The 57,671-nt window shown below is 37.6% G+C and carries 30 protein-coding genes and 1 tRNA gene (1 of these 31 only partly in view); 10 read left to right on the forward strand and 21 right to left on the reverse strand.

The window, feature by feature from the left end; all coding sequences use genetic code 11:
* Both bioA and ABEG11_RS08150 read left to right on the forward strand, forming a co-directional pair.
* On the forward strand, positions 1-993 hold the 3' portion of the coding sequence (bioA, locus tag ABEG11_RS08145; RefSeq protein ID WP_348823674.1) for an adenosylmethionine--8-amino-7-oxononanoate transaminase. 279 nt of this gene lie to the left of the window's left edge; the window shows 993 of its 1,272 coding nt (coding positions 280-1,272); its start codon lies off the left edge, out of view; it ends in the stop codon at positions 991-993.
* 114 nt (positions 994-1,107) lie between these two features.
* A complete protein-coding gene (locus ABEG11_RS08150) occupies positions 1,108-2,262 on the forward strand; it encodes a beta-ketoacyl synthase N-terminal-like domain-containing protein (protein ID WP_348823675.1) in 1,155 nt (384 codons plus the stop codon).
* A 52-nt stretch (positions 2,263-2,314) separates the two neighbouring features.
* Here ABEG11_RS08150 and ABEG11_RS08155 read toward each other — a convergent pair whose 3' ends face one another.
* A complete protein-coding gene (locus ABEG11_RS08155; RefSeq protein ID WP_348823676.1) occupies positions 2,315-2,791 on the reverse strand; it encodes a regulatory protein RecX in 477 nt (158 codons plus the stop codon).
* Positions 2,792-3,137: 346 nt separating this feature from the next.
* Between ABEG11_RS08155 and ABEG11_RS08160 the strand changes: the two genes are divergently transcribed.
* The 5 genes from ABEG11_RS08160 to ABEG11_RS08180 all read left to right on the forward strand — a co-directional run bounded on the left by ABEG11_RS08160 (position 3,138) and on the right by ABEG11_RS08180 (position 22,802).
* Entirely contained in the window at positions 3,138-4,475 is a 1,338-nt protein-coding gene (locus ABEG11_RS08160; protein ID WP_348823677.1) for a DUF8693 domain-containing protein, read from the forward strand.
* 560 nt (positions 4,476-5,035) lie between these two features.
* A complete protein-coding gene (locus ABEG11_RS08165) occupies positions 5,036-10,582 on the forward strand; it encodes a beta strand repeat-containing protein (RefSeq protein WP_348823678.1) in 5,547 nt (1,848 codons plus the stop codon).
* Positions 10,583-10,990: 408 nt separating this feature from the next.
* Complete coding sequence (locus tag ABEG11_RS08170) at positions 10,991-17,227, forward strand: beta strand repeat-containing protein (protein WP_348823679.1); 6,237 nt, start codon at positions 10,991-10,993, stop codon at positions 17,225-17,227.
* Positions 17,228-17,262: 35 nt separating this feature from the next.
* Positions 17,263-17,523: a DUF8694 domain-containing protein gene (locus tag ABEG11_RS08175; RefSeq protein ID WP_492764712.1), complete on the forward strand. Its 261-nt coding sequence runs from the start codon at positions 17,263-17,265 to the stop codon at positions 17,521-17,523.
* A 401-nt stretch (positions 17,524-17,924) separates the two neighbouring features.
* Positions 17,925-22,802, forward strand: coding sequence for a DUF8693 domain-containing protein (locus ABEG11_RS08180; protein WP_348823681.1), 4,878 nt, complete (start codon positions 17,925-17,927; stop codon positions 22,800-22,802).
* A 75-nt stretch (positions 22,803-22,877) separates the two neighbouring features.
* Here the strand turns inward: ABEG11_RS08180 and bioB are convergent, their stop codons facing one another.
* The 3 genes from bioB to ABEG11_RS08195 all read right to left on the reverse strand — a co-directional run bounded on the left by bioB (position 22,878) and on the right by ABEG11_RS08195 (position 25,722).
* Positions 22,878-23,963 carry a biotin synthase BioB gene (bioB, locus tag ABEG11_RS08185; RefSeq protein WP_348823682.1) on the reverse strand — a complete coding sequence of 362 codons (1,086 nt, stop codon included), beginning with the start codon at positions 23,961-23,963 and terminating at the stop codon, positions 22,878-22,880.
* 97 nt (positions 23,964-24,060) lie between these two features.
* Positions 24,061-24,498 (reverse strand): hypothetical protein, encoded by a 438-nt coding sequence (locus ABEG11_RS08190; protein ID WP_348823683.1) that lies wholly within the window; start codon positions 24,496-24,498, stop codon positions 24,061-24,063.
* A 279-nt stretch (positions 24,499-24,777) separates the two neighbouring features.
* Positions 24,778-25,722, reverse strand: coding sequence for a bifunctional riboflavin kinase/FAD synthetase (locus ABEG11_RS08195; protein ID WP_348823684.1), 945 nt, complete (start codon positions 25,720-25,722; stop codon positions 24,778-24,780).
* A gap of 253 nt (positions 25,723-25,975) precedes the next feature.
* Between ABEG11_RS08195 and ABEG11_RS08200 the strand changes: the two genes are divergently transcribed.
* The gene (locus ABEG11_RS08200; RefSeq protein WP_348823685.1) at positions 25,976-28,669 is read left to right on the forward strand and encodes a zinc-dependent metalloprotease; all 2,694 of its coding nucleotides are present in this window, start codon (positions 25,976-25,978) and stop codon (positions 28,667-28,669) included.
* Positions 28,670-28,715: 46 nt separating this feature from the next.
* Here the strand turns inward: ABEG11_RS08200 and pth are convergent, their stop codons facing one another.
* The 3 genes from pth to ABEG11_RS08215 all read right to left on the reverse strand — a co-directional run bounded on the left by pth (position 28,716) and on the right by ABEG11_RS08215 (position 31,165).
* Positions 28,716-29,342, reverse strand: coding sequence for an aminoacyl-tRNA hydrolase (gene pth / locus ABEG11_RS08205; protein ID WP_348823686.1), 627 nt, complete (start codon positions 29,340-29,342; stop codon positions 28,716-28,718).
* Between the two features lie 157 nt (positions 29,343-29,499).
* Positions 29,500-30,108, reverse strand: coding sequence for a 50S ribosomal protein L25/general stress protein Ctc (locus tag ABEG11_RS08210; protein WP_348823687.1), 609 nt, complete (start codon positions 30,106-30,108; stop codon positions 29,500-29,502).
* Between the two features lie 115 nt (positions 30,109-30,223).
* Entirely contained in the window at positions 30,224-31,165 is a 942-nt protein-coding gene (locus tag ABEG11_RS08215) for a ribose-phosphate pyrophosphokinase (protein ID WP_348823688.1), read from the reverse strand.
* A gap of 289 nt (positions 31,166-31,454) precedes the next feature.
* Here ABEG11_RS08215 and ABEG11_RS08220 point away from each other — a divergent pair.
* Positions 31,455-31,534: transfer RNA gene (locus ABEG11_RS08220), tRNA-Leu, on the forward strand.
* Positions 31,535-31,693: 159 nt separating this feature from the next.
* Here the strand turns inward: ABEG11_RS08220 and ABEG11_RS08225 are convergent.
* The 14 genes from ABEG11_RS08225 to ABEG11_RS08290 form a co-directional block, all read right to left on the reverse strand.
* Positions 31,694-32,881, reverse strand: coding sequence for an aldose epimerase family protein (locus ABEG11_RS08225; RefSeq protein ID WP_348823689.1), 1,188 nt, complete (start codon positions 32,879-32,881; stop codon positions 31,694-31,696).
* 409 nt (positions 32,882-33,290) lie between these two features.
* Positions 33,291-34,799 carry an L-arabinose isomerase gene (gene araA, locus ABEG11_RS08230; protein WP_348823690.1) on the reverse strand — a complete coding sequence of 503 codons (1,509 nt, stop codon included), beginning with the start codon at positions 34,797-34,799 and terminating at the stop codon, positions 33,291-33,293.
* A gap of 120 nt (positions 34,800-34,919) precedes the next feature.
* The gene (locus ABEG11_RS08235; protein WP_348823691.1) at positions 34,920-35,621 is read right to left on the reverse strand and encodes an L-ribulose-5-phosphate 4-epimerase; all 702 of its coding nucleotides are present in this window, start codon (positions 35,619-35,621) and stop codon (positions 34,920-34,922) included.
* Positions 35,605-37,296 carry a ribulokinase gene (locus tag ABEG11_RS08240; protein WP_348823692.1) on the reverse strand — a complete coding sequence of 564 codons (1,692 nt, stop codon included), beginning with the start codon at positions 37,294-37,296 and terminating at the stop codon, positions 35,605-35,607. The genes ABEG11_RS08235 and ABEG11_RS08240 overlap by 17 nt, the downstream gene beginning before the upstream one ends.
* 80 nt (positions 37,297-37,376) lie before the next feature.
* Positions 37,377-39,359 (reverse strand): alpha-L-arabinofuranosidase family protein, encoded by a 1,983-nt coding sequence (locus ABEG11_RS08245; RefSeq protein WP_348823693.1) that lies wholly within the window; start codon positions 39,357-39,359, stop codon positions 37,377-37,379.
* A gap of 99 nt (positions 39,360-39,458) precedes the next feature.
* Complete coding sequence (locus ABEG11_RS08250; RefSeq protein ID WP_348823694.1) at positions 39,459-41,402, reverse strand: glycoside hydrolase family 97 protein; 1,944 nt, start codon at positions 41,400-41,402, stop codon at positions 39,459-39,461.
* A gap of 94 nt (positions 41,403-41,496) precedes the next feature.
* The gene (locus ABEG11_RS08255) at positions 41,497-43,857 is read right to left on the reverse strand and encodes a glycoside hydrolase family 2 TIM barrel-domain containing protein (RefSeq protein WP_348823695.1); all 2,361 of its coding nucleotides are present in this window, start codon (positions 43,855-43,857) and stop codon (positions 41,497-41,499) included.
* Positions 43,858-43,966: 109 nt separating this feature from the next.
* Complete coding sequence (locus tag ABEG11_RS08260; protein ID WP_348823696.1) at positions 43,967-45,811, reverse strand: glycoside hydrolase family 127 protein; 1,845 nt, start codon at positions 45,809-45,811, stop codon at positions 43,967-43,969.
* Between the two features lie 226 nt (positions 45,812-46,037).
* Positions 46,038-47,015: an arabinan endo-1,5-alpha-L-arabinosidase gene (locus ABEG11_RS08265; RefSeq protein ID WP_348823697.1), complete on the reverse strand. Its 978-nt coding sequence runs from the start codon at positions 47,013-47,015 to the stop codon at positions 46,038-46,040.
* A gap of 190 nt (positions 47,016-47,205) precedes the next feature.
* On the reverse strand, positions 47,206-48,195 hold the full coding sequence (locus ABEG11_RS08270) for a glycoside hydrolase family 43 protein (protein WP_348823698.1): 990 nt from the start codon (positions 48,193-48,195) through the stop codon (positions 47,206-47,208).
* An 84-nt stretch (positions 48,196-48,279) separates the two neighbouring features.
* Positions 48,280-49,896, reverse strand: a complete 1,617-nt coding sequence (locus ABEG11_RS08275; protein ID WP_348823699.1) for an arabinan endo-1,5-alpha-L-arabinosidase — start codon at positions 49,894-49,896, stop codon at positions 48,280-48,282.
* A gap of 11 nt (positions 49,897-49,907) precedes the next feature.
* On the reverse strand, positions 49,908-51,455 hold the full coding sequence (locus ABEG11_RS08280) for an alpha-N-arabinofuranosidase (RefSeq protein WP_348823700.1): 1,548 nt from the start codon (positions 51,453-51,455) through the stop codon (positions 49,908-49,910).
* A 241-nt stretch (positions 51,456-51,696) separates the two neighbouring features.
* A complete protein-coding gene (locus ABEG11_RS08285; protein WP_348823701.1) occupies positions 51,697-53,277 on the reverse strand; it encodes a RagB/SusD family nutrient uptake outer membrane protein in 1,581 nt (526 codons plus the stop codon).
* Positions 53,278-53,306: 29 nt separating this feature from the next.
* Positions 53,307-56,354 carry a SusC/RagA family TonB-linked outer membrane protein gene (locus ABEG11_RS08290; RefSeq protein WP_348823702.1) on the reverse strand — a complete coding sequence of 1,016 codons (3,048 nt, stop codon included), beginning with the start codon at positions 56,352-56,354 and terminating at the stop codon, positions 53,307-53,309.
* Between the two features lie 607 nt (positions 56,355-56,961).
* Here ABEG11_RS08290 and ABEG11_RS08295 point away from each other — a divergent pair.
* Positions 56,962-57,651 (forward strand): NUDIX hydrolase, encoded by a 690-nt coding sequence (locus tag ABEG11_RS08295; RefSeq protein ID WP_348823703.1) that lies wholly within the window; start codon positions 56,962-56,964, stop codon positions 57,649-57,651.
* Positions 57,652-57,671 lie beyond the last annotated feature (20 nt).

Consider the following 57,671-nt stretch of genomic DNA (forward strand, 5'->3'; position numbering starts at 1 on the left):
TTGGCTATTTTGCCAGATAATCAAAAGAAAGTGTTTTTTTCGGATAATGGTTCGACATCGGTTGAAGTGGCTATCAAAGTTGCTTTGCAGAATTTTTATAATAAAGGCCAAAAGAGGACAACAATTATTGCTTTTGAAAATGCCTTTCATGGTGACACTTTTGCAGCGATGGCGGCCAGCGGGATTTCATTTTATACTCAGGCATTTCAAGGGATGTTTATTGACGTGGTTCGGATTCCGGTTCCGGTGAAAGGCCGGGAGCAGGAAAGTTTTGATGCTTTAAGAGAAGCCATAAAAAATAATAATTGCGCTGGATTCATATTTGAGCCTTTGGTGCAGGGAGCGGCTGGAATGGTGATGTATGAATCTGAAGCATTGGACGAATTAATCAAAATCTGCAAGATAAATAATATTCTCACTATTGCCGATGAAGTAATGACAGGTTTCGGAAAGACTGGAAAACGATTTGCTTGCGATTACCTAAGTGAAAAACCTGATATGATGTGTCTATCCAAAGCATTGACTGGAGGGACAATCCCGATGGCAATTACGACTTTTACTCAAGATCTTTTTGATGCTTTTTATGATGAAGATATCAATAAAGCGTTATTTCACGGACATACTTTTACTGCGAATCCTACAGGCTGCGCTGCTGCTCTGGCGAGTTTGGATTTATTGGAAAAGGAGGAAATGCAGCAGAATTTAATCCGAATCAACAATAGTCATTTGGTTTTTCAAAAAAGAATTGAAAATCACCCGATGGTTACAACGACAAGAGTGCTGGGTGTTATTTTTGCATTGGAAATAAAAACAGAAACCTCGGCGAGTTATTATGGAACATTACGCAATAGACTTTATGATTTTTTTATTGCAAATGGTATAATCCTTCGTCCTGTTGGGAATATTGTTTACATTTTGCCTCCTTATGTAATTACCGATGCGCAATTGCAAAAAGTGTATGATGTGGTTGAAAAGGCATTGGAAATAGTTTAAATTTGCATCGAAATAAAATCAACACGAATTAACACGAATTATTTTTTGATTCATGGAGTTTAAGAAATCTGAATTTGTGTTAATTTGTAAAATTCGTACTCAAAAAAAATAGTCTTGTCACAAACAATCTCCATAACCGCTATAGCATCTATTTCTCCACTAGGCAATGACCCGAAGACAATTTGGGAAAATTACCAAAATACCAAACACTGCTTTACGAGTCATTTTTTAGATCATAAACAAACCCTGGCTGCTCGATTGGATGAAGATTCAAAAGCTATCATTGAAAGCTTAAAACAATCGGATATTAAATACAGATCGCTGGATAAATCGGTTTTGTATGCGATGGCAGCTTCTAGGAAAGCTATAGAAAATGCTGGCTGGATTTCGGGAGATGATTTTGGTATTAATATTGGTTCTTCTCGAGGTGCAACAGATTTGTTCGAGAAACATTATCGGGAGTATTTAGAAACTGGCAAAGCACAGACTTTGGCTTCGCCAACAACAACGTTAGGGAATATTTCTTCTTGGATTGCACATGATTTACAGAGTTCAGGACCCGAAATTTCACATTCGATTACCTGTTCTACCGCTTTGCATGCAATGCTTAATGGTGTGGCTTGGCTGCGTTCAGGAATGGCCCATAAATTTTTGGTGGGTGGCAGTGAAGCGCCTTTAACCGATTTCACCATTGGCCAGATGAGGGCTTTGAAAATTTACTCAAACAGTGAAGAAGAGTTCCCCAATAGAGCGTTTGATTTAGGAAAAACTCAGAACGGAATGATTTTGGGCGAAGGTGCAGGAGTCTGCTGCCTGGAAATAGGTAAACGTGAAAATGCTTTAGCTTTTATCGAAGGAATTGGTTATGCTACCGAAATTTTGGAACATAATATTTCGATTTCTGCCGAAGCGGTTTGTTTTCAGAAGTCAATGAAAATGGCTTTGTTAGATATTGATTTGTCCGAAGTGGATGCTATCGTGATGCACGCTCCAGGAACAAAAGCTGGTGATTTGACTGAATATAAAGCTATTCAGAAAGTTTTTGGATCACATTTGCCAATGCTTACCACTAATAAGTGGAAAATTGGACACACTTTTGGGGCATCAGGGATTTTGAGTGTTGAAATGGCAATTTTGATGATGCAGCACAATCAATTCGTCGGAGTTCCTTTTGCGGAAGCGCAAAAACCAAGAAAACAAATTCGCAAGGTTTTGGTTAATGCTGTAGGTTTTGGAGGGAATGCGGTAAGTGTACTGTTATCTATTTAGTTATGGATAAAACATGTCTAACATATTTATTTGCCTGAAAACTTATAACTGTTTACAGATCACTCCCTTCTAGTTCCTTCACCTTATCGTAAATCAAATTGCTTTCGAAACCTCGGCGGAGCATATAATCACAAAATTTTTTCCGCTTTTTAAGTATATTTTTTTCCGTGATGGAATTCCATTGTCTTTCGGCCAGATTTTCAAATGTGGCAAAGTATTCTTCTGGTGAAATTTCTTTTAACGCAATGTTAATCAGGGTCTGATTGATATGGCGCATTTTCAGTTCATTGGTAATCCTGATTTTTCCCCAATGTTTGATGCGGTGCTTTCCTCGGGCAAAACTGCAGGCAAACCGTGACTCATTAAGGAAATTTTCCTGGATAAGATGAACAATGACTTCGTCTATTTCTGCCGAATTCAGTTTCATGCTCCATAATTTAGAAACCACTTCTTCATGACAGCGCTCCTGATAGGCACAATAATGTTCTATTTTTTGAATGGCTTCTTTGAGGGAATAGACTTCTTTCATTATGAGTAAATTTCGATTAAGGCAAAAATACTTTTTTCAAAATAAGTAATCTTTCAAACAGCTGATTTTTTAATATTTTAAAAACATTTTCCAAAGGTTCATTTTGTAGGTAGATAATAGATCAATGAACACCTTTTGGGCTGGTTTGTAATTATATTATTGTAGTCTAAATATTATAATAATAAAATAGAAGTGTATTTCATCGATTAAATATGCTTTTCTTCTATTTTTTTTAAATTTATTTATTAGATTTGATATAGTTAAAAAATGTAAGTTTTTAATAAAACAGCGAATTCATTTATTTTACTCAATCAGACACTGAAAATAAACTTAATACCTATCCCCTATGAAAACAATTTTACTTTTAATTAGTGGTTTTTTGATTTCACAAACTACATTGGGAAAAGAGATAAAAGGCAATGCTCTAGCTGATGATTTAAAGGCTAGGGGCATAGAATCTGCTTATACTGCATTTAGAAATCCAGCACACTCAGACAAGGCTTTTGCAACAGAGAAAAATAGAATATGGTTGAATCTGACAAATGCTGGCGGTGCATTTAAGCAGATATTGGTTGGTTATGTTTATGGTGCAACAAATGGTTTGGATAAACTATTTGATGGTGTCAGTATTGACTCAAATCCATATGTGGATTTCTACAGTATTAATCTTGGCAAAAATCTCACTATCCAAGGCAGAGGGCTGCCCTTTGTAACTACAGACGAAGTTCCATTAGGTTATAGAACATCTGTGGCAGGAGAATTTCAAATTAGCATAGACCATGTGGATGGCCTTTTTCTGTCTACACCACAGGATATTTTTCTGAAAGACCTGACTACTGGTGCTATTCATAATCTGAAAAATGGGGCTTATAGTTTTACAACAGCAGAAGGCAGATTTAATGACCGCTTTGTATTACTATATATAGACAATACTCCAGTAACACCTAGTGTTCCTGATGAACTTGTGACCGAGGTGACCGATCAAGAAATTTTATTGCCAGAGTCCCCAGCCCCAGATGCAATAGAACCAGTAAATACCGATCCAGTCGTTTCAGTTCCTGAAGCACCAGTGACAGTGGTTACTGATCCTGTGATTACTGATCCAATAGTTGCAGTTCCTGAGACACCTGAGCCAGCGGTAACTGAACCAATGACAAAAGATCCAATAGTTTCAGTTCCTGAAATCCCCGCGCCAGTTGTAACTGAACCTGTGGTAGATACTCCAGTGGTAATAATTCCAGAAATTCCAGATTCAGTAGTAACTGCTCCCGAAGTAACCGATGTTCCGGAAATTCCAGTGCCAGTTGTAAAAGAACCTGAAGTAATCGAGCCAGTTGTGACTGTTCCCGAAATTCCAGCCCCAATCAGTACTGAACCAGAAGTAACCGTGCCAGTGACATCTGAACCAATTCCAGCCTTAGTTATAACAGATGAAAAAATGTATGGCGGAAAAGGAAATACGGTATATGTTGCTGTAAACAACAGTGAAGTAACGGTTTACTCCAAAGAAGATTCTATTTTGGGGGTATATATTTATAGTACGGGGCACAAACAATTGTTTGAAAAAAACAATATCAATACCAATGAGTTTGTGATTTCGGGCTTAAATGCAGCAACGCAGATATTAATTATCAAGACACAGCTTAAAAACGGAAAATGGTCAACCAATAAAGTTGTTTTGTAGCCAATAACAAGAAAAATTTTCTATTAGCCTCATTTTGTGTATGCAAGATGAGGCTTTTTTATGCTTTTAATTTGGCATAACAATTCTTATGTAATTTTTTAGAAAATAGTATTGCTGGTATTTTTTTAATGTTTAGTTTTGTATCCTATTAAGAATGATTTGTTTAGAATAGATAAAAGATAATACAAATGAGAACTGTTCAATCTGTAAAATATAGGTAGACAGTCTTTTGAATTTTAAAATAAATAACCTTTCACCCCCTCAATACCTAAAAAAGTGTATGAATAAAACTTTACCTGCTATTGCTTTTTTTTCCCCCCAGAAGAATAAGCCAAAAAAATATCATTGTATTTTCTCAGAAACAATGTTTGTGTTTGATCACTCAATCAAACAGAAGAGCACAGAAAAAGAGTCAGTAAATCTTTTGTATTTGTGCTAGCTTCATTATTTTCCTAAATCATAGCTAGAATTCGTAGCTGAAATCTGTATGGAGTTTCAGTTATGAATTATTTTGCTTAAGAAATTAGGCTTCTATTGTATTAAATAATTCCCCCAATTATATGAGATTAAAATTACTATTTACGTTTTTGTTATTGATATTGTTGCAAGCCATTAGTTTTGGGCAAACTACACAGACATTTAATTACACTGGAGCGACACAAAATTTTACCGTTCCTGCTGGAGTAACAACTCTGACAGTTGAATGTTGGGGTGGTGGTGGAGCTGGTGGGGGAACTAATGGAACTAATTCGGAAAATAGAACAGGCGGCGGTGGTGGCGGCGGCGGTTATACTAAGAATACCGCTGTAAGTGTTACTCCTGGTCAGATTGTTGCTATTACTGTAGGAGCGGGAGGTACTGGAGTGACTTCTAATGATTCAAGTTTAGGACTTGGTAATGGTAATCCGGGGACTGCATCCACTTTTTTAACCGTTACTGCTGCTGGTGGAAATGGTGGTAGGGAAGGAAATTCAGGAGACGATACTGGTAATGGTGGTAATGGAGGTGTAGGGGGTTCATATACAGGGGGGACAGGACAAAGTGGTAATGGAGGCAATGGCGGTGGCGGTGGCGGGAGTGCTGGTACAGCTTCGAACGGATCGAATGGTACTTTGGCTGGAGTAGCCGCTGTAACTGGAGGGGGAAAGGGAGCTCCAGGGAGAAGTGCTGGCAGTGGCGATGGTACAAGTGCAACAGAATTGGGTGGTGGTGGCGGTGGCGCTCGTATGAATTCTAACAATAATAACTATAAAGGCGGTGATGGTTTCAGTGGTAAAGTAGTAGTTAGTTGGGCATGTCCAACATATAGTCTTTCTAGCACTGCGGTTACAACTCCAATTTGTACTGGTTCTACTGCATCAGTAACGTTGACTAATACAACAGTTGCCAATCTTCCTGTAGGAACTTATACGGTAACATATAATCTTAGTGCACCTAATGCTGTTACCGGCAATACAGCTACTATGACTGTAACAACAGCAGGAACAGGTACATTTACCACAACTGCGTTGGCTAATAGTGGTAGTACTACTATTACGATAACTCAATTGCAATCTAGTGGGTGTACAAGTGCAATTTCTACGAATAGAACGGCGACAATAGTAACTAATTCAACTATTATACCAACAACACAAGCTGGTGGTACTCAAACTTTTTGTATCGATAATGGAGTGACATATACAACTCCAAATGCGAATGCAGGTCAGTACGCTTTAATAAATGTGATTAAAGGATTTAAATATACGTTCTCAGTTAATAATGCATTTGCTGGGTTCAATGAGAATTTAACCATTTTGGATGCATCAAATGATGCTAGTGTGACACCTGCTACTTCCGCAACGGGCGCAAGTGGTACTACAATAACTGATTGGCCATGTACACTTTCAGGTCAGATAAAAGTTGTTTTGTCAGCAGTAGGTTGTGCTAACAACGGTGCAGTTGGAAGTTCAGGAATAACAGTTACTCAAACCGCAATAGGAAATACGGAAGATAATCAAACAACTGCAGGAACTAATACGTGGAGAGGTCATATTTATAATTGGACAGGTACCGCACCACCGGGAGGAGCATCTCCATCTTCTCCATCGGCAACAAATCCTTTTTCTAGTTCTCAGTATGCAGGGTATTATGATGTCGGCACTGAAACTATTAATGAAGGTTTTGGAGGTGATACTGCTTGTTTTAAAGTTTTTTCAGATGGTACGCAGCGTGCAAATATTTATACTCAACAATATGCGGTAAGGTATCGCATGAATACTACAAAAAACGGCTGTTATTTAGTGAATATTACTGGGGACGATGGGGTAAGATTATATTTGAATGGATCATTGATTTTGGATAAATGGGTTGAACAGTCTTCTACAACATATAATAATGTTTTGGTTAATTTAGATGGAAATGATGATTTTGTTTTTGATTATTATGAAAATGGGGGGCAAAATGTTGTTGCTTTAACAATTGTTCCATTTGATCTTTCAACAAATATTATTACTCCTTCAACCTCGGCAGTTTGCAGTGGTACGGCAGTTACATTAAATGGATCTTCTTATCTCGTTAATGGAGCTGCAAATCCATCTTTAACTTTTCAATGGGAGTCCTCACCAACTAGTACCGGTCCATGGACGAATACAGGTGTCACTACGGAAGATTATAGTGTATCTCCAACCATAACTACTTATTATAGAAGAATAGTTAAAGGTACAACTGCGAATAACTCTGGTTGTTCTGTAACTAGTGATCCGGTAGTTATAAATGTGAATACTCCAGCAGTTACTAATATGACAGTAGCTTCCTGCAGTGGAAGTGCTTTTACTGTATTACCAGTAAATGGGACTAATGGAGCAGTTCCCTCTGGAACAACTTATACTTGGTCAGCACCTTCTGTTACGGGTATTACTGGGACTGCATCGGGAACGAATCAGGCAAATATTAGCGGTACTTTGACTAATACTACTAATGCTCCCATTAATATAGTTTATACGGTAACGCCAACTGCTGCAGCTTGTACTGGTACAGCATTTACGGTAACGGTGACAGTAAACCCTTTACCCAATAACATAACCAATGGTTTCTCTGCAACAACTATTTGTGCAGGAGGGAGTCCAGAATTAACTTTTGATGCAGATAATTCGACTTTTTCTGGAACTTATAATATAGTTTACCAAAATGATGATACTTTAATACAATATCCGATGACAATCTCGTCGTCTTCACCACAGACTTTTCCTGCTGGGGGCAGTCCAACGGCAAATACAAGCTACAAATTGATTTCAATTACGAATGCAACTTGTACCAGAACAGCATCTTTCATGGATCCGAGTGCTGATCTGTATGTTCGTCCTACGGCAACAGCTACTATAACTGGTACAACAACTGTATGTGCTGGGGCTTCATCTCCTATTATTGTTTTTACAAATCCTCAAACAGTTACTATAAAAGTTGCTTATACCATTAATAGTGGTTCAGATCAAACGATAGTAATTCCGCCAAAAAGTGGTACTGTAAACGGGACAAATAGTGTAACGGTTTCAACAGCAACTGGTGGCAGTTTTGTGTATAGTTTGAAAAGCGTAGTTTATAATGATACCCCAGATTGTCCTAATACTGCTATTACAGGAACCGCTACAGTAACAGTCAATGCTCTGCCATCAATTACAGCACAGCCTTCTGACAGTAATGTATGTGAAGCGGACAATGCTTCATTTGCCGTTGCAGCTTCTGGAGCAGGATTGACGTATCAGTGGCAGTTAAGTACCAATGGCGGAGGGATTTTTAATAATCTTTCTAATAGCGGTGTATATTCTAATGTAACAGCAGCTACGATGAATATCACTACAGCAGCTATAACGATGAATAACTATCAGTACCGCTGTGTTGTAAGCGGAACCTGTACGCCATCGGTTACTTCGAATTCAGTTACGCTGCATGTTAATTCCGATTCTGGAGGGATTTCATTAAATGGAGGCACACCTACATCAACCAATGGCACTGTTTATTATTGCCCATCCAATCTGGCATCTTTTAGCATAGCACCAGTTTCTGGAGCTTCCGGTTATACTTGGGTTGTTCCAGCGGGATGGAAAACAGAAAACGGTATTGTAATTACTGGGCCTATTAGTACTGCTGTTCCAGAATTAAAAGTAATAACAGGAACCAATACAGAAAGCGGTGATGTTTTTGTAACGGCTGGTATATTTTGCCCAAGCCATATATGGGTTGCTTTGAGCAATACAGCACCACCTGCAATATCAATTTCAAAAACAGACCCAACTTGTGCAACTCCAACAGGGACTGTAAAAGCAGTTCCGCCTTCTCCGGTAATTGGAACACTGTTGTATAGTCTTATTAAAACCAGTGTAAGTCCAGAGGTTACAGTAGCAAAAAATGCGACAGGGGAATTTACAGGCCTTGCAGCTGGAGATTACGTGGTTACATATCAAATAAATTCCGGATGTTATTCAGATAGAAGCAATTCTGTTGCAATAGTGCCTCAGGCGACAAATATCTGGAATGGTACAAGCTGGTCTGCGGGTACACCAGCATTAAACGATTTTGTTATTTTTGATGCAGATTATAATGAGCCTCTTTCGGTGAATTCCTGTTCTTGTACTATAAATTCTGGAGCAGATGTAATAATTCCTTCTGGAAAAGTTTTAACTGTTGTAAATGATCTGAAGGTCGATGGAACACTCACATTCAAAAACGGAGGAAGCCTCATTCAGAAAAATGAGAATCCGAATCCCAATACATTGAGTATTATTTACGAACGCACTGCAACTGGGATAAAAGACTTTGATTATGTTTACTGGAGTTCGCCTGTGGCGGGTCAGACGCTAGGTGATTTATCTCCACTGAGTGATAAATACTGGAGCTGGCTTGACGATTACTGGACTCCTGGCAGCAAAACAGAAACCATGATTGAAGGAAAAGGATATATCGCCCGTGTTCCCAGATACGTGACTTCTCAGACGGTTAAATTTATCGGAACGCCAACTAACGGAGATGTTACCATTGCCGTACAAGGCAATAATAAGAGTAATTTAATAGGGAATCCATATCCTTCAGCCATTGATGCAGAGCAATTCATGATTGATAATCAATCTGTAATTCCAGCTGGAGGAATGCTGGCTTTCTGGACGCATACCACAAAGAGAACACTCAATGGGTCGGGAACCCAGTATGAGTATGAGTCAGATGACTATGCTTTCTTTAATATAACAGGAGGTACTGCGACCTATACTGAATCGATCTCTGCCGGTCCTGGTTCTGCGCCTGATGGGACTATAGCTGCAGGACAGTCCTTTATGGTAGGCAGCGAGACAGCTGTCAAGAATGTTTTTAAGTTTACTAATTCAATGCGACTGGAAGAAGATAATAAAAACAGCCATTTTTTCAAGCAGGCAAATGCTAAGAAGGCTAACAAGATCGAGAAGAACAGGATATGGCTTAATTTATCCAATGCTGGTGGTGCGTTCAAGCAGTTACTGGTGGGCTATGTTACCGGAGCCACAAATGGGGCAGATAAATTATTTGACGGCACAAGCCGAAACAGTAATGCTTATGTAGATTTCTATAGTGTAATGGATTCTGAAAAATATACGATACAGGGACGCAGTCTTCCGTTTAATGAAGAAGATGAAGTGCCATTGGGCTACAAATCCACTATAGAAGGCACATTCCAGATCGGCATAGACAGGACAGATGGTTTTATGGCAAAGCAAGCCGTATATCTGGAAGATAAAACCGCTAATGTTATTCATGATTTAACCAAAGGCTCATATTCTTTTGTGACAGCAAAAGGAGAGTTTAAGGACCGTTTTGTACTGCGTTATAACAGCACGAAATTAGGAACAGGAGATTTTGATCCAAAAGGCAAGGGTGTTGTGGTATCAGTAAAAGACAGCCAGATAAAGATTAATTCATTCGATAAGGCAGTCTCTTCAGTAAAAGTCTACGACTTGAAAGGAAGCCTTTTATACGAAAAGAACAAGGTTAACAGGAATGAATTCCTAATTGACCATTTTGCATCCAGCAGCCAATTCATGATTGTGATGATACAATTGGAAGATGGAAAGTGGGTAAGTGAAGAAATTATTTTTCACGATTAGATCGAAGTCAATCTTTTAAAATTATAGAATCCCATTCTGCTTAATTCAGAATGGGATTTTTTATTTGAGCGTTTTTCTTTGAGCAAAATATACAGATATTTATCAGATAAGGGATTATCCGAAAATTCTGTTTGTAAATAGGGTGAGTTTGTATACTAATATAGCTGATAAAGCTTAGCAAAAAGGAATGAAATGTAAAATATATTTTGTAGATTTATATTTACAAAAGCACATGTATTTATGTTAGTTATCTGCTAATCAAGTAAATTGATTGAATAATTATGAAAGATAAATATTTATTTCTAATTTTGACACGTAAAAGTACGTGTTTTTGTTTTTGGAAATTAAATTTAACATAGACAGAGATTTTTCATATTTTCACAATAATACCACAAAACCCCCAGACATATGAAACTAATTTTACCTAAATCTAAGATTTTATTAGCCTTTTTGGTTTTTATATTCATTCAAGCTACTGGATTTGGAGCTGTTATAACTAGTACAGGTACTGGTGGAAATTGGGATTCAGGTAGTTCTTGGCAAGGTGGAATTGTTCCATCAGCTACTGATGATGTAGTAATTGCAGCTGGAAGCACAGTGACTGTTAATGTTAATGTTTCTGCTAAAAGTATAACCGTTTCGGGAACAATGAGTATTCCTTCTGATAGTAATATTAGCATAAATTCACTATTAGTTGTTATAACTTCACCTTCAGGCAATATTTATTTTAATAAAAAATCTATAATTACTTTTCCTGCAAATGTTTCTTTGTATCTTCAAAATGGTACAAACAGTTTAAATACAGGTGGTAGTGGAGTTTGCAGCAATAACACTGAAATACATGTAGGCACGACGAACTATGCAGTTTGTACAGGAGGCGGTGCTACATATACATTTGATCAAGTTGAAACTGCTGGTGGTATCAATACCGCAATTATATTATCAGGAAATCAGTATATTTGTACTAATGGCACTAATACGACAACATTTACTTCTACAGTATCTGGGGGTTCTTGGTCTAGTGGCAGTCCCTCAATTGCTACGGTTAATTCTTCGACAGGTGTAGTAACTGGGTTAGCAGCCGGAAATGCTACCATAACTTATACTGTAGCAGGTGTTGGAAGTGCAACGAGAGATGTTTATGTTGCTGGCGGGCCTGGGGGGGGTGTAAGTGCTATTAATGGTTCTAGTTCACAATGTGCAGGTTCTACAGCTAATTACACAATAACATCTAATAATGCCAATTATAATCATACATGGAGTTATGCTAGTGGCACAGGAGTTACTTTTGTTACAAGTGCTGATGGGCGCTCAGCTACTGCTACTTTTGCTTCAAATGCTACTTCGGGGCAAATAACAGTTAATTCAACTAATGCTTGTGGATCTGGTTATGGGAATAATTTTAATGTAACAGTTATTCCTGTGCCTTCTGCTCCTGGTACAGCAGCTCCAAATTCACCATCTTGTACACAATTTACTGCTCAATGGGCTTTTACCTCTTCTGCGACAAAATATTATATTGATGTTTCTACAAATAGCGGGTTTTCATCATTTGTTTCAGGATACAATAATTTAGATGTCGGGAATGTTACGAGTTATGTACTAACTGGGTTAAATCCTGGTACAACTTATTATTACAGAGTTCGAGCATATAATAATTGTGGAACGAGTCCTAGTTCTACTACTATGAATTATGCAACTACGGCTAGTCCAACTGTGGCACCAACAGTTACAGCAGCAACAAGCATAGATTGTAATCAGGCAGTATTAAATTGGAATTCCATAACTAATGCTACAGCTTATTATTTGGATATTGCCACAGACAGTGGATTTTTAACTTTTGTTTCTGGGTACAATAATCTCTATATAGGATATTATCCGTCATCTGGTTATTTTGCTGGAAGCTTGCCTGCCGGAGTTTTATATTACAGAGTAAGAGCAACAAACGTTTGTAATGTGACTACGGGTAATTCTAATACTGTATCTTTTCAAACAACTGCTCCTGTAGGAGGTACAGTTTCTCCGGCTCAAACTATTTGTGCAGGAGCCACTCCTACAAGCAGTTTGACGTTAAGCGGACATACAACTACTGCCGGCACTGTTATAACTAATTGGCAGAGTGCTACTGATGCTGCATTTACAACTAATGTAGGATATATTTCTGAAACAACAAATGTATTAACTAGTGCTAAGATTGGTGTTTTAAATGTTAGTACTTATTTTAGAGCAGTTGTTCAAAATCAATTTGGATCTTGGTGTAGTACTAATTCGACGCCAGTTTTAATAACGGTTAATAATTCGGTTTCGGCAGCTTCATCTAGTCCAACGCTTTGTGTCAATACATTAATGACAAATATTACTCATACAACGAGTGGTTTTATAGGAATATCTAACAGCGGAGTTTCTGGAGCAAATGGCTTACCAGCTGGTGTAAGTGCTTCTTTTACATCAAATGTTGTAACTATTAGTGGTACACCAACAGCATCAGGAACATTTAATTATAGTATTCCATTAACAGGCGGCAGTTGTGGTGCGGCTAATGCGACGGGAACGATTAAAGTAAATAATGTTCCAACAATAGCTTCGATAACAGCTCCTGCAGCATTTTGCGCGGGTGGCTCTTTGAATCCTACAGCACCTGCAGTTACAGCAAATGGTTCATCAGTTACTTCACAAGGCTGGCAGATATCTACTACATCAGGCGGAAGTACTTATGTAGCATTAACATTGCCTTACACGGTAGCTTTTGCCGATAATGGCAAGAACATCCGTTATTTTGCAACTAATAGCTGCGGAACGACAAACGGCACAGCGGTTGCAATAACAGTAAATGATAAGCCAACGATAGCATCAATAACATCACCATCAGCTTTATGCGCAGGAAGTTCTCTGAATCCTACAGCACCTGCAGTTACAGCAAATGGCTCATCAGTTACTTCACAAGGCTGGCAGATATCTACCACATCAGGCGGAAGTACTTATGTAACATTAGCATTGCCTTACACGGTAGCTTTTGCCGATAATGGCAAGAACATCCGCTATTTTGCAACTAATAGTTGCGGAACGACAAATGGTACAGCAGTTGCAATTACAGTAAATGATGTTCCAGCAATAGCTTCAATAACAGCGCCAGCAGCTTTATGCGTGGGAAGTTCTCTGAATCCTACAGCACCTGCAGTTACAGCAAATGGTTCATCAGTTACTTCACAAGGCTGGCAGATATCTACAACATCTGGCGGAAGTACTTATGTAGCATTAACATTGCCTTACACTGTAGCTTTTGCCGATAATGGGAAGAACATCCGTTATTTTGCAACTAATAGCTGCGGAACGACAAACGGTACAGCAGTTGCAATAACAGTAAATAATGTTCCAGCAATAGCTTCAATAACATCACCAGCAGCTTTATGCGCGGGAAGTTCTCTGAATCCTACAGCACCTGCAGTTACAGCAAATGGTTCATCAGTTACTTCACAAGGCTGGCAGATATCTACCACATCAGGCGGAAGTACTTATGTAGCGTTAACATTGCCTTACACGGTAGCTTTTGCCGATAATGGGAAGAACGTCCGTTATTTTGCAACTAATAGCTGCGGAACGACAAATGGTACAGCAGTTGCAATAACAGTAAATAATGTTCCAGCAGTAGCATCAATAACATCACCAGCAGCTTTATGCGCGGGAAGTTCTCTGAATCCTACAGCACCTGCAGTTACAGCAAATGGTTCATCAGTTACTTCACAAGGCTGGCAGATATCTACCACATCAGGCGGAAGTACTTATGTAACATTAACATTGCCTTATACGGTAGCTTTTGCCGATAATGGCAAGAACATTCGTTATTTTGCAACTAATAGCTGCGGAACGACAAACGGTACAGCGGTTGCAATAACAGTAAATGATAAGCCAACGATAGCATCAATAACATCACCAGCAGCTTTATGCGCAGGAAGTTCTTTGAATCCTACAGCACCTGCAGTTACAGCAAATGGCTCATCAGTTACTTCACAAGGCTGGCAGATATCTACCACATCAGGCGGAAGTACTTATGTAACATTAGTATTGCCTTACACGGTGGCTTTTGCCGATAATGGGAAGAACATCCGTTATTCTGCAACTAATAGCTGCGGAATGACTAATGGTACAGCAGTTGCAATAACAGTCAACCCAGCCCCAACATTAGGAACAGCAGCACAAACAATTTTTGCTTGTGATAATTCGCCAGCGACAATAAAATTAACAGGTCTACAAGCTGGAAGTACTTTTATAGTAGATTATACTATTGGCGGTAATCCACAAACGGCGATTACCGGTTTAACTGCTCCAGCAGGAGAAGCTAGTTTTACCACAAGAAATTTAACAGCTGCAGATGATGGTGCTCTATTGCAAATAACAGGAATAACCATTACAAGTGCTTCTCCAGGCTGTACTAAGAGTTTTGCAGGTATTGCTGGCATAGATTTAAACCTTAAAGTTAAATCTAATTCAGGAGATGTTATGTTAAATGGAACCTCTTTTCCTTCTGGTAGTACAACTTATTCTGAATTGACAAGTGCTGTTTTTAAAATTGATCCAATTGCTGGGGCTTCAGGTTATACTTGGGCTTTTCCTGATACGGATTGGATAGTTACTGCTGGTGCTGGAACTAACGAAATTACAGTGACGACAGGAACCTATCATCATGGGGGTAATGTCACCGTAACGGCAAATAATATGCTTTGTCCAAGTTCTTTGATGGTTGCTTTAACTTCAATTGCACCGCCAGCTCCGATACCCACTGCTCCTATCCAAATTAGATGCAGTACGTTAGGAAGCATCACATTAAATGGTCTGCCAGCTGGCAACTGGACACTTCATGTAATAAAAGATGGAGTAACTCCTGGCACTGATATTTTTGGAACAGGAACCACATATCCAGTTACAAATTTGACCAGTGGCGTTTATACTTTTACAGTTTCGAATAGCTTTGGAACTTCAGTGGTATCGGCAACAGTAAATATTAATGAAGTTACCAAGACTTGGGATGGTTCAAATTGGGTTACAGGTTCTCCTGCAGTTATAACTTCTGTTCCAACTTCAGACGATATTGTTGTATTTGCATCAGATTATATAATCACCACTCCATTAAATGCATGCTCTTGTACAATAAACCCTGGTGTAAAAGTCGTGGTAGGAGTTGCAGGGGCTACTAATGCAAATGCGGTTTTAATCATTCAAAACGGATTAAAGGTAGATGGTTCTCTAACGTTCGAAAATGGTGCAAGCCTGATTCAGAATAACGATGCAAAAAACATAAATACTGGCAATATTATCTATAAACGTACTGCAACATCGATCAAAGACTTTGATTATGTGTATTGGAGTTCACCTGTATCAGGCCAGACACTGGGAGCTTTATCACCAAGCAGTGATAAATACTGGAGCTGGCTTGGAGATTATTGGACCCCTGGCAGCAAAACAGAAACCATGATTGAAGGAAAAGGATATATCGCCCGTGTTCCTAGATATGTTACTTCTCAAACGGTAAATTTTATTGGAACACCAAATAATGGAGATGTTACAATTGCAGTGCAGGGAGATGATAAGAGTAATTTAATAGGGAATCCATATCCTTCAGCGATATCCGCTGATGACTTTATGATTGACAACATAGATGTGCTTCCGGATAATCCTTTACTGTCTTTTTGGGCTCACAATAGCGCGAGAAAGCTAAGTGATGATGGTACTCAATATGAGTATGTGTCTGAAGATTATGCATCCTATAATTTAAGCGGCGGAACGGCCGCAGAAACTGGCGGACTTGAACCAGACGGAACTATAGCTGCAGGGCAGTCTTTTATGGTTGGGAGCGTAACAGATTTTAGTAATGAATTTAAATTTACTAATTCAATGCGTATAGGAGATGTTGGCAAAAACAGTAATTTTTTCAAACAGGCAAATACTAAGAAAGCCGCTAAGTTAGAAAAGAACAGAGTGTGGCTGAATCTGTCAAATGCAGGCGGTGCTTTCAAGCAGTTGTTAGTAGGTTATATAACCGGAGCCACGAATGAAGCGGATAAACTATTTGATGGTACGAGCCTCAACAGCAATGCTTATGTTGATTTCTATAGTATAATGAATCAGAAGAATTATAGTATTCAAGGGCGTAGCCTGCCATTTAATGAAGAGGATGAAGTGCCTCTGGGCTACAAATCAACTATAGAAGGAACATTCGAGATCAGCATAGACAAGACAGATGGTTTTATGGCAAAACAAGCCATATATCTGGAAGATAAAACGGCTAATGTTATTCATGATTTAACCAAAGAAGCATATTCTTTTTCCACAGCCAAAGGGGAGTTTAAAGATCGTTTTGTATTGCGATATACCAATACCACAAAATTAGGAACAGGAGATTTTGATCCAAAAGGGAAAGGTGTTGTGGTGTCGGTAAAAGACAGCCAGATAAAAGTCAATTCATTCGATAAGGCTATCTCTTCAGTAAAAGTGTATGATTTGAAGGGAAGCATGCTTTTTGAAAAAGATAAGGTTGACAAGAATGAATTCCTTATTGATCGTCTTGCATCCAGCAGCCAATTCATGATTGTGATGATACAATTGGATGATGGCAAGTGGGTAAGTGAAGAGATTATTTTTCATGATTAGATTATAATCATTTTTAAAATTTTTTACATCCCGTTCTGTTTAATTCAGAATGGGATTTTTTTGGCAGAAATTGGAATGAAGTCAAGAATCGTCAGATAAAAATTAATTCGTTTCACGAAAAATTGTCTTCAGTAAAAGTATATGATTTGAAAGGAAGCTTGATTTACGAAAAAAATGAAATAGGGAAAAAGGAATTTATTATACCTCATTTGATCTCAAATGATCAAATTTTGATTATTATGAGTCAATTAAAAGATGGGAAAAGAGTAAGTGATAAGGTTATTTTACGAGAATAAAGTATATCGATTTTTAATTTTTTTTAGAAACCATTCTGTTTATTCAGGATGGTTTTTTTTGTGTAAAATTGTCATGCAGGTATTTCAATTGCGGGGATTTTATTTTGCAGTTTTCTAAAAATAGTCTTCTTTTTTTGTGAATCTGCTTTTTTTAAATACATCTTATTATTAAACTTAATTTGTAAGTAAATATTTTTGTTTAATATAAAAGTGTGTATTTCATCGATAAAAACAATCTTTTATTCGGTTTTTTGAATTTCATTTTTTAGCTTTATGTAACTGTTAGAACTGAGCTTAAAATTCTAAAGCAAACCTTTTTAATAGTTTTTTTGGAATGAAAGAGTTTACATATTTTGTTATTTCAAAAAGAGCCGCTGTATAACAACTCAAGTGTTTTATATATGAAAAGAAGTCTATTTTTAATTGTTAGTTTTTTTTGGTTTGCTCAAATGATTTTTGGACAAACAGCTGCAAGCAGTTATACATTTACTGCCGTACAGGGAGAGTACATTCCCCTTACAGGAGTGCCAGGGGTTGTTGATACTTCATTGCCAGCAACAGCAGATATTGGAGTTTCTTCAGATATTGCCTTGCCTTTTGCATTTACTTTTGCAGGAACAGCTTATTCATCAATAAAAGTTTCGCCAAATGGCTGGATAAGCTTTGGCACAGCTGCTGTTACAGATGCGCAGAATAATACCAACTCAGCTGTAAATGCAGCTGTTGCAAAACCCATGTTGTTTCCTTTATGGGATGACTTGATGTGTACTGTAACACCGCGATATGTTACAACAGGAATTTTTCCTCACAGAAGGTTTAAAGTGGAATGGATCCAGCAAAAATGGAATGCCCAATCCTCTGGCGATACGGTCTCATTTCAGGTTTGGTTTTTTGAAACTACCAATGTAATTGAATTTCTTTATAGTCAAGGAGCCACTGCGGTTGCAAACGGTACGGGAGGCGCTTCGATTGGAATTTATGATACAAATGGAAAATTTTTATCCCTTTCTAATTCAGGATCAAGCCCAACGGCTGATTCCAGCAATTTTACAACTAACATTGCCACGAAGCCTTCAACTGGGCAGATTTACAGATTTACCCCGCCGCCTGCAAGCGGTCTTGAAGCCAGCAAATATTGTTTTACCGCATCATCAGCTGCTTACAGTATTTTAACCGGAACTACAGATGTTGGCGGTATTAGTGCCGCGGCAGATGATGATGTTTCAGATCCGATAACGCTTCAATTTCCTTTTACTTTTGGAAATGGTGTGTATACAGATTTAAAAGTGTCAAGTAATGGCTGGCTCAGTTTTGGAACAGCCACAGCTACTGTTTCTCAGAATTATATAAACAGTGAAACCAATGCTGCAGTTTCAAAACCAATACTCATGCCTCTTTGGGACGATATGAAATGTACAGTAAAACCAAGATATATTACAACAGGTACTGCCCCGAATCGAATATTTAAAATGGAATGGTATAAGCAGCGATGGAATTATCAGGCAGGTGGTGAACAAATTTCTTTTCAGATATGGCTTTATGAAGGTTCCAATAGAATTGAATATTATTACAATCAGGGAGCTAATGCAATAAATGCAGCAACAGCAACTATTGGAATATATGATGCGGCTGGCAGTTATTTGACTTTAAATAATTCGGGATCTAGCCCAACAGCTCAATCTGCGGCTTTTACTGCCACAATTGCTGCTAAACCAGCTTCGGGCCAGATGTACAGATTTACACCACCGCCTATTATAACTTACCCAGGTAACGCTTTTATTGCTATCGGGAAGGTGGCTGTAACCCAATCTGGAGTTACAGGAGGGACATATTCCTCAACACCTGTGGGACTAAGTATTAATTCTTCGACTGGAGAAGTCAATCTGGCAGCAAGTGCTGGAGGAACTTATACTATAGTGTATGCAACACCCAATTGCGCAAATGCTTCTACAATAATGACAATCTTTCCGTTGTTGCCCACTCCAACAGCTACAGTAAATGAAGCTTCATGTGCATCAGGAACTGATGGAGCTATTACTATAACAAATATGAATAACGCAGTAAAATTTATTGCTGCCGACAATGATTATATTGATCTTGGAAGCCCTTTGCTTTCCAACAAAAGTGCCTTTACAATTGAAGGCTGGATAAAGTTCAACCTTGCAGATATTACGGGCAGAATGAGTTTATTTGGACAAAATGATGCTATCGAGTTTGGATTTGCAAATTCAACTACTCTTGAGTTGTGGACTTCAGCGACTGGTGTGGTAACAGCATCATTGCCTGCTTCTTTTGGAGATGGCACTTGGCGTCATATTGCTGTTGTTGGCAATGGTTCAAACATACGGATATATTTGAACGGTGTAAGTGTAACAGTAACGGGAGGAACAGTAAGTACAGCAAATTACGGATCTTCTGCTTTCAGCACAAAAATTGGTAGCGGTGTATACAATAATACTGGCAATTCATTCACTGGACAAGTGCTAAAACTTGGGCTGTATAATACAGCTCTTTCAGCTCAGGCGATATCATCTTTGGCTATTGGGCCAACCACATATTCAGGTTTTGAAGCGGGTATAATTGCAGGTTATAATTTTTTAGTTGGAACAGGAACTACATTATTTTCATATCCTTCTGGAAACAATGGAACTTTTCAGAATTCACCAGAATGGATTGATCCATATAATTATAACTGGCAGAAAAATGGAGGTTCCGTCTTTTCTACATCCAAAAATTTAACGGGATTGTCTCCGGGAAGTTATAAAGTTACGGTTTCGTTAATAGGCGTAAGCAGCCCAAATAGTACGACTTTTGTTGTGGGTTCTGAACCGGTTGTATCTGCAGTGGCAGGTACAAATGCCAACTGTACTGATACTTTTAATGCCAATTGGACAGCATCTTCTGGAGCAATAAATTATTTTCTTGACGTTGCTACAGATGCTGCATTTACAAATTTTGTTACTGGATTCAACAATCGAAACGTAGGAAATGTTACGACCTATGTGGTGACTGGAGTGCCTCCTGGAAATGTTTACTATAGAGTGAGCAAGCAGAGCAGTTGTGGCACAAGTGCTTATTCTAATACAGTTACATACGCTACTTTACAAATAAATTCGCCTACCGCTACTGCTGCAACCGCCGAATTGTGCAATGGATTCACTGCTAATTGGGATACAGTGTCTGGAGCGACAGCTTATTATCTGGACATATCTACTGATCCGTCTTTTAGTACCTATGTTACAGGATATAATAGCGTGAATGTAGGCAATGTAACTTCATTAATAATTACGCCGTTAGCTTCTGGATTTACGTATTATTACAGAGTAAAGTCATCCAATGCTGCTTGTGGTATAGTTGTGACACCTTCAAACGTAATTTCGGTAACAATCAGCAGCGGGCCTACTGCACCAGTGGTTGGGTCAATTCAGCAGATTACTTGTGCTTATCCATCTGCTAGTGTGGTTTTAAGCGGTCTTCCAGCTGGAGATTGGGTGTTAAAACTTAATTCAGGCGAACTATATTCGGGTACTGGCAATACCACTACAATCCCTAATTTGGCACCAGGTACTTATACGGCGTCAGTTTCGGCAGATGTATGTTTCTCTGCAAATTCAGGAAATATTATAATAAACCCCGATCCAATTTCTACTACATCATGGAATGGCACTAGCTGGTCTACGGGATCTCCTACAGTTTTAAAGAGAGTTATCTTTGATGGAGGATCAAGCAATACTTATACAGTTGCTTCTGATTTGAGCATGTGTTCATGCCAAATTAATTCAGGTACCGTTCTCGTTAAATCTGATACAGTATTGTTTGTTGATCAGGGGATTGATATTAACTCGTCTACAAATGTAATATTTGAGAACAGTTCGAGTCTGGTTCAAGGCAGCAGCAATGTAATCAATTCTGGAAATATTACTTATAAGCGCACTACATCACCAATAAAGGACTTTGATTATGTATATTGGAGTTCACCTGTTGCGGGTCAAACACTGGGGCTTTTATCACCTTCTAGCGATAAATATTGGAGTTTTGCCAATGATAACTGGGTGCCTGAAGGTTCAGCCAGCATAATGACAGCTGGGAAAGGTTACATTGCCAGAGTTCCAAGATATAGTACTTCTCAACAGGTAGATTTTATAGGCGTACCCAATAATGGCCCAGTCTCGATTGCAGCGCAAGGCAATTTGAAAGGCAATTTGATTGGAAACCCATATCCATCGGCAATAAATGCGGATTCATTTATAACAGATAATGCATCAGTAATTAATGGTGCCTTATATTTTTGGACACATAATACAGCTAGAGCATTAAATGCTTCGGGTACTGAGTTAGCTTATGATTCAGATGATTATGCATCTTATAATTTTACGGGAGGAACGGCTACAGCAGCAGCGGCTAAAAGTACTGATACTAATGGTGATGGAATTGGCGATGGAGTAGTTCCTACAGGCAGAATTGCTGCTGGACAGTCCTTTATGGTGGTTAGTAAAAATACGAACAATTTTGTATTTACGAATTTAATGAGAATTACAACGGCTGGCGATAATAGTCAGTTTTTTAAAGAAGCCAGTGGCAAAAAAACACAAGCGTTAGAAAAAAACAGAGTCTGGGTGAATTTAACAAACGACGGCGGAGCATTCAAACAATTATTAATCGGTTATATCACTGGTGCTACTAATGATTTTGATAACTTGTATGATGGAATAACGCTTAACGGAAATGCTTTTGTGGATTTTTATAGTATTAATAATTCCGAAAATTATACTATTCAAGGACGTGTATTGCCATTTGATCCAGCCGATATAGTGCCATTGGGTTACAAATCTACTATAGCTGGAGTATTCCAGATAAGTATAGAGAATGTTGATGGCAATCTAGCTAGCCAAGCAATATATCTCGAAGATAAAGTGAATAAGTCTATACATAATCTAAAGAGCGGAACATATTCTTTTACCACAGCAGCAGGAACCTTTAATGATCGTTTTGTACTGCGTTATACGGATACATCATTGGGGACAGATGATTTTAATGCGAGTGGAAAAGGAGTTATTGTATCTACAAAAGAACATCAAGTAAAAATTAACTCTTTTGAGCAGATCATATCTTCTGTTAAAGTGTATGACCTGAAAGGAAGCTTGATCTATGAAAAAAACAAAGTGGATAAAAAAGAATTCATTATCAGTAATCTGGCTTCCAATGATCAGGTACTGGTTGTTGTGACTCAATTGGAAGACGGAAAAAGGATTAGTGATAAAATCATCTTCCGTAATTGATTTTACTATAAATGATAAAAAACAAAGCCCCAGTTTCTTCATGAAATTGAGGCTTTATTTTTTATAATGCAAAATTTATTTTCCTTTTATGGAGACTTCTAAGTTTTTCTCAATTATATGATTCGGACGAGTCCATTTTGGTTTTTCACCCAGAGATTCAAATTTAGAATCTGCAGCTTCCACTGTTGGTCTTTGGGCCGCTTTTTTAAATGGCTTTTGCGGTTTTAATCCTAATAAGGCAAACATTTTCATGTCTTCATTTACATCTGGATTAGGAGTGGTAAGCAGTTTGTCGCCTGCAAAAATCGAATTGGCTCCAGCAAAGAAACACATAGCCTGACCTTCACGGCTCATATTTGTTCTTCCGGCCGATAAACGCACTTGAGTATGTGGCATTACAATTCGGGTAGTAGCAACCATTCGGATCATTTCCCAGATTTCTACAGGTTTTTCATCCTGCATTGGGGTACCTTCTACAGCAACCAAGGCGTTAATAGGCACTGATTCAGGCTGAGGATTCAAGGTAGAAAGAGCTACAAGCATTGCAGCTCTATCTTCAATACTTTCTCCCATTCCAATTATACCACCGCTGCATACCGTAACGCTTGTTTTGCGAACGTTTTCTATAGTTTGCAAGCGATCTTCAAATCCGCGGGTTGAAATCACTTCTTTATAATAATCTTCAGATGTATCTAAATTATGATTGTATGCATAAAGACCAGCTTCGGCTAATCGATGTGCCTGGTTTTCGGTAATCATACCCAAGGTACAGCATACTTCCATATCCATTTTGTTTATGGTGCGCACCATTTCAAGAACCTGGTCAAACTCAGGGCCGTCTTTTACGTTTCGCCAGGCAGCTCCCATACATACACGTGAGGAACCTCCAGATTTAGCTTGAACAGCCTGTTCAGTTACTTGCTCAACAGACATTAAATTGTTTCCTGCAACTCCCGTGTTGTACCTGGCCGCCTGCGGGCAATAGCCACAATCTTCAGAACAGCCACCCGTTTTAATTGAAACCAGCGTAGATACCTGAACTACATTTGGATCATGGTGTTCCCTATGAATAGTTGCTGCTTCAAAAAGCAGATCCATTAGAGGTTTATTATAAATAGCAATTATTTCTTCTTTCGTCCAGTTATGTTTTGTGATACTCATTGATCCTTTATTTTGATGCTTCAAAAGTAATCAAATTGTTATAAAGAACCAACGAACTAGCTTTAAAAAGACATGCCTCTGGTTGTTTAAAAATACATTAATCAGAGACAAATTTGTCGTTATAATACAGCATGAACAGCATGGTGACAATAACCGATGAAGCCATTCCCTCAAAAAACAAAGTCAGGCAATACATATTGATGGCGGGATGACCCCCGAAAAGGAAAGTCTCAGATAAGGTGTGGATATATTCATCACCTCCTCTCATGTAACTATAAATCAATAAACCCAAGATAGACAAAGTTACACCCACTAGCGAAGTTACCAGAGCGGCCAAAGCATTTGGAACAAATTTTTTCTTGCCGTGCGCAATCCTCGATTTTAAGGTATCATTTACGGCATAAATAATAAATGCGATGTTCAAAAGCCTTAAATAGAAAAGGTTGGATAAACCTAAGAATTCCATTAATAGAAAATAAGTTCCAATACATATAAAGATGAAGTACCCATTTTTAATTTCTTTTTTTACTTTCATGATAAACAGTTTTAAAAGTTAGAAATTCAGTATGTTTTTGGGAATCAAGCAGGTTGATATAAATTTACAAAAAAAAACAATGCAAATTTAAAACGATTTCGTTGCTGAAGCTGGTGTCATGAAAAAGTATTGTGCATACAAGTAAATGATGTTTTTATGCATCATGCAATCTATAAAAAGTCTTTCTTTTTGGAGGTTTTACAAGGCAGGATTTCTAAAATATGCCTATCACTATAAACTTAATTGGGATAATGACCGGCTAGAAAAATGGCGGCTTTTCTATAGATTGTCAAAATAAGCCAAAGCCCTATTTTTATCCTGTGCCAATTGCGCTTTTAAATGATCAATCGATTCAAATTTTTCTTCATCCCTGATTCTTTGCAATATAGAAACAGTAATTTTTTGATCGTACAGATCTTCATTAAAATCAAAATAATTAATCTCTATACTTTGACTTTTGCCTTCAACAGTGGGGTTAAAGCCAATATTCATCATTCCTGATACTGTTTTAGAGTCAATAATGCTTTTAATAATGTAAACGCCGTTTTTAGGAATCAGCTTAAAGTTTTCTTCCAATTTTAAATTAGCAGTTGGAAATCCAATAGTTCTGCCTAATTGCCTGCCTTTAACAACAAATCCAGTTAACGGGTAAGCATAGCCCAGATATTCATTGGCCAATGCCACATTGCCTTCATCGAGTGCGTGTCTTATTTTTGTAGAACTCACAGATACTTCTTTTATTTCCTGAGCCGAAATTTCTTCGACCTCAAAATCATATTGCTCACCGAATTTTTTCAGATCGTCAATATTGGCAGTACGGTTGCGTCCGAAACGATGGTCATGACCGATTATTATTTTATGGATATGAAATTTATCGACGAGTATATTTTTTACAAATTCCTCGGCAGTCAATCTGGAAAAGTTTTCGTCAAAAGGATGAATCACCAGGTTTTGAATGCCAATTCGATCTAGCAATGCAATTTTTTCATCAATAGTATTGAGTAATTTGATGTTCGAATCCTCTTGCAAAACCATTCTGGGATGTGGAAAAAACGTAAGGACTAAACTTTCATACTTCCCATTTTGAGTATTTTGGGTTACTTTTTCCAGAATTTTTCGGTGGCCAAAGTGAACTCCATCAAAAGTTCCTAACGTAAGAATTGTTTTTTTTACCGGGGTTCCTGCAATTGTCTGGAAATCGTTTATAGAATGAAAAATTTTCAAAGTGCCTATTTTATTTTTTTGCAAATTTATACTATCTATTTTAAAACTTGGTCAAGTTGTCTCTATTTTTATAAGTGCCAATATTTTAAAATAAAATAATTTCTAAGTTGCTGTATTGTTTATTCATTAATTATTTTGTAATTGTTATAAATCTTTGTTTTTTCGATGGTAAATGAATTAATTTTGTTAACTGATTAATAACGGATAGCAGTTTCTGATGAAGCAGCAAGTTTCACTTAAAAGTATAATAGGTATGAATAGATTGTTTTTTTGCTTGGGGATCTTTACTATTAGTTTTGCAGGATTTTCACAGGTCAATTCTCCATGGAAAGAAACAGGCAATTCCGAAAGAGCAATTTCTCATAAAAACAGCGGTGGCGATAAACGCTTATATACTTTGGATTTGGCTCAATTCAGGCAATCTCTCAAACGTTTGGATTTAAAAGTTAATGGTTCTGCAGGAGTTTCCGTTGGAATTCCTAATAGTGAGGGAAAAATTGAGCAGTTTTTGGTTGTCGAATCGTCAAATTTTGTTCCTGAGCTGCAATTGCAATATCCTGATATACAATCTTATTCCGGAACTGGTATCACTGATGCCAAAGCATCGATAAGCTTAAGTATTTCTCCAAAAAGCGTTCAGGCTATGGTATTAAGAAATGGCAGTGCTTCAGAGTTTATAGATCCCTTGCCGAACAATAGATCTGTTTATGCAGTTTCTTCTTCCAAAATGCGCAAAAAAGGTACATTGCCGTTCAGCTGTAAAACTGTAGATGTTGCTTTAAATAAAGGGCTTGCCAAGAAAGTGTCTCAATTGAAATCAAACAATGCCACTTTTAAGACTATGCGATTGGCTTTGTCCTGTACAGGAGAATATGCACAGTATTTTGGCGGAACAGTCGCTGATGCCCTGGCAGGAATGAATGCTACAATGACCAGGGTCAATGGGATTTTTAATAGAGATCTTGCTATAAAATTATTGCTTATTGCCAATGAGTCCAGTATTATTTATACCAATGCAGCTACTGATCCATATTCAGACTATTTAATTGATGATCCAGATGGTAATGTAACTGATGGGTCCGAAGGGGCTTGGAATCTTGAATTACAATCGACATTGACCTCAAAAATTGGAAATTCTTATTATGATATAGGGCATTTGCTTACTGATTTTGGTGATGGTGGTAATGCTGGCTGTATAGGATGCGTGTGCGATAATCCTTCAGGATCTGATCCTTATGGAAAAGGAAGTGCCTACACTTCTTCTCCAAGCGGAACTCCAGAAGGAGATAATTTTGATATCGATTTTGTTGCTCATGAGCTTGCACATCAATTAGGTGCAAATCACACTTTTTCATACGATGTTGAGGGAACAGGAGTTAGTGTTGAGCCAGGCAGTGGCAGTACAATCATGGGATATGCCGGAACTACTGATTATGATGTGCAAAATCATTCAGATAGTTATTTTGCTTACGCTAGCATTAAACAGATTCAAGATAATCTTGCAGTCAAGAATTGTCCTGTCAGCACGGTGATGGATAGTCAGACGCCTGCTGTAGCGGCAGGATCAGATTATATAATTCCAAAAGGAACTCCTTTTGTTTTAAAAGGAACTGCATCAGATCCTAATGGTAATACTATGACCTATTGCTGGGAGCAGAATGATTCGGCTATTGGTACTGAAAAAGAAGATAATAGTTATGCTTATGGGACAAAAGTTTATGGGCCAAATTTCAGATCATTTTCACCTGCTAGTAATAGCAGCCGTTATTTTCCTGCTTTGAACAGAGTGCTGGCGGGTCAATTGAGTACTTCTTGGGAATCGGTTTCTACCATTGGAAGAGATCTTAATTTTGTTTTTACCGTCAGAGACAATGCGGTTTCAGGTTTAGCGCAAACAAATTCAGATGCTATGAAAGTTACCGTAGATGGCAATAAAGGGCCATTTGCTGTTACTTCACAGAATACTGGCGAGAGCTGGGTTTTAGGCTCGGCACAAACTATTGTTTGGAATGTAAGCGGTTCTAATTTGCTATCTGGTGCTGGCAATGTAAATATTAAACTTTCAACAGATGGCGGGCTTACTTTCCCAATAGTACTTGCTTCCAATACTCCTAATGATGGCTCCGAGTTGATTATGGCTCCAATGACTGCTGCCAAGAATTGCAGGATTTTGATAGAGCCTGCAGGAAATGTTTTTTATGCAGTAAATAGTGCGCCCTTTTCATTGGGCTATAGTGTTGAAACTACTTGTAATATGTATGGGTTTTCACCGCCTTATGCGATACCTGAGTCAAATACTTATGCTGAAAAAACTATTGAGGTTCCAGCTGTTAATGGTGAAATTACCGATGTTAATTTTAATCTTAGTTTTAATCATACCTACATGTCTGATGTTCAAATTGATATAATAAGTCCAAACGGGACTATTGTAAAGCTGTTTGATAAATCGTGTGGTGGGATAAATGGTAGTGTGGTTTTGACGTATGATGATCTGGGTGGCGAATTAAGCTGCGGGAAAATAAGCAGTCAAACTGTTTATCCTGCCAGTGTTTTATCTGTTTTCAATGGGGAGAATCCTCAGGGGACTTGGAAATTAAGATTCAGGGATACTGGCGTTGGTGATTCTGGTACAATAACAGCCGCGTCTATACAGATCTGCTCGAGTACTTATGCTTCTCTGTCTGTGGCAAGTAATGAAATTAATAATTTTGTATTGTTTCCTAATCTTAATAAAGGGAATTTTACTGTTTTGTTTAAAAGTACTAATAATAGTGATATTCGAGTTTTTGTCTGTGATATGCTGGGCAGGACGATTTATGATAAAAAGTTTAAAAACACGCATGATATCAATCAATCGGTTCAGCTCAATAATGTAGGCAAGGGAACATATATTGTCACTGTTGAAGATGGTGACCGAAAAGGAGTTTCTAAGATTATAGTAAATTAAAACTGATTATATAACAGAAAAGAGAGAGACAAGCATCTCTCTCTTTTTATTTTCCATTAAATGCTGTCATTGTGTTTTCTGCACCTGCTGTTCCAAATGATTTTATAATTTCGGAAGCGACTTCAAGCCTTTCGGGAAGTTTAGCTTTTTCGTTGTCGTCCCAGTCTCCTAAAACATAATTTACCTGCTGGCCTTTTTTAAACTCATCGCTGATGCCAAATCGGAAACGGGTATATTCTTGGGTATTCAAAACAAGATTGATGTTTTTAAGTCCATTATGACCTCCATCGCTTCCTTTTTTTCGGATGCGGATGGTTCCGAAAGAAAGGTTCAGATCATCTGTTATAATCAATATGTTTTCGAGCGGAATATTTTCTTTGTCCATCCAGTATTTTACGGCTTTGCCACTCAAATTCATATAGGTATTGGGCTTGAGCAGTAAAAAGGTTCTGCCTTTGAATTTGTATTCGGCTAGTGCACCCAATTTTACGGTTTCGAATGAAAGTCCTTCTTTTTTGGCTAGGAAATCCAGAACCTTAAACCCAATGTTGTGTCGGGTGTTTACATATTCGGAGCCGATGTTGCCCAGGCCTACAATTAAAAATTTCTTCATGTTGTCTGTGTTCTCTGCTGTTTTTGGTGATGAAAACAGGTTTTGTATCCATTTTATCATCGTGCAAAAATAGTATAAAAACAGTAAAGAGTAAAGAACAAAAAATATACAAAGCCATAAAACCTGACTAGCCTCCGAGAGTGCCTGATCTTTCGCTTCATGTAAAAAAAAAGCACCAACCTTTTGATTGATGCTTTTGATATAGGTTGAAAAAGTATTATTTTTTCTTTTTTGCAGGTGCTTTTGCAGCTTTTGCAGCTTCTTGAGCAGCTTTCATAGCCGCACGAGAGATCTTCACTTGACAAATTACTGTATTGTCTGGGTGCATGATTTTGAAGTTTGGCGTTGGCACTTTAGTAACATATAATTTGTTACCCATGTCAAGAGGCGTGATGTCAGCTTCAACGAAATCTGGAAGATTTTTTGGTAAAGCTTTTACTTTCAATTTACGGTTGTTCAAACGTAAATCTCCACCTGCCATAACACCTTTTGAGTTACCAATGATTTTTACTGGAACTTCAATAGTGATTTCTTTGTCATCGTGGATTTGAAAGAAGTCAATGTGTAAAATTTTGTCAGATACCGGGTGTACTTGGATATCTTGTAAAACAGCGTTGAATGATTTACCGTTTCCAAGCTCAATCACAACTGTGTGTGCGTTTGGAGTGTAAACCAGGTTCTTGAAAGCTATAACTTCCGCTGAAAAATGAACTGCCTGACTTCCTCCGTATAATACGCAAGGAACCAATCCAGCATTACGTAAGGCTTTAGTAGCTGCTTTGCCCACGCTTTCTCTTTCTGATCCTTTAATTGTAATCGATTTCATTGTAAAAATTTATATAGTTATTAAATATACTTGTTTTAGGCAATAAGCTTTACGCTTTATGCTAAGGTAATAATCAATGCTTAAAGCTTAAAGCCTGCAGCATAATGCTCTTTTATTACATTAAAAACTTCCCGCTGATCGAATTGTTGTGGTGTACCATGTACATTACTTCGGCAAAAAGAGGTGCACAGCTTACTACTCTAATTTTATCAGAATGTTTTTTTAATGGAATAGAATCAGTTACGATTAGTTCCAGTAATTTTGAATTTTCTATTTTTTCGTAAGCACCTCCGGATAAAATAGCATGCGTACAGATTGCTCTAACGCTTAATGCTCCTTTTTCGATCATTAAATCGGCAGCTTTTGCTAATGTTCCTCCTGTGTCAATCATGTCATCTACTAAGATTACATGTTTGCCTTCAACAGTTCCGATAAGTTCCATCGTTTCGATTACGTTGGCTGCTTTTCTTTGCTTGTAGCAGATAACTACTTCGGAATTCAGGAATTTAGAATAAGCATAAGCTCTTTTTGATCCTCCCATGTCTGGAGAAGCAATTGTTAAATTGTCAAGGCCTAAACTTTCTACGTATGGCAAAAAGATAGTGGATGCAAATAGATGGTCTACTGGTTTCTCGAAGAAACCTTGTATCTGATCTGCATGCAGATCCATTGTCATTATTCGTGTTGCTCCAGCGGCATCCAGTAAATTGGCTACCAGTTTTGCTCCAATCGGTACTCTTGGTTTGTCTTTTCTGTCTTGTCTTGCCCAGCCAAAATAAGGAATTACAGCAGTAATATGTCTTGCTGATGCACGCTTTGCTGCATCAATCATTAATAACAGTTCCATTAAATTATCTGCAGTTGGAAACGTTGAGCAAACTATAAATACACGCAATCCTCGAATTGATTCTTCATAGGATGGCTGAAATTCCCCATCGCTGTATGTTGACATAGTCATTTTGCCCAATGGGATTCCGTATTCTTTTGCAATTTTCTCTGCAAGATATTCACTTTTTGAACAAGCAAAAATTTTAGCTTCTGGTTCTAGGTGTGACATTTAATTTGTTTTTTATTCCGCTGCACTCCCATACAGTTTGGCTATTGTGTTTATCAACAGCATAAAAGTGTGTATTTGCCTCGGGTGTAGTTAGTTGTGTGTATCGTTTTTAGCGAGGTGCAAATTTATAAAATTAATTCAACTCTGAAAGGAAAAATTTAAGTATTTTTATTAGAATGTTTAATTTTTTTTTCTACATTTGCACCGTGTTAAAGAAAAAGATAATTGTTAATGCACTTTATCTCTTTATTGCGTTGAAATAATTGTTTATTATTTCATGTCTAGCTAAGCCCGGATGGCGGAATTGGTAGACGCGCTGGTCTCAAACACCTGTGGGAAACCGTGCCGGTTCGACTCCGGCTCCGGGTACAAAAACCGCTTCGAAAGAAGCGGTTTTTTTGTTTATATGCATAAAAAAACCTCAGAAGCATTAGCGGCTGAGGTATTTAAGACTGACTTTCGCCAGCCTGTAAACTAGATATCTAATTAAATAACCAAATTTTTTATGTATAGCTAGTATTTTATCAATTACTTGACTGAAAACTTAAAAGTAGTTTTCGTTTTATAATTTTCTCCTGGATCTAATACAGTAGTAGGGAAATCTTTTTGGTTTGGAGAATCTGGGTAATGCTGTGTTTCAAGACAAAAACCAGTTCTGTGCGCATACGTTCCGCCATTTCTCATTGGTAAAGTTCCGTCAAGGAAGTTACCAGAGTAGAATTGAATTCCAGGCTGATCTGTATACACTTCCAACAGCCTTCCGTTTGCAGGATAGTAAGCTGAAGCTACTAAACGCTCTCCTTTTCCTTGGTTATTTAAAACCCAACAGTGGTCATAACCCAATCCTTTTTTCAATTGGTCATCACTTGCATTGATTTCTTTGCCAACCAATTTTGGTTTTCTAAAATCAAATGGAGTATTGGTTACATCTGTCAATTTGCCTGTTGGAATAAGAGTAGCATCTACAGGAACTAATTTATCAGCATCAATAGTGATTTCATGATCCAGAATCGGTTTTGTAAAATCAGAGGATAAGTTGAAATACGAATGCTGTGTTAGATTAACAACCGTTTTCTTGTCGGTAGTCGCTTCATAAAGCACGTCCAGTGCATTGTCTTTGTTCAATGTATAAGTAACAAAAACAGTCAGGTTACCAGGATAACCTTCTTCCATGTCTTTGGCTACGTATTTTAATTTTAAAGAAGCAGTATCGCCTCCTTTTGCCTCTTCAGCAGTCCAAACCACTCTGTGGAAACCTTCTGGCCCTCCGTGCAGCGCATTTGGGTCATTATTGATGGCTAACGAGTATTGTTTTCCGTCCAAAGTGAATTTACCTTTAGCAATACGGTTACCAAATCTTCCGATTAATGCTCCAAAGTATGGATTGGCTTTCTGGTATTGTTCCAATGAATTAAAACCAATTACCACTTCTTCCGATTTACCTGCTTTATTTGGTACTTTCAAGGAAGTGATAATACCACCATAGGTGATGATGTTTACTTCCATTCCTTTTTGGTTTTTCAGGGTGTAACGGTCTATCTGTTCTCCTTTTTCGGTTTCACCATATACCGTCTTTGCTATAGATACAGAATCTGCAGCCTTAACCTCTTGAGCAGTTCCAGCTGCTTCCTCTTTTTTCTCTCCTTTGCATTGTACATTCATACTTACTAAACTTAAAATGGAAATTCCATAAACACAACGTTTTACTAGATTCATATAATTTTATTTTTTTTGGTTTAATACTTTATACAAAAACATTCAATTTTTGCTTCTCAGTTTGATAAAGCTATTGCCATATCATAAAAATAAGAAACTTCATAATAAAAGAATACTTAGTCTGGAAAATTTTAACAATAATTAATGATTTCCGATTTTAATTTACCAAGTACACCAAAACTATTTTTATATTTTTAATTATATTGTTATGGGCATAATCCTTAATTTAAAATCAGGAAAACACTTAGCTAGGTAATTTTCGGTAAAATAATCTCTATATTCTAACGAAATTACTCCTGCAGGATTTTGGGGATCCTGCAGGAGGTTAACTTAAACCAACATATTTCAAAGGAAAAGTGTGATCAGATATTGCTATCATTCACAATTAACCATTGCCATTTACAATTATTTAAAGCTTATGCTGAAACAAATGGAAATAAGCTTCATTAGCATTAATAGTATCTTTGAAATTGCGGATAGTTGTATTAGCATCGATTACTAATAATTCGATACCAGCAATATCAGCGAAATCTTCCATAAATTCAGTAGTCACCGCTTGGCTGTAAACAGTATGGTGCGCACCTCCGGCAAGAATCCAGGCTGTAGCTGCTATATCCAAGTTTGGCTTGCAGTCCCATAATACGCGTGCTACTGGAAGTTTTGGCAATTCAGCCATCGGTTTCACAGCAGTTACTTCATTTACAATTAATCTGAAACGTGTTCCCATATCTACCAATGATACGTTAATTGCATCACCAGCAGGAGAATTAAATACCAAACGAGCTGGATCTTCTTTACCGCCAATTCCTAATGGATGTACTTCACAAGATGGTTTTCCATCAGCAATAGAAGGACAGATTTCCAACATGTGTGATCCTAAAACGTATGATTTTTGTGGAGTGAAGTGGTATGTATAATCTTCCATGAATGAAGTTCCTCCTTCAAGGCCAACATTCATAACTTTCAAAGCTCTTACCATTGCAGCCGTTTTCCAGTCTCCTTCACCACCAAAACCGTAACCATCAGCCATCAAACGCTGTGTTGCAATTCCAGGAAGCTGTTTCCATACTCCTAAGTTTTCAAATGTATCTGTAAATGCTCCAAAACCTCCTTCTTCAAGGAAAGCTCTTAGGCCTAATTCAATTTTTGCTGCATCGACCAAAGACTGTCTTTGTGCTCCGCCTTCTAAAAGAGATGGAGTCAGGTTGTAAGAAGCCTCATAAACTGCTAATAAATCAGCTAATTGTGCATCTGTTACTTTCTCAATATGTTTTGTCACATCTGATGAATCATATCCGTTTACAGATACTCCAAAACGCAATTGCGCTTCTACTTTATCTCCTTCTGTAACCGCAACTTCACGCATATTGTCACCAATACGGGCTACTTTTAAGTTTTGTAATTCGTTCCAGCCCAAAGCAACTCTTGTCCAGTTTCCTAATTTTGTCAAAACGCGCTCTTCCTGCCAGTGTCCTACTATTACTTTGCGTTTTTTACGCATTCTTGACATCATAAAACCAAATTCTCTGTCTCCGTGAGCTGATTGGTTCAAGTTCATGAAATCCATATCAATACTTGCCCATGGAATTTCGGCATTGTATTGTGTGTGTAAGTGGCACAATGGTTTGTTTAAAATACTCAAACCGCCAATCCACATTTTTGCAGGCGAAAAAGTATGCATCCAAGTGATGATCCCAATACAGTTTTTGTTTGAATTAGCTTCTAAGCACAAATCCAATACCTGTTTTGGTGATTTCAAAGTGTCTTTACAAACCACTTTTACTGGAATCTGAGAAGCTTCATCAAATCCTTTTGCCATAATTGCAGCGTGTTCTGCAACTTTTAATAACGTTTCTGGTCCGTATAATTCCTGGCTTCCTACTACAAACCATACTTCTTTTTGAGATATGTCTATCATTATATTTTTTGTTTAATCGTTTATTTGTTTAATTGTTGAACTGTAAAATTTGTTTAATCGGTAAATCGTTTAATCGGGGAATCGATTCAACAGTAAAACGATTCACCGAATAAACAGTCGTTACTGTCCGTAATACGAATCCTTACCGTGTTTGCGTTCGTAATGTTTCTTGATCAAAGAATCTTTTAATCGCGGTGCATTAGGATTAATCTGCAGCGTCAGGTAAGCCATTTCGGCAACCACTTCAAGTACCTTAGAGTTGTAAACAGCTTTGGCGGCATTTTTTCCCCAGGAAAAAGGACCGTGATTTCCAATCAGAACCATTTCAGTTTCTTCGTATGAAAGATTTTTTTCTTTGAAACAATCCAAAATTTGGATACCCGTATTATGCTCGTAGTTTCCTTCGATTAAGCTGTCATTCATTGGGGCAGCACAGGGGATATCGGAGGTTAGGTGGTCGGCATGGGTGGTTCCAAAAATCGGAATGTCTCTTTGGGATTGTGCCCACGCTACAGAATAGGTAGCATGAGTATGTGCAACACCGCCAATGTTTGGCCAGTTTTTGTATAAATAAGCATGCGTTTTAGTATCCGAAGAAGGGCGAAGGCTTCCTTCGATAATATTATTGTCAAAATCGACAATAACGATATCTTCTGGTTTTAAGTCTTCGTAAGAAACACCGCTTGGCTTGATGGCAAAAACACCTTTTTCGCGGTCAACCGCACTTACGTTACCAAAAGTATAAACTACCAGATTCAATGCATTCAGCTGCATGTTGGCTTCGTAACACTCTTGTTTTAAATCTTTATACTGTGAACTCATTTTTTCTTTTTTTAATAGATGGATCAGCATATGCACTTAATTGGTCATAAGCTAAAAGCAGTTTGTTATAAGCGGCCACTTTGTCAAGCTGCGGTGTATACTCGCTTTCAAAAGGGCTTCCCATTTTTTGAGCAGCTTCGATTACGTTTGGATAAATTCCGGCAGCAACGGCAGCATAAATAGCAGCTCCCAATGCAGGTGCCTGATCAGATAAAGCTACTTTGATTGGTTTGTTCAATACATTTGCCAAAGTCTGCATGATAAATGGCGATTTACGGGCAACACCGCCAATACCGATTACGGTATCAATACGAACGCCTTCTTCTTCAAAACGATCCACGATTTTTTTAGAACCAAAACAAATCGCATTTACTAATGATTTGAATACATGCGGTGCTTTTGTCCCTAAGGATAAGTTTGATATCGCGCTTTTAACTTCCTGATTAGCGTCTGGAGTTCGTCGTCCGTTGATCCAGTCTAATGCAACTGGTATGCTTTCTGATAACGGAATTTTTTCTGCTTCGGCAGTTAACTGAACGATTAATTTATCGCTGATTTCAGCTTTCAATTGTGCTTTTTGCTCTTCGTTCAATAGAGTAGAAGAGGAAAGCAGATTTTCAGTTGGCCATAACAAAAGTTCTTTATACCATGCCAATACATCTCCAAAAGCTGATTGTCCCGCTTCCAGTCCTATATAACCTGGAATTACTGACCCGTCAACTTGTCCGCAGATTCCGCGAACAGTTTTTGTTCCGATAGATTCTTTAGTATCAACAATAATATCACAAGTTGAGGTTCCCATTACACGAACCAAAGTGTGTTCGTCTATTTTTGCTCCCACAGCTCCTGAATGTGCATCAAAAGTTCCAACTGCGATAACAGTATCAGTAGAAAGACCTAATCGGTCAGCCCACTCTTTGTTTAAATTTCCAGCAACTAAATCGGATGTATATGTTTCCTCATATAATTTTCCGCGTAGAGTTGCCAAATATGGGTCTAGTTTTTCCAAAAACTCAACTGGTGGCAAACCATTCCAGTCTTCATGCCACATTGCTTTGTGACCTGCAGCACAGCGGCTTCTTTTGAAAGTTTTTAAATCTTTATCGTCAATCAATAAATAAGTCATTAAATCGCAATGTTCCATCCAAGTGTAAGCGGCTTTTTTTACAGCTTCGTCTTCTCTGGCAACATGTAAAATTTTGGCCCAAAACCATTCTGATGAATAAATTCCTCCTTCATATTTAGTAAAATCTTCTCCGCCCCAGCTGGCTGCTAACTCATTAATTTCATTCGCTTCATTGATAGCAGTATGGTCTTTCCATAAAACCATCATGGCATTTGGATTATGTTCAAAACCTTTTGTCAAAGCTAGTGGTGTTCCATCTTCGGCAACTGGTACTGGTGAAGATCCTGTAGTATCTATACAAATGCTTCTAATAAGAGAAGGATCTACTTTACTGTTTTCGACTACATATTTTATGGTAGTTTCTAACCCTTCGATATGATCCAAAGGATGCTGGCGAAACTGATTTATAGAGGCATTACAATATTCTTTGTTTTTCCATCGCTTGTAGTCACAAACGCTGGATGCTAATTCCTGCCCGTTTTCAGTATCAATCAATACAGCGCGAACTGAATCTGAGCCATAGTCTAATCCTATTACATAATTTTTCATCACAATTCTTTTTATATGTACAAATATATATAATTATTTAATAAGTGTATAAAAAACACTTAATTTATTTTAAGATAAATTTATTTTAATTTTAACTTCAGAACAGTTACCGAATAAGCGGGTACGCTTAACGGCGCTTTTTCGCCTTTCAGTGTATATGCAGATTCTTTCGGGCTGATATTTTTAGGCGAAACAAATGAGTTTTCGTCAGTTGTATTCGGGCTTGTAAGTGTAATAACAGTTCCTTTAGATTGTAATTTACTGCCTTTCAGATCAATATTTAAGTCTTGCGCTTTTGCAGCAGTGTTTACTATTTTTACAATAACTTCTTTGGTATTTGCATCTTTTACTGCCGATGCAAATAAATCGTTTTGACCAGTTACTGCTTTTCCATCTTTGGTGATAGCTAATAAATCGGTTCCTTTATTGTTAGCGAACAGCTTTTGTACATAGTAATTTGGCGTACCAAAAGACTCCAGATTATTAAACCAGATCATATCCGGTGTCCATTGCCAGCCTTCTTCGTGAGCAAATAATGGAGCATAGGAGGTAAGGTGAACTACTTCGGCGTTGCGTTCCATTCCAGTCATAAAAGCGGCTTCAGAGAAAGCACATTCCCAGCTGTTTTTGTTGTCAGGACTTGCAATGGCTACCGTCTGTGCAGCATATTCTCCTGCGAAAATTTTTGGTCCTTTACGGTCATAATTATCATAACGTGTTGCGTTTTCTCTAAACCATTTTGGATCTTTATAATAATGCTCATCTACGATTTCGGCGTTCAGTTTTTTAAGTTCTGAATGCGCATATTCAAAGTAATCTCCTTCCGGGAATGGTCCGCTTCCTGAAACAATTGTGATTTCCGGGTGTTTTGCTTTGATTGCTTTTTCAAATACTTTGTAACGCTCGATATAATCTGTACCCCACTGTTCGTTTCCTACTCCAATAAATTTCAGGTTAAACGGTTTTGGGTGTCCCATATTGGCACGTACTTTTCCCCAAGGAGTATCTACACTTCCGTTGGCAAATTCAATTAGGTCAATTGCGTCCTGCACATATGGATCCAATTGATCCATTGGTACTAATTCTCCAGTATTGAACTGGCAGGCCATTCCACAGCTTAAGATTGGCAGGGGAGAAGCTCCAATATCTTCGGATAATTGAAAATATTCATAAAATCCCAATCCAAATGACTGAAAATAATCAGGTGTTGGTTTGTGTCCAAATTCCATATTCCAGCGGTTAACCAAGATTTCTCTATCATCAACCTGACCAACCGTTTTTTTCCATTGATAACGCTCTACCAAAGTTCTTCCCTCAACAATACAGCCGCCTGGGAAACGCAGGAAACCAGGTTTCATGTCATATAACAGCTGAACTAGATCTTTACGAAGACCATTTTTACGGTTATTCCAAGTTTCTTCTGGGAATAATGAAATCATGTCCAGATCAATAGTTCCAGTTCCTTCAAATGTAAAACGCAGTTTGGCTTTTGCTTCTGTAGCAGTTGGGATAAGCTGCGCAGTGTATTCTTTCCAGTCTGAAGCTGTAGGGATTATGCTCGTTTCGCCTAAAATTTTATTATCTTTTCCGATGAATTGAATAATTATCTTCGAAATGTTTCCTGCTTCTTTGGATGCTTTTAGAGTCAGATTGTATTTTGCTCCGCTTTTAATTCCCATTCCTCTGAAACCTTCATTGATGATTTCATAGCCTTTGGCATCTTTTACCGTTATACGGCAATAATTATGATTGGTTCCTTTTTTTGAAAATTGAACAGGAACAGCAATCCCGGATTCGGTATTGAAATTATGTCTGTCACTTTTTGGCTGTTTCCACCCCATCAAAGGATCATCAAACTCAAAAGAACGGTTTTTTACCATTTCGGCATACAAACCTCCATCGGCAGCAAAGTTGATGTCTTCAAAAAAGATTCCATACATTGTGGGCTGGATCTTGGTAATAGTTTTGCTGGTATTTACTTCGAGAGTTGTCTGTGCCTGCGAATACAATCCATTTAACAGAAGACCGCAAAGGGTTATTTTGGTGATTAAATTTGTTTTCATTTTTTTATTCTTTTAGGGTTTAATACTTAAAGCTTTGAAAAACTTTAGACTAATATATTCTTGTTAGATTCTAGAAGTTTGACATTTTTTCAATCTGAATTAATTTGTCAAAATCACACCGCCATCTGGTTCAATTGTTAATGACGTTTCGCCGTTTTTATTAATTTTTGTTTTTTTCATTTCTGGTCTGTTTCCTTTTTCATCAGAGTAATAGCTAATTTCTTTATCTGCGAGCATTGGCAGTTTTACTTTTACTTTTAAGGTTTCTTTGGTGGCGTTTATCCCCACAACATACCATTTGTCATTATGTCTTCTGGCCAATATGCAGTATTTTCCAGGATAGCCGTCTATATAACGGGTTTCATCCCAAGTGGTAGGTACTTTTTTCATAAAGTCAATTGCAAATGAAGGTGCATCTGTCAAATTGTTTGGAGCAATGGCAAACATTTGTACCGAACTTTGAAACAATACCGCTGTGGCTAACTGGAAAACATCGCCGGTTATTCGTGTAGTGCCTCCGTCATTTGTTTTATTGTGTCTTTTGTTCAATAAAACAGGACCAAACTCCATAGAGCCAACCGCGTTTCTAATAAAAGGATGCAATGAAGCGCTGAATGCCTCAAGGTCGTTTGAACGCTGTGTGAAAATTAAATTTTCGGAAGCTAAAACTGCTTCACTGCTTACATAGTTTGGATACATTTTTTCCCAGCCTCTAGGAAGGGTACAGCCATGGAATATTATCATTAGCCCATATTCATTAGCATCAGATAAAATGTCTTCGTAAAGTTTAATTGTTTCCTGCTTATCACCGCCAAAGAAATCTACTTTTAAGCCTTTTACACCATTCTCTTTTAACCATTTCATTTCTTTCTTTCTGGCAATCGAATTGTTCATGCGGTATTTTGCACCTTGCGGAGCGTCATTCGATGCCCCGTTTGAATTATACCATAGAAAAATATCTACTCCTTTGGATTGTGCATATTTAAATAAAGCAGGCAAACGGTCCTGACCAATCTGCTTATCCCAAAGCCCGTCTATCAGCACATACTCATAGCCCATAGCTGCTGCCAAATCAATGTATTTAACCTGATCTTCGTAATTGACACTGTTGTCCTGCCACATAATCCAGCTCCAGGTGCTTCGGCCAAATTTATATTTTTGAGAAGGCTCGTAAAGTGGTTTTACAACATCAAAAGGCACTGTTGTTTCTACAATTGGCTTGAGATTGTCTCCAACTGTAATCGTGCGCCAAGGGGTTTCTCCAGGAAGAGTCATTGCTGGTTTTGGAGTACCATTGCCATTGTTTTCCTGTGCGTTAGGAAATGCTATCGAATAAACGCCATCTTTGGTCCCGTCACTCAGATGGGATCCGCAGTATGAACTGTTAACTCCCGTTTCTGAAACTAAAGCCCAGCCGTTATTAGCAACATGAAAAAGCGCAGGGAAAGTATATCCTTCTCCGTATTTTGATGGTGTTCCTATTGGTTCATCAGCAATATATTCTTCTTCATAACTCGGTTTTGTGCGCATCCAGCCAATCATTGGTGTGGCTTGCGGTGTTAAAAAAGTGGTGGTGTTCTGAGCGAAGTTAAATGCTGTAATCTCTTTCTCAACAACGCAGCAGGCGGTTTCGCCTTCCTGAGGCAGCGAATATTTAAAAGCAACATCATTATTTGCTACTCTGAAAATAAAATCAATATGCTGTTTTTTTTCATTGCTCAAAGTGAAAACAATTTCTTTTGCCTGATAATGAACTGAAGAAACTTTTATTTTGTCCAGTTCATATTTTTCATCAATAGTGTTTTCTTTGGCGACAGCAAATGTTATCCCTTTTGAAAAATCGCCATGGTTGGTTATAAGTCCTAAAGGAGATTTTTCGACCAGTACTTTTTTATTGTATTCTACAGAATAAGAGGGAATACCCTGATCTATAAAGAAATTCAATAGTAATTTACCATCCTGAGATGTAACCGTTTTTATCTGTCCTATCGCAAAGATTGGCAGCAAAAGAAAAAATAAGGTGTTTTTAATTAAATTATACATATTTTAATTTTTTATTTATAATACCGTTTTATAAGATCTAATTAGACTAAAGTATACAGTGGTTTGAATTATGACTTTTAGATTAATTGTATTTTTATTCGGCTTTAATTTTTAAGCTTTCTGCTGCCAAGCCATCTGCACTGGCTGATATTGTAATTTCTCCTTTGTTGCGCTTGCTTTTTATGATGGCTAATGCTTTTCCTTTCCAAGTCATCCTGTTCGGAGACGCATGCGAATTTATATCTTTGATGTTAGCATTATCAGTGCCGATAATAGAACCGGATCCGCTGATACTAAACTGAACTTTTACATCTGCGTTGGGGACCATAGTTCCAAATTCATCAGTAATTTCTACACTCACATAGGATAAATCCTGTCCATCAGCTTTGATATTGTTCCGGTCTGCTTTTAAGACAATTTTTGCAGGTTTTCCAGCTGTTTTTAAAATTTTAGATTCTGCTTCTTTTTCATTTTCTAAGCCAACGGCTTTTAATTGACCTGGATTGTAGGGTACAGAAAAAGTGGCTTTAAATTGAGTATTGACATTTGTTTCGCTTTCTCCAATCACTTTATCATTTAGATACAATCTCACTTTTGGATATTTTGAATATACTTCAACCTGAATTTCCCTGCCTGCAAATTCGGGCCATGTCCAGCTTTCCCATGTTGGCCATACGGACCATCTTGTTTCAATGATTTGTAAATTGGCAGGATTAGGCTCTTTAACCGCCAAATACAATTTTTCATTATCGTTGTATAACATGCTGCGATAATGTGATATGGGTTTTCTCCATCCCATCATATCAATGTCTCCGCAATAAGCACCATGCCAGGGAAAAAGATCTCTTTCCCAATGCTCACCCGGAACTTCGCCAGAGTAGTGCCATCTCCCAATACCAGACTCTCCTAAATAATCCATTGCAGTCCAGACAAAATCGCCAATGATATACTTGTTTTCGGTTACTAATTTCCAGTTCTGAAATGCATCTCTCGGATAAGATTCTGTTTGTACTATCACTCTCGCAGGTACGCGCTTATGATCATCGGGAGCACGTTTCAGTTCATAATTGTATCCGGCAACATCATGTTCTGCCATCAATGGGTCAAATATTTCCCAGTCTTTGTCCCAGGTTGTCATTGCTGAGGTAACTGGTCTTGTTGTATCGATTGCTTTTACTGCTTTGGCAAGATTTCGAGCTGTTACAACTGCTTCAGGTTCTTTTCGTTCGATAATTTCATTTCCAATACTCCACATAATTATCGAAGGATGATTGCGGTCACGTTTCACCATTGCCTGAACATCGCGCTCATACCAGTTATCAAAAAGCAAAGCATAATCATAATCAGTTTTCTTGGTACGCCAGCCATCAAATGCCTCATCTATAACTAACATTCCAATGCGGTCGCAGGCGTCCAGAAAAGCTCTGGAAGGCGGATTGTGAGAGGTTCGCAGTGCATTAAAACCGGCTTTTTTTAATATCTCAACTTTTCTCTCTTCGGCTCGGTCATAAGATGCAGCACCCAAAGCGCCATTATCATGATGAACGCATCCTCCATTTAAAAGGATAGCTTTTCCATTTAGTTTAAACCCTTCTGTGGCAGAAAAACTAATGGAACGAATTCCAAAACTTTGTATGGATTGATCTTCAATTTCCTGCTTGTCACTTATGCTGACTTTCGCCTTATAAAGATTGGGAACTTCCGGCGACCATAATTTTGGGCTTGAAACAGGCAGATTCTGCTTGAATGTTTTTTCGCTTTTTGGATCAATCTGTACAGTTGCAGAAGCCTGTTTTACTTCTTTATTATTTTTTGAATCAAAAATTATTGTCTTAACAAGTACATTTTTTGGCTGATCACTATCATTTTTGATCGTTGCACTGACCTCGACAGTTGCCGAAGTGCTATTAATAACAGGAGTAGTAATGGCTATGCCATCAGTTGCAAAATGCACTTTTCCTTTTGACTCCAGCCATACGTGTCGATAAATTCCTGAACCGCTGTACCATCGGCAGTTTTTTTGTTTGGAATTGTCTACCCGAACTGCAATTACATTCTCTGAGCCGTAATTTAAATAGGGTGTAAGCTCATAACTAAATGAGGTATAGCCATACGGATAAATGCCCAGAGATTTTCCATTAATAAAAACTTCGGAGTTCATATATACTCCATCAAAATGGATGGTGGTTATTTTGTTTTTGCTTTCTTTTGGCATTTTGAATGTTTTTCTATACCATCCGATGCCTGTTGGCAAATACGCTCCATCATTTCCTGCGGGATTCTTTTGCGAAAAATCGCCTTCTATACTCCAATCATGCGGCAAATCCAAAGATCTCCAATCAGTGTCGTCAAAATTGACTGTACTGGCTGTAGTATTGTCGCCTAGATAAAACTTCCAGTCATAATCGAAGAGTTCTTTGTTGCTGGCAGTTGTATTTTGCGCATAGAGGCTCATACACGTAGGAGTGAAAATTGCGAATAGCAGCCAAAGTTTAAAATAATTCATCATGCCGAATTGTAATGCTGTTTATATTTTGAAATGTTTATTTTGCGTTGCTTAGTGATTATTTAAGATCTATCCAGACCTTCATCTTGCCAACACCTCTGTTGGACCATGAATAGTATGGAATCGCTTTTAATTTATCAGTCTGAATGGTATTTACGCCTTCCAGGAGATTGTCTTCTTTGATGACTTTAAAAGTGTCATTGGCGTTGATGGTGATTTTATCAAAATTATTAGCATTGTCCATTTCTTCGATAGCATATACAATCGGGCCATATTCCAGGGCAGTTTTTCCAATGTTTCCTTCAACTTTAGAATTCGTCACTACTTCTTTGACTTCCATAGGAAAATCAATTGAGATGGTTTCTCCTTTTTTCCATTTTCTTGTAATGGTTATATAGCCATTGTCTTCTTTGTATTCAAAAGGTTTTCCATCAATAGTTACGGCCGTTTTAGTTGCAGAAACTGTTTTGTAGCTGTATAAATCACCTGGCAAAACCTGATTTCTTGCCCAGCCTGGAATTCTTAATTTTATAGTGAACTCGCTTTCTTTTTTAGGAGAAACAGTTACCGCTACTTTTCCGTCCCAAGGATAATTGGTTTGCTGCGTGATTTCGAGTTCGGATTTGCCTAATGTTACTTTTGAAGTATTTGAGGCATATAAATTCACATATAGAATATTTTTATCGGTAGAATAAATCAGTCCGGGAATTGAAGGGATAAAACGGATCAGGTTTGTTGGACAGCAGGAACAGTCAAACCAGGCCTGACGTGTGCATGAGCCTCTGTTGTTTTTGTGAACCCCATCTGATTCCAATGCATTTGGATAAAAAAACTGTTTTCCATCCAATGAAATTCCAGAGATTAATCCGTTGTATAAAGAGCGTTCAATTACATTAAAATAATCGGAGTTTCCTGTCATGTTGTGCAGTCTGTGATTCCAATATACATCGCCAATAGCTGCGCAGGTTTCGTTGTAAGCTGTTAGATTTGGCAATTCATAGTTGGCACCAAATGCTTCACCGTCGTGTACGGCTCCGATGCCGCCCGTGATGTACATTTTTTTATTGACCATATTGGTCCACAAAGCATTCACTGCATTCAGGTAAGCCTGATCATTATATAGTGATGCAATATCGGTCATTCCCGCATACATATAAACAGCTCTTACAGCGTGTCCTACAACTTCTTTTTGCTGAGTAACGGGAAGGTGATCCTGAGCATATTCTCCATACAATTTATAGTCTTTCGAATTTCCACGGTTGTCCAAAAAGTATTTGGCAAGATTTAAATATTGCTTGTCACCAGTAATCTGATATAGTTTTACCAGTCCGGTTTCTACAATCTGGTGTCCTGGAACTCCATGTACCTGATTGGGTTTGTGTCCAAAAGTTAATACCAGTAAATTAGCATTTTTGATAGCAATGTCAAGGAAATTTTTCTTTCCAGTTGCCTGAAAATGCACTACTGCCGCTTCGAACAAGTGTCCCGAATTATATAATTCATGACTAATCTGCAATGACTCCCAGCGTTTTCCTTCGATTACAGGAACCCATGTGCATGGCGGTTTTGCAGGGTTTATAGTTCTCCATGTGGTTAAGTAACCATCTTTTTCCTGTCCCACTTTGATAATGCTGATAAGGGAATCCAATAGTTTTTCCAGTTTCGGATTAGGTTCGCTTATCAGGGTGTTTGAAGCTCCTTCTATAATTTTATAAACATCGGTATCGTCAAAAGGCATCTGGCCTTTTACTTCACCTTTCATTTTTCCGCCAGCGATCAAGAAGTTGTCCAAACGGCCTTCTTCCTCACATTTATGGATGGCATATTCAATTGTTTTTTCCTGAACCCTTTTGATGATAGGCAGCCAAAAAGCATCCGTTAGATGTACATCTTTAATGTTCACTGGAGTTAGTTTATACGCAGTGTTTTGCTGCGCGTTTATTTTGCTTAAAAATGAAAATAAAACGATCAGGCAGAAGGTCAGTTTTTTAAAATTAAAAGGTAGCATAGTTCTTTTTTTATCTTTTAAATACATGGTTAATTACAGATTTTTTGATGCTGCTTATCTTTAGGAGCTGCAATATAAATAAAATAAGTGTAAAAACTACATTTTTAAAATAAATTATATTTTACAGCATTGGCCATAAGTCCTTATCCCATTGCAGTTGTTTGATCTGCAAAATTGGTCTTCCGTTTTGTTTGGCGTCATAAGCATGATAAATGATATAATCTTTACCATCAAAAGTGTAGGTGCTGTTGTGTCCTGCTCCAAACCAGTTATTATCACCTTGAATCAGTAAGGTTCCTCCTCCTTCGGTTAATGATTTTCCTTCTTTATCAAGATAAGGCCCAGTGATAGTTTTGGATCTGCCTACAACCACTTTATAGGTGCTTTTGTCACCGCGGCAACATAAATCCCACGAAAGAAATTGATAATAGTAGCCATTCTTCTTGAAGATAAACGGTGCTTCGAGTGCGCCGTCACCCGGGTCGCTGTCAGCCAGTTCGAATGTTCGTTTGCGTTTAGCAATAGTATGCCATTCCTGTGGCTGTGCAATTGATTTTAAATCAGGATTTAGTTTGACCATTTTCAAGCCTTCCCAGAAAGAACCGAAAGCGAGCCAAGGAGTATTATTTTCGTCAAAAGCCAAATTAGGGTCGATGGCATTCCATAGATCGCGATTAGGTACGGATTGAATAACGATTCCGTGATCGACCCATTTGTAAGCAGGATCTTTTGGATCCAAGGTAGTATTGGTGGTTACCCCAATCGCCGAAGTATTTTTGGCGAAAGCCGAAACTGAATAATACAGATAGTAGGTATTGTTGTGAAAAGAAATGTCTGGCGCCCAGATGTGGTTGTCAAATCCAGAAACGACTTTGTCAACCCAAACAGGTTTTTCAGCAAATATCTGAGGTTCATTTTTCCAGTTTTTTAAATCTTTGGAACTGAAAACACTGATTCCTTTTCCTGTACAATATAGGTAATAAGTGTCTTTCTGTTTGATCATTACAGGATCATGAACAGTAATGTCTTGTGAAAATGAAAAAGAGACTGTCAGAATCATTAAGGTAAAAAAGACATGTTTAATTTTTTTTTGAAACATATAAGCCATATGAGTAAATTTAAGTTTTGTGTTTTACTGAAAACTGAAATTGCGATTGCGGATTTTTTAGTACATATAAGGCATGTAAGAGTATTTAAGTTTTGTGTTTTTATTGAAAAACTTTGACTGCAAAATGAATCAGCAGTTCTGAAATCTACAGTCTCAAATCTGGAAACTGCTGTCTAAAAACTTACTCCGTTATCCCTTCGGTTGTCATAATTATTCTTTTTATTGAGCCGTCTTTGTTGTAATACAAACGATCTATACAAACGGATCTTCTAAAACTCCCGCCGTTTGGCTCGATGCTTCCATTGTGATATATGAAATAAGATTTCCCTTTGAAATCTATAATCGATTGATGATTGGTGTTTGAATTTCCTGCTATTTCATTCAGAATTCCTTTGTATTCCCATGGCCCGTTGATGGATTTGCTCATGGCATAAGCAATTTTCTCTGGAAACTGGTAAGCATAGGACAAATAATACCAGTTTTTGTGTTTGTGAATCCAAGGTGCTTCGGTAAAATGCGGCAGATCGATCGTTTGGATCGGTCCGTCTAATTCTGTCATATTTGCTTTTAATTTGGCATAATAACAAGCAGTATTTCCCCAGAAAAGATAGGCCTGTCCATCATCATCAATCATAACGGTTGGGTCAATATCGTCCCAGGTGATACTGGTTTTGGTAGTCATATCATTGGTAATTAATGCTTTTCCTAAAGCATCTTTAAAAGGACCGGTTGGACTGTCCGATACTGCAACTCCAATTGCCTTGCCATTTACAGATCCGTGTTCTACGGCTACATACCAATAAAATTTTCCATTTCTTTCGATAACCTGCGAAGCCCATGCATCTCCCTTTGACCAGGCAAAATCTGTCACTTTCAGCGGTACTGGATGTTCCTGCCAATGCACCATATCCGATGAAGAATATACCAGCCATTCGTTCATTTTATAAAAGTTAAAATCGTTTGGTGCCTCATCATGTCCTGCATAAAGATATACTTTGTCCTTGTATACCAAAGCGGCTGGATCTCCAGTGTATTTGTCTTTTATAATTGGGTTGTTGGTAACAGCTGTTTTGGCTTTTTTTTCTGTATTCGCCGAAGCATTATTCTGGGCTATTGTTTTTACTGACGCAAGCAGGAAAAGAGAAAGAATTGGTACAAAAATAGTTTTCATTATAATTAAGATTTATGAAGATGTTGTAAGTTGAAAAGCAAAACCCTTTTTTAAACTTTAAAAAAGGGTTTTTGAATATGGAATTTAATTTATTTTTTTGCCCCACACTGGTACACCAGCTGCTGTAAGTCCAGAATAAGTGAGTGTTACATTACGTGTAGCTTTTTCCCAGTCCCAGGCATCGCTTACTTTGCATTTTACGCCGTTTACAGTCAATGTTTTGGATGTGCTGTCATATGACCAGGTTCCAGTTACGCCACCACTGACTTTGTTGTCGGCTGTTAAATAAATGGTAACTGATTTTTGAATGACTGCGTATTGATAATTTAATGTAATCTGTTCCCAAACCCCAACAAATGAGGCTGCAGTAATAGCAGTTGCTGGCACAGCGGCATAACGCTCAGGAGCTATTACAGGCCATCCGTCCTCTGTCCATTGGATTTCGCGGACATGTCCCATCATAATTGCATTTGAAACATTTATACCAGGTACATCTTTTGGCAGACGTGCCTGAGAGGCGTAAAACCATTGTTTTGTATCTGGATTCTGAAAAACAGAACAGTGTGAAAACCCAACCCATCCTGTATGATTGTTAAAACCATAAGGGTGCGTAAGCATTGGCCAGCAGTCGGCTCCATTGGTCACATTGGCACCATTGATTCCTACGAAAGGCCCAGTAATACTTTTGGAACGGCATACTCTGGTGTTATACGGAACATCAAGTCCGTCATAGGCTAAGAAAAGATAATAGTATTGAGTATCTGGATTATATATAATTTCCGGTCCCTCAGAAGCTTGCCAGCGGCTTGTAGAGCTTCTGGATGCTATGCGGGTTCCATAATCGGTCAGGGTTTTCAATTGATCAGGTTTTCCGGTAGCAGGATTTAGCTTTAAAACTGCAATTCCAGAGTGCCATGAGCCGTATATCAGGTGATGTTCTCCTTCTGGAGTGATAATTAATGTAGGATCGATGGCATTGAATTCAAAATAAGCATTTTCCCAATTTCTGTCACCTGTAAAAGAATATGGTTTTACGCCATCTGGTTCAGAGCATACTACCATTCCTTTGTCTACCCATACATTTGTCGCTAAATCATCTGATTCTGCTAGTCCTATAAAAGCCCTTTCAGACCATGAAGTTTCAAAATTTGTTCCCACAATTGGCTCGTCTACCACAATACTGTAATACAATCTATACTTAGAACCTGTTTTTTTAATGTAAGGTGCCCAATAGCCGTACCTCGGGTTTTCTATCGGAGGCAGGGCAGGAGTCATTCTTGCTCTTTTATTGTTTAAGGAGTCTTTTACCCAGGCTGGAACCGTAGGCATTGCAGATCCCATGTATTCCCACGTAACAAGATCTTTGGAGCGTCTATAGGGGAAATGTCCGTGACCTTCATGCGCATTTCCATATGAAGCATCCGTTTGATACATATAATAATAATCACCGCATTTTTCCACCGATGGGTCATGCACATTGGCCAGATTCCATTTTGAATTATTACTCCACGACGCTATCGACGAATAATTATCGGCATAAGTTGGTCCTGGAAAAGTTGGAGCAGGCGTAGTAGGGGTGGTTGGAGTAGGCGTAGGAGTTGCTGCAGTGCCATCATCTTTAGAACAGCTGCCTGCTGAAACCGCAGCAATAAACACCAATGCTATATATGAAATTCTTATAATGAAATTTGATTTTTTCATGATATTGTTTTTTATTTTCCTTCTATAACAACTACTGAGAAAGGAGGAATAGTGATTTCAAGTTTTCCTTTTTTGTTTTCGAAACCTTTAAAAACTGCTGGAGCAATTTTGTTTGGATTTTCAAATGAATTGAAGTCCTGCAATTTTGAAGATGTGATAATCGTTCCTGTGAAATTCTTAACGCCAAGATCATTTACATCAATTTCTATCTTGTTTGTTTTTTTGGCATCCACATTTACTAATGAAATATGAATAGCACCGTTTTTATCTTTTGATGCCGAAGCAGATATCGCTGGAAGTGTCTCTCCATTGAAAGTGTATAATGGCGATTGAAAGCTTAATGGCAGCAGTTTGGCATCTTGGTGCACACTGTACATTTTCATTACTGAATAGGTTGGAGTTGTTATCATTTTGGCTTTATCTGTTAAAATTACAGCTTGCAAAACGTTAACGCATTGTGCTAAGTTAGCCATACGGACCCTGTCTGCATGGTTATTGAAGATGTTTAAAGTTGCTCCAGCCAAAACAGCATCTCTCATAGTGTTCTGCTGATATAAAAATCCAGGATTTGTTCCTTTTTCTACTTCATACCAAGCTCCCCATTCGTCTACAACCATGGCAACTTTTTTTGCAGGATCGTATTTGTCCATTATTGCCGAGTGCTTGGTAACCAATTCTTCCATTTTCAGGGCCGATTTCATCGTATGGAAATAACCATCTTCGGAGAAATCTGTTCCGTCTCCTTTTTTGCTCCAATCAATCACTGCATAATGATGAACCCCTAATCCTCCTAACATATTGTTTGGAATGTTTTTCATCAAGACCTCGGTCCAGTTATAGTCATCGCTGTTTGATCCTGATGCAATACGGGTAATACCTCCAGTATTTTCCCAATCAGACATAAAGGTTGCAAATTTGCGGTATTCACCAGCATAATATTCGGCTGTCATATTGCCGCCACATCCCCAAGCCTCATTTCCAATTCCCCAGAATTTAACTTTCCAAGGCTCGGTTCTTCCATTTTTTTTACGCAAGTCGCTCATTGGGCTTTTACCGCTGAAGTTGGTATACTGAACCCAGTCAGCCAGTTCCTGAACGGTACCGCTGCCAACATTTCCAGATAGATAAGGTTCTGCTCCAAGAGCTTCACACATATTCAAAAAATCATGCGTCCCGAAACTGTTGTCTTCTGTAGTTCCTCCCCACCATTTATTTACTATTGTTGGTCTTTCAGGCTGAGGCCCAATACCATCTTTCCAGTGGTAAGTATCGGCAAAGCAGCCGCCAGGCCATCTTAAATTAGGGATTTTCAAGTCTTTTAAGGCAGCAATAATATCGTTACGAACACCTTTTGTATTTGGTATTTTTGAAGTGTCACCTACAAAAAAGCCACCATATATACACCTTCCTAAATGTTCTGCAAAATGGCCATAGATGTTTTTGTTAATTATTGGAGCATCTGCCGTGTTCTTAATGGTAAGGACTGTAGTTTCTTTTTGCGCAAAACTGGTTTGGCCGCAAAAAGCTAATACTAATAATAATTGGATTGTCTTTTTCATGTGGTTTCAGATTTTAATCATGTATTGTAATGGGAATTTATTTACCCAAAATGTTTTTTTATATCAATAATTTAATGCTGGTTAATTAATGATGAAACTTGTTTTTGGCAAAGTGATTCATCATTTATCATAATTTTTCTTAAATATGGCAGTTTATTATTATGTGATAAAATCACATGGTATCCTGTAACAGAATACCATATGATTTTAAAAGTACTAACTAAACTAATTCAAATAAATATTAATAACTTGGATTTTGAACCATTCCTGGGTTATTGTCCATGTCTAATTGCGGAATTGGGAAGTATTCTCTTCCTGGCGCATACGAATCAAACTCTACATCTCTAGATTTTAACCATGCTAATTTTGCTGGGTTTTCTAACCACCCCCAACGGCGGATATCATCAAAACGGTGACCTTCTAGGGCAAATTCTAAGAATCTTTCGTGTGCAATCTGATCTCTCATGGCTTCTTGGCTAAGTCCAGGTTTTACCGTACTTAAGTTTGGTAACCCCACACGATCTCTAACCATTTGGATGTATGTATATGCTGCTTGAGTATCGCCGGTTTCATTCAAACATTCGGCATACATCAGCAGGATATCAGCATAACGTAATAAGCGTTCGTTAATTCCTGAACGCCAATCGTATTCATTAGGATAAGCTCCGTCGGAATTTTCATATTTAGCACAGAAAATATCATTCAAATCTAAAGGACTATTAGCATATTTAGTTGCGAAATCTACGCCATACAATTTCATTCCTCCCGGTTTGTTATAGAACATAGTAGCATCCAAACGTGGGTCTACTGCTCCGGCAACTGTTTTTTCAATATGGAAATCATTAAATAATGCCCAAGTAGGCTGCACGTCTACAAATCCAAAATCTCTTGCTCCATACGTAATTGCTCTTGCGGTTGTTTTTCTCCAAGTAGCATTTGGTACTCCACCCCAGCTCTCATTAGTTCCACCAGCATCTCTGCTAAACTGCACTTCAAATAAGGATTCTGAGTTGTTTTCGTTGGTATCCGTAAAATTATCTCGATAGTTTGCTGTTAATGAGTAAATACCTAAATCGATTACTTGTTTGAATGTTGTTTTAGCATTTGTAAAATCTTTGGTAAATAAATATGCTTTTGCTAAATAGCCTAGAGCTGCCCCTTTGGTAGCACGCCCTTTTATTGTTGCTCCATTTGAATCTTTGGTGTCGATACCATCAATCCCGGCATAAGTAGTTGGTAATAACTCAGTAGCTGCTTTAAAATCAGCAATTACTTGAGCCCATCCTTCTGCCTGACTTTTTTGTGGATTGTAAAGCGCAATTTCTGTTGGAACTGGTACATTTTTAAACAGGTTTACTGCATGAAAAAGATAAAGGCCTCTTAAAAAATATGCTTGTCCAAGTACTCTATTTTTTAATGCTGCATCAGCCATGTCAATTTTTGGAACATTCGTCAATACTTGATTTGCTCTATAGATTCCTTGATAATACATTTCATAGGCCCAGCCATAAATTGCAGCATCAGATACATTAGAGTTAAAACGGCCTACATTGGCCATCGCCCCCCAAGGACTGTTACTTCTGGAATCGTCACTTTTTGTGTCCAGCATTAAAGGAGTACTTCTCATATAAGTTCCGTCTGCTATTAAGCATCCATAAACTGCATTAACACCTTCGAGTGCATCTTTGTCTGTTTTCCAAAAATTGCCTGAAGAATCAACATTTGGATCGGTTTGTAATAAATCATCATCGTTTACACAACTTGCAGTTACAGCAGCAATGCAAATGAATCCAGCTAGATATTTATATATTTTATATTTCATTTTGATTCGTTTTTAATTGTTGGCTAATTTTAAAAAGTTACTTCAAGTCCTAGAGAAAGAGTTCTTGGATTTGGGAAAGAACCTGCATCATAACCTCTAGAGAGTAATCCGTCGTTACTGTTAAAATCTGGATCGTATCCTCTATATTTAGTAAGAGTTAATAAGTTTTGACCATTAATATAAACTCTTGCTTTTTGCATAAAAAAGTCTGTAGGAACCGGGATCTGATATCCGATTTCCATAGTCTGTAATTTTAAGTAGTCCCCTTTTTCAATAAAACGATTGGAATCTCTGGCATTTGCATTCGGATCTCCAATGATTGGACGAGGAACATTAGTATTTGTATTTGTTGGAGTCCAATAATTAAGCTCATCAGTATGGTGATTACCATAGTCTCCTCTCATCAAATCGCGATACATGGCATTAAATACCATATTTCCTCCAGCACCCTGCCAGAACATTGAAAATTCAAAGTTTTTGTATGATGCTCCTAAGTTTATTCCATAACTGTATTTTGGGATTGTAGTTCCTAGATATATTCTGTCTGCGTCAGAAATTTTTCCGTCACCATTTTGGTCTTTGAAACGAATATCACCTACACCGGCATTTGTTTGGCTAGGACCTGCAGCTAATTCCGTAGGATTTTGAAAAATACCATCCGTTTCATAACCGAAAAGTTCACCGATTGATCTCCCTACTTCTGTTTTCGAAGCCGCTCCAGGAATTGGGTTACCATCAATTCCAATTTGTAAAACCTCATTTTTCAGCGTTCCTAAGTTAGCCGAAATGTTGTATTTAAACTCATGATTATTGTTGGCATAAGATGCTGTAAATTCTAAACCGCTGTTTTTAACAGCACCAGCGTTTGTTACTACATTTGCTGGAAAAGCTCCTGCAGAGTAAGGTAATGGTACACCAAGCAATAGATCACTTGATTCTTTAATAAAGTATTCTGCAGAGAACTGTACACTGTTATTAAGAAATCCTAACTCCAATGCAATATTAGTACTTTTGGTTTCTTCCCAATGTACATTAGGATCTATTGCACTTACCACTGTTGTACCTGGTGCATATTCGTTATTAAAATCATAACCTGCAAATCTGTTTACAGTTGGTGCATAAGCATATACTCCAATAGTATTGTTCCCCAAAATACCGTAACCCCCTCTGAGTTTAATATTGCTTACCCATTCTGGTAAGTGTAAGAATTCCTCACTGCTGATCTTCCATGCACCAGAGAATGAATAGAAATTTCCAGTGTTATTCTCAGGACTGAAAAGAGATGTTTTGTCTTGTCTGAAATTCCCTTGAATAAAATAACGATCATCGTACGAATAATTGATTCTACTCAAGTAAGAGACACCTGTAATTGTATTTTCATATTCGCCAGTATTTATCTCGTCAGCATACTGGAGTTTACTAATTTCTCCAGGAGTGTATCCTTTTCCTGTAGAGTAATGATTGTAGTTGTCAGATCTTTCTTGAACCCAGCCTGCTAATAGATCAAATTTATGTTTACCAATAGTTTTTTCATAAGTTAACAAATTATTCAAGAATGTTCTTGACTGGCTTCCTGTAGCTACATCAAGTGATGCTTCTGAATTCTCAGTAACGTAGTACCAGCCTAATTCAAATGGAGGAACGAATTTTCGATCAGTCCAATCTACCCTGTCAAAACTTGCATCAATTTTATACTTCAATCCTTTTACAATTTCGATTTCACCCCAAATATCACCAATGAAACGATTTCTCTTTCCGCTGTTATCTATTAAATTGTTGAATCCAATTACATTCATAGATATGGCTCTTTGTGTAAAACTGTCAGTTCCGCCGTAACCACCTAAATTATTTTCATCATAGACAGACATCGTTGGGATTGCTGTCAATAAACTTTGTATTGCAGATTCGCCTACATAACTGTTAAAGCTTTCTTTATCTGATTGAGTGTATCCAATTTTTGATCCATATTTAAATTTACCTTTTTTACCTGACAGATTCAAATTAGTTGAAATTCTTTCATAATCTTGTGGAGAATTTACATAGCTGGTATTTTTGAAATAATCTATGTTCATGTTGTATGTCATAGTTTCGGCGCCACCAGTAAAAGTCAATGCTTGATTGTTGATTACTCCAGTTTGGAATGCTTCTTTTTGCCAATCTGTATTTACATTGTTGATGAAAAAAGGACTTGTAGGATCATTTCCAGGGGCAGTCGGTATTTTTCCAGCATTAGTTTCTGCAGCATTTGTAATATTCTGATAGCCTTCTCTGTCGGTTAGATCCCATTTAGTTGGTACAGTCTGAAGTCCAAGTAAAGATTTGTATTTTACTTCAAATTTTCCTTGTTTACCTTTTTTGGTAGTGATAATGATTACACCATTGGCTCCTCGAACACCGTAAATTGCAGCCGAAGAGGCATCTTTTAATACTTGCATCGATTCGATATCTCCCGGTGCGAAATCGTTTGGGCTATCAACAATCATTCCGTCAATTACAAAAAGAGGGTTGTTATTGGTAAAAGAAGAAATTCCTCTAATTTTTACGTTCACATAACCTCCAGGTTCTCCTGAAGATTGTACGGTAACACCCGCTACTTGTCCCTGAAGCATTTTCGCAGGATCATAAGTAGTTATTGTTTTTGCATCTTTTATACTTACGATACTAACAGATCCTGTTAAATCTGCTTTCTTTTGTGTACCGTATCCGATTACAACAACTTCGTTCAGTTTGTTGTTGTCATCTTTTAGAGCAAAATTAATTTGAGTACGATTCGAAATTGTAACTTCTTTAGTTTCATATCCTATATATGAAAAAATAAGTACGTCCGTAGGCTTGGCACTAATAGAATATTCACCGTCAAATCCTGTTGAAGCTGAAGCATTGCTCCCTTTTACTAGAATATTAACGCCTGGTAGCGGCATGCCGTCTTTCTCTGATGTAATTTTTCCTGATACTGTACTCGCCTGCTGGGCTGATACAGTATAAGTACTAAAAAGCATCACTAATAATGCTATTAGCCATTCTTTTTTAGGCAATAAAAAATTGCAATAAAAAAATAATCTGTGGTTTGTTGTCATACTGATTGCATTTTTGGTTAATTATAAGTGTAGTTTTTACATTTGTAAATTTAAATAAAAAAAAAGTACAAAAACAAATTAATCTGATAAAAAAAGAAAGAAAAAAAAATGGATATGCTAAAAAATCATTTAAAATGAAAGAATATGTGTATTTTTCTATTCAGAAAAACGTTTTCGTTATTTGTAAATACCTAATAATCAATATATTATAATAAAAAATATTTTTTATTATATTTTTATCATTTTTTATAGTTTCCTTAAAGTTTATTTAAAAAAGTAATCTATATATTGTTAAAAAAAGCTTTTTTTGATCCTTAAATGCACCAAAAAAGAGACAGAAATCATTTTTAAATGTTGTTTTAACACTTAATTTTTCGATTTTTTATAAAAAAACGGCTAGAAAGGGGCAGATTTATCTCAATTTTAATGTTTGATTCTGATTTTAAAAAGTATAAAAAAGACATGATTTTTTTATTTTTTTATCACATAATCAGTATATTAAAATCGGTTTTATATGATTTTGAGGATATTAGTGTAAAATGTACACTAAATTAATTTGGTAGTTTTATGGAAGTTCTTATATTTACAGCTTATATATATAAATAATATGTTAAATAGTTATAGTACTGAGGACAAAGTTCTTCTTGCAGTAGATTGTATCATTTTTGGATTTGATGAAGGCGGATTAAAAATTCTATTGATCAAAAGAGATTTTGAACCCGAGAAAGGGAAATGGTCTTTAATGGGAGGATTTCTTAAAAAAGAAGAAGTACTTGATGATGCTGCTATCAGGGTTCTGAATACTTATACAGGGCTTAATGATATTTATATGGAGCAGCTTTATACCTATAGTGAAATTGACCGTGACCCGGTTGAAAGAACCATATCGGTAGCTTATTACGCTTTGATAAATGTTGAAAATCACAATGCCGAATTGATTCAAAACTATCACGCCAAATGGTTTAGCGTTTCTGAAGTGCCAAAATTAATTTTTGACCACGATAATATGTTAGCACACGCTATCAGAAGACTGCGTTACAGAACATCTATGCGTCCTGTTGGTTTTGAGCTTTTGCCTGAAAAATTCAAAATGAGCCAATTGCTTAAATTATATGAATCTATTCTGGACAAGGAAATCGATAAGAGAAACTTTATAAGCAAGATAAATTCCTTAGATATTCTGATAAAATTAGATGAGAAGGATATGACTTCTTCTAGAAAAGGATCTTATCTCTACACTTTTGACAAAGAGAAATACGATGCAAAACTCTTGAATAATTTTGCTATAAATTTTTAAATTGTTTTGGTATTGTAAAT

The organism is Flavobacterium aestuarii (assembly GCF_040049115.1).
Lineage (GTDB): Bacteria > Bacteroidota > Bacteroidia > Flavobacteriales > Flavobacteriaceae > Flavobacterium > Flavobacterium aestuarii.

Coding starts and splice junctions, on each gene's coding strand:
- ABEG11_RS08155 (WP_348823676.1), bottom strand. CDS start 2,791: ATGAAAGAAGTCTATTCCCTCAAAGAAGCCATTCAAAAAATAGAACAT.
- ABEG11_RS08160 (WP_348823677.1), top strand. CDS start 3,138: ATGAAAACAATTTTACTTTTAATTAGTGGTTTTTTGATTTCACAAACT.
- ABEG11_RS08165 (WP_348823678.1), top strand. CDS start 5,036: ATGAGATTAAAATTACTATTTACGTTTTTGTTATTGATATTGTTGCAA.
- ABEG11_RS08170 (WP_348823679.1), top strand. CDS start 10,991: ATGAAACTAATTTTACCTAAATCTAAGATTTTATTAGCCTTTTTGGTT.
- ABEG11_RS08180 (WP_348823681.1), top strand. CDS start 17,925: ATGAAAAGAAGTCTATTTTTAATTGTTAGTTTTTTTTGGTTTGCTCAA.
- bioB (WP_348823682.1), bottom strand. CDS start 23,963: ATGAGTATCACAAAACATAACTGGACGAAAGAAGAAATAATTGCTATT.
- ABEG11_RS08190 (WP_348823683.1), bottom strand. CDS start 24,498: ATGAAAGTAAAAAAAGAAATTAAAAATGGGTACTTCATCTTTATATGT.
- ABEG11_RS08200 (WP_348823685.1), top strand. CDS start 25,976: ATGAATAGATTGTTTTTTTGCTTGGGGATCTTTACTATTAGTTTTGCA.
- pth (WP_348823686.1), bottom strand. CDS start 29,342: ATGATAAAATGGATACAAAACCTGTTTTCATCACCAAAAACAGCAGAG.
- ABEG11_RS08210 (WP_348823687.1), bottom strand. CDS start 30,108: ATGAAATCGATTACAATTAAAGGATCAGAAAGAGAAAGCGTGGGCAAA.
- ABEG11_RS08215 (WP_348823688.1), bottom strand. CDS start 31,165: ATGTCACACCTAGAACCAGAAGCTAAAATTTTTGCTTGTTCAAAAAGT.
- ABEG11_RS08225 (WP_348823689.1), bottom strand. CDS start 32,881: ATGAATCTAGTAAAACGTTGTGTTTATGGAATTTCCATTTTAAGTTTA.
- araA (WP_348823690.1), bottom strand. CDS start 34,799: ATGATAGACATATCTCAAAAAGAAGTATGGTTTGTAGTAGGAAGCCAG.
- ABEG11_RS08235 (WP_348823691.1), bottom strand. CDS start 35,621: ATGAGTTCACAGTATAAAGATTTAAAACAAGAGTGTTACGAAGCCAAC.
- ABEG11_RS08240 (WP_348823692.1), bottom strand. CDS start 37,296: ATGAAAAATTATGTAATAGGATTAGACTATGGCTCAGATTCAGTTCGC.
- ABEG11_RS08245 (WP_348823693.1), bottom strand. CDS start 39,359: ATGAAAACAAATTTAATCACCAAAATAACCCTTTGCGGTCTTCTGTTA.
- ABEG11_RS08250 (WP_348823694.1), bottom strand. CDS start 41,402: ATGTATAATTTAATTAAAAACACCTTATTTTTTCTTTTGCTGCCAATC.
- ABEG11_RS08255 (WP_348823695.1), bottom strand. CDS start 43,857: ATGAGCCTCTATGCGCAAAATACAACTGCCAGCAACAAAGAACTCTTC.
- ABEG11_RS08265 (WP_348823697.1), bottom strand. CDS start 47,015: ATGTTTCAAAAAAAAATTAAACATGTCTTTTTTACCTTAATGATTCTG.
- ABEG11_RS08270 (WP_348823698.1), bottom strand. CDS start 48,195: ATGAAAACTATTTTTGTACCAATTCTTTCTCTTTTCCTGCTTGCGTCA.
- ABEG11_RS08275 (WP_348823699.1), bottom strand. CDS start 49,896: ATGAAAAAATCAAATTTCATTATAAGAATTTCATATATAGCATTGGTG.
- ABEG11_RS08280 (WP_348823700.1), bottom strand. CDS start 51,455: ATGAAAAAGACAATCCAATTATTATTAGTATTAGCTTTTTGCGGCCAA.
- ABEG11_RS08285 (WP_348823701.1), bottom strand. CDS start 53,277: ATGAAATATAAAATATATAAATATCTAGCTGGATTCATTTGCATTGCT.
- ABEG11_RS08290 (WP_348823702.1), bottom strand. CDS start 56,354: ATGACAACAAACCACAGATTATTTTTTTATTGCAATTTTTTATTGCCT.
- ABEG11_RS08295 (WP_348823703.1), top strand. CDS start 56,962: ATGTTAAATAGTTATAGTACTGAGGACAAAGTTCTTCTTGCAGTAGAT.